The sequence below is a fragment of the Streptomyces sp. NPDC001852 genome (assembly GCF_042891825.1).
In the GTDB taxonomy this organism is placed as follows: Bacteria; Actinomycetota; Actinomycetes; order Streptomycetales; family Streptomycetaceae; genus Streptomyces.
In genome coordinates this window covers 1-41,998 of record NZ_JBIATN010000046.1, presented here as the reverse complement: position 1 = coordinate 41,998, position 41,998 = coordinate 1, and the positions used below count along the sequence as shown (strand labels likewise).

At 70.3% G+C, this 41,998-nt stretch carries 50 protein-coding genes and 2 pseudogenes; 34 read left to right on the top strand and 18 right to left on the bottom strand.

Going from position 1 to position 41,998, the window contains the following annotated elements:
• Positions 1-102: 102 nt before the first annotated feature.
• Positions 103-753, top strand: coding sequence for a TetR/AcrR family transcriptional regulator (locus tag ACFYZB_RS42970; RefSeq protein ID WP_388767317.1), 651 nt, complete (start codon positions 103-105; stop codon positions 751-753).
• Here the strand turns inward: ACFYZB_RS42970 and ACFYZB_RS42965 are convergent.
• A complete protein-coding gene (locus ACFYZB_RS42965) occupies positions 719-1,357 on the bottom strand; it encodes a TetR/AcrR family transcriptional regulator (RefSeq protein ID WP_351204513.1) in 639 nt (212 codons plus the stop codon). The genes ACFYZB_RS42970 and ACFYZB_RS42965 overlap by 35 nt on opposite strands.
• 138 nt (positions 1,358-1,495) lie before the next feature.
• Between ACFYZB_RS42965 and ACFYZB_RS42960 the strand changes: the two genes are divergently transcribed.
• The 5 genes from ACFYZB_RS42960 (at position 1,496) to ACFYZB_RS42940 (ending at position 7,943) form a co-directional block, all read left to right on the top strand.
• Positions 1,496-2,641 (top strand): VOC family protein, encoded by a 1,146-nt coding sequence (locus ACFYZB_RS42960; protein ID WP_388767316.1) that lies wholly within the window; start codon positions 1,496-1,498, stop codon positions 2,639-2,641.
• Positions 2,638-3,576, top strand: a complete 939-nt coding sequence (locus ACFYZB_RS42955) for a fumarylacetoacetate hydrolase family protein (protein WP_388767315.1) — start codon at positions 2,638-2,640, stop codon at positions 3,574-3,576. The genes ACFYZB_RS42960 and ACFYZB_RS42955 overlap by 4 nt, the downstream gene beginning before the upstream one ends.
• A complete protein-coding gene (locus ACFYZB_RS42950; RefSeq protein ID WP_388767314.1) occupies positions 3,573-5,174 on the top strand; it encodes a bifunctional 3-(3-hydroxy-phenyl)propionate/3-hydroxycinnamic acid hydroxylase in 1,602 nt (533 codons plus the stop codon). The genes ACFYZB_RS42955 and ACFYZB_RS42950 overlap by 4 nt, the downstream gene beginning before the upstream one ends.
• A 16-nt stretch (positions 5,175-5,190) precedes the next feature.
• Positions 5,191-7,209: an acetoacetate--CoA ligase gene (locus ACFYZB_RS42945; protein WP_388767313.1), complete on the top strand. Its 2,019-nt coding sequence runs from the start codon at positions 5,191-5,193 to the stop codon at positions 7,207-7,209.
• 110 nt (positions 7,210-7,319) lie between these two features.
• On the top strand, positions 7,320-7,943 hold the full coding sequence (locus tag ACFYZB_RS42940; protein ID WP_388767312.1) for a malonic semialdehyde reductase: 624 nt from the start codon (positions 7,320-7,322) through the stop codon (positions 7,941-7,943).
• Positions 7,944-8,159: 216 nt separating this feature from the next.
• On the opposite strand, the gene ACFYZB_RS42935 is transcribed toward ACFYZB_RS42940, so the two are convergent.
• From ACFYZB_RS42935 to ACFYZB_RS42910, 6 genes are all read right to left on the bottom strand, one after another.
• The gene (locus ACFYZB_RS42935; protein ID WP_388767311.1) at positions 8,160-8,564 is read right to left on the bottom strand and encodes a hypothetical protein; all 405 of its coding nucleotides are present in this window, start codon (positions 8,562-8,564) and stop codon (positions 8,160-8,162) included.
• Between the two features lie 187 nt (positions 8,565-8,751).
• Positions 8,752-10,548 (bottom strand): acyclic terpene utilization AtuA family protein, encoded by a 1,797-nt coding sequence (locus tag ACFYZB_RS42930; protein WP_388767310.1) that lies wholly within the window; start codon positions 10,546-10,548, stop codon positions 8,752-8,754.
• A complete protein-coding gene (locus tag ACFYZB_RS42925; RefSeq protein WP_351204499.1) occupies positions 10,545-10,985 on the bottom strand; it encodes a hypothetical protein in 441 nt (146 codons plus the stop codon). The genes ACFYZB_RS42930 and ACFYZB_RS42925 overlap by 4 nt, the downstream gene beginning before the upstream one ends.
• Positions 10,985-11,530 carry a MaoC family dehydratase N-terminal domain-containing protein gene (locus ACFYZB_RS42920; protein ID WP_388767309.1) on the bottom strand — a complete coding sequence of 182 codons (546 nt, stop codon included), beginning with the start codon at positions 11,528-11,530 and terminating at the stop codon, positions 10,985-10,987. The genes ACFYZB_RS42925 and ACFYZB_RS42920 overlap by 1 nt, the downstream gene beginning before the upstream one ends.
• A complete protein-coding gene (locus ACFYZB_RS42915; RefSeq protein ID WP_388767308.1) occupies positions 11,517-12,731 on the bottom strand; it encodes a CaiB/BaiF CoA transferase family protein in 1,215 nt (404 codons plus the stop codon). The genes ACFYZB_RS42920 and ACFYZB_RS42915 overlap by 14 nt, the downstream gene beginning before the upstream one ends.
• A gap of 17 nt (positions 12,732-12,748) precedes the next feature.
• The gene (locus ACFYZB_RS42910; protein WP_388767307.1) at positions 12,749-13,306 is read right to left on the bottom strand and encodes a 2,4'-dihydroxyacetophenone dioxygenase family protein; all 558 of its coding nucleotides are present in this window, start codon (positions 13,304-13,306) and stop codon (positions 12,749-12,751) included.
• A 191-nt stretch (positions 13,307-13,497) separates the two neighbouring features.
• On the opposite strand from ACFYZB_RS42910, the gene ACFYZB_RS42905 reads away from it, so the two are divergent.
• The gene (locus tag ACFYZB_RS42905; protein ID WP_388767306.1) at positions 13,498-14,238 is read left to right on the top strand and encodes an IclR family transcriptional regulator; all 741 of its coding nucleotides are present in this window, start codon (positions 13,498-13,500) and stop codon (positions 14,236-14,238) included.
• 76 nt (positions 14,239-14,314) lie between these two features.
• Here the strand turns inward: ACFYZB_RS42905 and ACFYZB_RS42900 are convergent.
• Positions 14,315-14,488 (bottom strand): annotated as a pseudogene (locus ACFYZB_RS42900) (hypothetical protein); the annotation flags it as partial.
• Between the two features lie 252 nt (positions 14,489-14,740).
• Between ACFYZB_RS42900 and ACFYZB_RS42895 the strand changes: the two are divergent.
• A complete protein-coding gene (locus tag ACFYZB_RS42895) occupies positions 14,741-15,445 on the top strand; it encodes a hypothetical protein (protein ID WP_388767305.1) in 705 nt (234 codons plus the stop codon).
• Between the two features lie 82 nt (positions 15,446-15,527).
• On the opposite strand, the pseudogene ACFYZB_RS42890 reads toward ACFYZB_RS42895, so the two are convergent.
• Positions 15,528-15,743, bottom strand: a pseudogene (locus ACFYZB_RS42890) (4-hydroxy-2-oxovalerate aldolase); the annotation flags it as partial.
• A 169-nt stretch (positions 15,744-15,912) separates the two neighbouring features.
• On the opposite strand from ACFYZB_RS42890, the gene ACFYZB_RS42885 reads away from it, so the two are divergent.
• Genes ACFYZB_RS42885 through ACFYZB_RS42860 form a run of 6 tightly spaced genes read left to right on the top strand, consistent with a single transcriptional unit; the run spans position 15,913 to position 19,435 of the window.
• Complete coding sequence (locus ACFYZB_RS42885) at positions 15,913-16,407, top strand: Fur family transcriptional regulator (protein ID WP_388767304.1); 495 nt, start codon at positions 15,913-15,915, stop codon at positions 16,405-16,407.
• A gap of 8 nt (positions 16,408-16,415) precedes the next feature.
• Positions 16,416-16,628: a hypothetical protein gene (locus tag ACFYZB_RS42880; protein WP_351204485.1), complete on the top strand. Its 213-nt coding sequence runs from the start codon at positions 16,416-16,418 to the stop codon at positions 16,626-16,628.
• A 9-nt stretch (positions 16,629-16,637) separates the two neighbouring features.
• A complete protein-coding gene (locus ACFYZB_RS42875; protein ID WP_388767303.1) occupies positions 16,638-17,660 on the top strand; it encodes a CobW family GTP-binding protein in 1,023 nt (340 codons plus the stop codon).
• Positions 17,657-18,682 (top strand): WD40 repeat domain-containing protein, encoded by a 1,026-nt coding sequence (locus tag ACFYZB_RS42870; protein ID WP_388767301.1) that lies wholly within the window; start codon positions 17,657-17,659, stop codon positions 18,680-18,682. Before ACFYZB_RS42875 ends, ACFYZB_RS42870 begins: the two co-directional genes overlap by 4 nt.
• Positions 18,679-19,080 (top strand): (2Fe-2S) ferredoxin domain-containing protein, encoded by a 402-nt coding sequence (locus ACFYZB_RS42865; RefSeq protein ID WP_388767300.1) that lies wholly within the window; start codon positions 18,679-18,681, stop codon positions 19,078-19,080. Before ACFYZB_RS42870 ends, ACFYZB_RS42865 begins: the two co-directional genes overlap by 4 nt.
• A complete protein-coding gene (locus ACFYZB_RS42860) occupies positions 19,067-19,435 on the top strand; it encodes a metalloregulator ArsR/SmtB family transcription factor (protein ID WP_351204477.1) in 369 nt (122 codons plus the stop codon). Before ACFYZB_RS42865 ends, ACFYZB_RS42860 begins: the two co-directional genes overlap by 14 nt.
• On the opposite strand, the gene ACFYZB_RS42855 is transcribed toward ACFYZB_RS42860, so the two are convergent.
• On the bottom strand, positions 19,428-19,808 hold the full coding sequence (locus ACFYZB_RS42855) for a hypothetical protein (RefSeq protein ID WP_388767299.1): 381 nt from the start codon (positions 19,806-19,808) through the stop codon (positions 19,428-19,430). The genes ACFYZB_RS42860 and ACFYZB_RS42855 overlap by 8 nt on opposite strands.
• 167 nt (positions 19,809-19,975) lie before the next feature.
• Between ACFYZB_RS42855 and ACFYZB_RS42850 the strand changes: the two genes are divergently transcribed.
• The 7 genes from ACFYZB_RS42850 to ACFYZB_RS42820 all read left to right on the top strand — a co-directional run bounded on the left by ACFYZB_RS42850 (position 19,976) and on the right by ACFYZB_RS42820 (position 25,855).
• On the top strand, positions 19,976-20,935 hold the full coding sequence (locus ACFYZB_RS42850; RefSeq protein ID WP_388767298.1) for an adenylyl-sulfate kinase: 960 nt from the start codon (positions 19,976-19,978) through the stop codon (positions 20,933-20,935).
• A 55-nt stretch (positions 20,936-20,990) separates the two neighbouring features.
• Positions 20,991-21,383, top strand: coding sequence for an SCO5389 family protein (locus ACFYZB_RS42845; RefSeq protein WP_388767297.1), 393 nt, complete (start codon positions 20,991-20,993; stop codon positions 21,381-21,383).
• Between the two features lie 310 nt (positions 21,384-21,693).
• On the top strand, positions 21,694-22,671 hold the full coding sequence (locus ACFYZB_RS42840; RefSeq protein WP_388767296.1) for a metal ABC transporter solute-binding protein, Zn/Mn family: 978 nt from the start codon (positions 21,694-21,696) through the stop codon (positions 22,669-22,671).
• A gap of 9 nt (positions 22,672-22,680) precedes the next feature.
• On the top strand, positions 22,681-23,619 hold the full coding sequence (locus ACFYZB_RS42835) for a metal ABC transporter ATP-binding protein (RefSeq protein ID WP_388767295.1): 939 nt from the start codon (positions 22,681-22,683) through the stop codon (positions 23,617-23,619).
• Positions 23,606-24,517: a metal ABC transporter permease gene (locus ACFYZB_RS42830; protein ID WP_388767294.1), complete on the top strand. Its 912-nt coding sequence runs from the start codon at positions 23,606-23,608 to the stop codon at positions 24,515-24,517. The genes ACFYZB_RS42835 and ACFYZB_RS42830 overlap by 14 nt, the downstream gene beginning before the upstream one ends.
• Complete coding sequence (locus ACFYZB_RS42825; RefSeq protein ID WP_388767293.1) at positions 24,514-25,383, top strand: metal ABC transporter permease; 870 nt, start codon at positions 24,514-24,516, stop codon at positions 25,381-25,383. The genes ACFYZB_RS42830 and ACFYZB_RS42825 overlap by 4 nt, the downstream gene beginning before the upstream one ends.
• Positions 25,384-25,396: 13 nt before the next feature.
• Entirely contained in the window at positions 25,397-25,855 is a 459-nt protein-coding gene (locus tag ACFYZB_RS42820) for a Fur family transcriptional regulator (protein ID WP_351204461.1), read from the top strand.
• 33 nt (positions 25,856-25,888) lie between these two features.
• Here ACFYZB_RS42820 and ACFYZB_RS42815 read toward each other — a convergent pair whose 3' ends face one another.
• Together ACFYZB_RS42815 and ACFYZB_RS42810 are read right to left on the bottom strand one after the other, a co-directional pair.
• Positions 25,889-26,611, bottom strand: coding sequence for a cation transporter (locus ACFYZB_RS42815; protein ID WP_351204459.1), 723 nt, complete (start codon positions 26,609-26,611; stop codon positions 25,889-25,891).
• Positions 26,612-26,613: 2 nt separating this feature from the next.
• A complete protein-coding gene (locus ACFYZB_RS42810; RefSeq protein ID WP_388767292.1) occupies positions 26,614-26,949 on the bottom strand; it encodes an ArsR/SmtB family transcription factor in 336 nt (111 codons plus the stop codon).
• A gap of 113 nt (positions 26,950-27,062) precedes the next feature.
• On the opposite strand from ACFYZB_RS42810, the gene rpmF reads away from it, so the two are divergent.
• The 4 genes from rpmF to infA all read left to right on the top strand — a co-directional run bounded on the left by rpmF (position 27,063) and on the right by infA (position 29,764).
• Complete coding sequence (gene rpmF / locus ACFYZB_RS42805) at positions 27,063-27,233, top strand: 50S ribosomal protein L32 (protein WP_351204455.1); 171 nt, start codon at positions 27,063-27,065, stop codon at positions 27,231-27,233.
• 6 nt (positions 27,234-27,239) lie between these two features.
• Positions 27,240-28,421: a GTP-binding protein gene (locus tag ACFYZB_RS42800; RefSeq protein WP_388767291.1), complete on the top strand. Its 1,182-nt coding sequence runs from the start codon at positions 27,240-27,242 to the stop codon at positions 28,419-28,421.
• Between the two features lie 250 nt (positions 28,422-28,671).
• Positions 28,672-29,469: a GNAT family N-acetyltransferase gene (locus tag ACFYZB_RS42795; protein WP_388767290.1), complete on the top strand. Its 798-nt coding sequence runs from the start codon at positions 28,672-28,674 to the stop codon at positions 29,467-29,469.
• Between the two features lie 73 nt (positions 29,470-29,542).
• Positions 29,543-29,764 carry a translation initiation factor IF-1 gene (infA, locus tag ACFYZB_RS42790; protein WP_351204449.1) on the top strand — a complete coding sequence of 74 codons (222 nt, stop codon included), beginning with the start codon at positions 29,543-29,545 and terminating at the stop codon, positions 29,762-29,764.
• 43 nt (positions 29,765-29,807) lie between these two features.
• Here infA and rpsR read toward each other — a convergent pair whose 3' ends face one another.
• Genes rpsR through rpmG form a run of 4 tightly spaced genes read right to left on the bottom strand, consistent with a single transcriptional unit; the run spans position 29,808 to position 31,664 of the window.
• Positions 29,808-30,050: a 30S ribosomal protein S18 gene (gene rpsR / locus ACFYZB_RS42785; protein WP_384994854.1), complete on the bottom strand. Its 243-nt coding sequence runs from the start codon at positions 30,048-30,050 to the stop codon at positions 29,808-29,810.
• A 20-nt stretch (positions 30,051-30,070) separates the two neighbouring features.
• Positions 30,071-31,240, bottom strand: a complete 1,170-nt coding sequence (locus ACFYZB_RS42780) for a CobW family GTP-binding protein (RefSeq protein WP_388767289.1) — start codon at positions 31,238-31,240, stop codon at positions 30,071-30,073.
• Positions 31,237-31,494, bottom strand: coding sequence for a type B 50S ribosomal protein L31 (locus ACFYZB_RS42775; protein WP_351204443.1), 258 nt, complete (start codon positions 31,492-31,494; stop codon positions 31,237-31,239). Before ACFYZB_RS42775 ends, ACFYZB_RS42780 begins: the two co-directional genes overlap by 4 nt.
• A gap of 5 nt (positions 31,495-31,499) precedes the next feature.
• Positions 31,500-31,664, bottom strand: coding sequence for a 50S ribosomal protein L33 (rpmG, locus tag ACFYZB_RS42770; protein WP_026252351.1), 165 nt, complete (start codon positions 31,662-31,664; stop codon positions 31,500-31,502).
• 81 nt (positions 31,665-31,745) lie between these two features.
• Here rpmG and rpmB point away from each other — a divergent pair, with 81 nt between their 5' ends.
• Complete coding sequence (gene rpmB / locus ACFYZB_RS42765; RefSeq protein WP_020937821.1) at positions 31,746-31,982, top strand: 50S ribosomal protein L28; 237 nt, start codon at positions 31,746-31,748, stop codon at positions 31,980-31,982.
• Positions 31,982-32,287 (top strand): 30S ribosomal protein S14, encoded by a 306-nt coding sequence (gene rpsN, locus ACFYZB_RS42760; protein ID WP_388767287.1) that lies wholly within the window; start codon positions 31,982-31,984, stop codon positions 32,285-32,287. Before rpmB ends, rpsN begins: the two co-directional genes overlap by 1 nt.
• Positions 32,288-32,486: 199 nt before the next feature.
• Here the strand turns inward: rpsN and ACFYZB_RS42755 are convergent, their stop codons facing one another.
• The gene (locus ACFYZB_RS42755) at positions 32,487-34,556 is read right to left on the bottom strand and encodes a putative Ig domain-containing protein (RefSeq protein ID WP_388767286.1); all 2,070 of its coding nucleotides are present in this window, start codon (positions 34,554-34,556) and stop codon (positions 32,487-32,489) included.
• Between the two features lie 460 nt (positions 34,557-35,016).
• Here ACFYZB_RS42755 and ACFYZB_RS42750 point away from each other — a divergent pair, with 460 nt between their 5' ends.
• Positions 35,017-36,597, top strand: a complete 1,581-nt coding sequence (locus ACFYZB_RS42750) for a YibE/F family protein (RefSeq protein WP_388767284.1) — start codon at positions 35,017-35,019, stop codon at positions 36,595-36,597.
• A 166-nt stretch (positions 36,598-36,763) separates the two neighbouring features.
• Here ACFYZB_RS42750 and ACFYZB_RS42745 read toward each other — a convergent pair whose 3' ends face one another.
• Positions 36,764-37,693 carry an NAD(P)H-binding protein gene (locus tag ACFYZB_RS42745; protein ID WP_351204433.1) on the bottom strand — a complete coding sequence of 310 codons (930 nt, stop codon included), beginning with the start codon at positions 37,691-37,693 and terminating at the stop codon, positions 36,764-36,766.
• 254 nt (positions 37,694-37,947) lie between these two features.
• Between ACFYZB_RS42745 and nthB the strand changes: the two genes are divergently transcribed.
• The 6 genes from nthB to ACFYZB_RS42715 form a co-directional block, all read left to right on the top strand.
• Entirely contained in the window at positions 37,948-38,613 is a 666-nt protein-coding gene (gene nthB, locus ACFYZB_RS42740; RefSeq protein WP_388767283.1) for a nitrile hydratase subunit beta, read from the top strand.
• Positions 38,610-39,209, top strand: coding sequence for a nitrile hydratase subunit alpha (gene nthA / locus ACFYZB_RS42735; RefSeq protein WP_351204429.1), 600 nt, complete (start codon positions 38,610-38,612; stop codon positions 39,207-39,209). The genes nthB and nthA overlap by 4 nt, the downstream gene beginning before the upstream one ends.
• The gene (locus ACFYZB_RS42730) at positions 39,206-39,553 is read left to right on the top strand and encodes a nitrile hydratase accessory protein (RefSeq protein WP_388767282.1); all 348 of its coding nucleotides are present in this window, start codon (positions 39,206-39,208) and stop codon (positions 39,551-39,553) included. Before nthA ends, ACFYZB_RS42730 begins: the two co-directional genes overlap by 4 nt.
• A 198-nt stretch (positions 39,554-39,751) precedes the next feature.
• Positions 39,752-40,282 carry a carbonic anhydrase gene (locus ACFYZB_RS42725; protein ID WP_388767281.1) on the top strand — a complete coding sequence of 177 codons (531 nt, stop codon included), beginning with the start codon at positions 39,752-39,754 and terminating at the stop codon, positions 40,280-40,282.
• 111 nt (positions 40,283-40,393) lie between these two features.
• Positions 40,394-40,960, top strand: coding sequence for an MBL fold metallo-hydrolase (locus ACFYZB_RS42720; RefSeq protein ID WP_388767280.1), 567 nt, complete (start codon positions 40,394-40,396; stop codon positions 40,958-40,960).
• Between the two features lie 292 nt (positions 40,961-41,252).
• Positions 41,253-41,998: SpoIIE family protein phosphatase (locus tag ACFYZB_RS42715; protein ID WP_388767279.1), on the top strand; the 746-nt coding region annotated here is incomplete at its 3' end.

Sequence of the window (41,998 nt, the reverse complement as noted above, 5' to 3'; positions counted from 1 at the left end):
TCAGCAGGACAACAAGCCACCCTGGGCAGGGGTGAGTGGGCGCCGGTGCGTGAGGGAGCACCGGCGCCCACGGCTTTCCGGCAACCGTGGAGAGAAAGAACCATGCAGACGACCGACACCCCGGGCCGTACTGTGCAGCGCAGGGATGCTCACTCCAACCGCCGACGCATCCTCGCGACCGCCCGGCAGAAACTGCGGAACGACCCGGACGCGAGCCTCGACAGCATCGCTCAGGCGGCCGGCGTCGCCCGGCGCACCCTCTATGGACACTTCCCCAGCCGGCAGGCGCTGATCGCCGACCTGACACAGGAAGCAGGCCATGAACTCCGGCAGGCGTTCGCCGGAGCCCGTACCGCGGATGCCGACCCGGTCGAGGCAATGACACGGATGGTGCTGGCGGCATGGACGGTGGGCGACCACTACCGCATGCTCATCACCTTGGGACGGCGCCACCTGGGAGAGGACGCGATCCGCAGCACCCTGGCACCGGCCCGCGCGGAGGCCGTCGCAACCCTACGGCGCGGTCAGCGCGAAGGCGTCTTCGCGGACCACCTTCCAGCACCCGTCCTCGCCCAAGCACTGGAGGCACTCATGCTGGCCCTCGCCGAGGAGAACGCCGCATGCCGGTGGCCGGACCCCACTGGTGAGGCCGCGGCAACCGCGTTCCTCGTCGCCGCCGGCGTAGCACCACAGAGGGCCGCGCTTCAGGTGCAGCAGGTCATCGGGCGAGATCGGGCAGCGGGCGACGGGTGACCTCGTGGGCGTCGTCCGCAGCGAGGCCGAGCATGCGCAGGACCATCTCCGCCAGGTCGGAGGCGGCCTCGTCGCCGTCGAGGTCGGGGCGGGCCAGCCGGAGCGTCACGAGGGACATGAGGGTGCCGCCCACGGCCGACAGCGCGGTGGTCGCGTTGGCGCAGTCGAAGCGACCCGAGGCGATGCCGATCTCGAGGTCGCGCAGCGCTCGCGGGGCGAGGCCGCGGTCGGAGTGGATGTAGGCCAGACCGCGGTCGCGCAGGATTCGCATGAGTTCCGGGTGGGAGTCGGCCATCCGGGCGGTGAGCCGGAAGCCCGCCGCGACCAGCTCGGCCGGGTCGTCGATGCCTTCCACGCGCTCGTCGACGACCTGCCCGAACTCCTCCAGGGCGTCCGTCACCGCCGCGTCGAACAGCTCCGTCTTGGACTCGAAGTGGTTGTAGAAGGAGCCGAAGCCGACATCGGCGCGCTCGGCGATGGCCTGGATGCTTGCGCTCGTGTCCCCGGTTTCCGCGAGGATCTGCCGGGCCGCGCGGACGAGCGCCTGGCGGGTCTCGGCACGGCGTCGCTCGAAGCGGTTCTTGGGCGGGGCTGACGTCGGCATGCGGCCCAGTGTAACCGCCGCAAGGATGACACTGCCATTACTGATGCGATCCTCAATACTTCGGCTTCAGCCTATTGACGATGAGGTTCGGCAAAGCTGATGATTTCCTCATTACGGCAGTGTTGCTTGGAGGACACCATGTCCCACATCCCCGTTAACAAGGGCGGTCCTCTGACGCCCCACCAAGACCTCCACAGTGAGCAGGGCGCCCTGCGCGGTGAACACCCCGGACGAGCCCGGAACCCCGTGATCAAAGTGGCGGACCTGGCCTGGCTGGAGTTCGAGAAGCCGGACCTGGACCGGGCCGAGGTCTTCGCCCGCGACTTCGGGTTCGCGATCGCCGCACGCACCGAGGAGGCACTCTGGCTGCGCGGCACCTTCGCGGGCCCACCCTGCATGGTCATCCGGCGTGGGCATGCGTCCCGCTTCGTCGGGCCGGCGTTCCGCGCGGCCGAGCGCAATGACCTCGACCGGCTGGCCGCAGCCACCGGCACTACCGTCCGGGACATCAACGTGCCCGGCGGAGGGAAGTCGGTCTCGCTGCTCGACCCCTCCGGCCTCCCGGTCCGCGTCGTGTACTGCGGCGAGCCGCTGCCCGCGCTGCCGGAGCAGGAGCCGCTGATCCTGAACTTCGGCACGGACCACCGTCGTACGAACGCCACCCAGCGCCCTCCCCGTGAGCCGTCCCGCATCCAGCGGCTCGGCCACGTGGTGCTGGAGACGAGGACGTTCACCCGCACCCTGGACTGGTACCTGGACGTCCTCGGCATGATCGTTTCCGACTTCCTGTTTCTCGACGGGCAGCGCGGGCGCGGGCCGACCATGGCGTTCATCCGCTGTGACCAGGGCAGCCTGCCGGTCGACCACCACACTCTCGCCCTGCACCTGGGGCCCGGCACCGGGTACGTCCACTCCGCCTACCAGGTCACCGACCTCGACTCGATCGCCGCCGGCGGCGAGTACCTCGCCGAGCGCGGATACCGGCGCAGTTGGGGCATCGGCCGGCACATCCAGGGCAGCCAGCTCTTCGACTACTGGCGCGACCCCGACCACTTCATGCTGGAGCACTTCGCCGACGGCGACCTGTTCTCCTGCGACCTCGAACCGGGGTGGGCGCCGATGTCCGCGAGCGGCCTGGCCCAGTGGGGCCCGCCCGTCACGCGTGACTTCCTGGGCGCGAGCCCGTCCCCGGCCAAGTTGCGCGAGGTCATGAGGGCCCTGCGCGACGACAACGAACTCGACCCCGCACGCCTGCTGGGCCTGATGAAAGCGATGAGCTCATGAGCACCAACGTCCTGCGCACCACCGACGGCTGGTGGGTCGTCCGCGACGAGCGGGCCGTCCGCATCGACACCAAGGCCGTCACCACCGCCGAGTTGCTCGCCGACCGGGACGCGGTCAGCGAAGCCGCCGCCTCCACCGACAGCGGTACGCCCGTCGTCGACCTGGTGGCGCTGCCTCCGGTCACCACCCCGTGCCGGGTGGTCGCCCAGATGGTCAACTACCGCAGCCACGCCAAGGACTCCGGCTTCACCGGCGACATCCCGCCCACCTTCTTCCGGAAGGCGTCCGGCTCGGTCAGCGGTCCTCACGACGCAATCGTCCGCCCGTCGCACGTGAAGTTCCTCGACTACGAGGTGGAACTCGGCCTCGTCATGGGCGCGCCCCTGCCGGTGGGCACCGTCGTGGAGGAGCAGGAACTGCCGCGCTACGTCGCCGGGCTGGTCCTCACCAACGACGTCAGCGCACGCGACGTGCAGCTGACCAAGACCCAGTTCTACGAGAGCAAGTCGTACCCGACCTTCACACCGACGGGCCCGTACCTGGCGCTGCTGGAGCCCGAGGACTTCGCCCATCTGCTGAACCTGCGGCTGCGGCTGAACGTCAACGGCGTACCGCGTCAGGATCGCACGCTCGCCGACATGATCGTACGGCCCGCGCAGGCCCTCACCCTGCTCGCCCGCTTCCAGACCCTCGACCCGGGCGACCTGCTGCTGACCGGCACCCCCGGCGGCACCGCATTGAAGGCCCCGCCCGCACCGGTCGCGAAGATCAGTGCGCTGCTGCCGCCCGCGGTGAAGTGGAAGGCGTTCTTCAAGGGCCAGGCCAAGAACCCGCGTTACCTGCGTGACGGTGACCTCATCACCGCCACGATCGCCACCCCCGACGGGCGGATCGACCTCGGTGAGCAGCGCACCGCCGTGGCGGACGCGAGGTGAGCGCCGAAGCCCGGCGACCGGTGGTGATCATCGGCGCGGGACCGGTCGGGGTCACGGCCGCCCTCCTGCTCGCCCGGCACGGGGTGCGCAGCCTGCTCCTCGAACGCCACCGGGACATCTACCCGCTGCCACGCGCCGTCGTCGCGGACGACGAGATCTGCCGGATCCTGCAGAGCGTCGGAATCCACGAGGAGTTCGCAGCCGTCTCGCGCCCGGCGCCGGGCCTGCGGCTCCTGGATCCCCGGCGCCGCCTGATCACCGAGTTCCCGCGATCGCTGCATGGCCACCACGGCTTCGCGCAGACCAACATGTTCGACCAGCCCGAGCTGGAGCGCCTGCTACGGCGCGCCTTGGCGCGCCGCCCCGAATGCGAGCTGTGGAGCGGCGTGGAGGCCGTGTCCGTCACGCAGCCCGCCGACGGGACGGCTCCGGTGCGGGTGACCTTCCGCCGCGACGGCAGCGACGAGGAGGAGCACCTGTGGGCCGACGCCGTCCTCGGCTGCGACGGAGCGGGCAGCCTCACCCGTGACGCCATCGGTGCCGCCTGGGAGGACCTGCACTTCGAGGAGAGCTGGCGGGTCATCGACGTGCGCACCAGCCGCCGGGTGAACAGCTGGGAGGGAGCCGAGCAGATCTGCTGCGCCACCCGTCCGGCCACCTACATGCGGGTCGGCGAGGACCGCTACCGCTGGGAGTTCCGGCTGGACGACGACGAGAGCCTGGACGGCGCGGAGGGCCGGGAGCGCCTGCGCGAGCTGGTCGCCCCTTGGGTGGATCTGCCGTCCGACGGGCCGGAGGGCGACGACTTCGAGGTGATCCGGCAGGCCCAGTACACCTTCCGGGCCCGCCTCGCCGACCGCTGGCGCCAGGGGCGCGTCTTCCTGCTCGGCGACGCCGCCCACCTCACCCCGCCCTTCATCGGGCAGGGCCTGTGCGCCGGCCTGCGCGACGCCTACAACCTCACCTGGAAACTCGCCCGCGTCCTCCAGCAAGGCACGGACGAACGGCTGCTGGACACCTACGAGCACGAACGCAAGCCGCACGCCCGCCACATGATCCGTCTCGCAGTCTCCGTCGGCTGGGCCATGACCGGCGGACAGGACCGCGGCGCGGCCATCCGCCGGGCCGTGGTGGGCGCGGCCTGCCGCATCCCCGGCGTGACCGCGGCGGTGAGCCGCGACCTCAGCCCCGCACTGACCGCCGGCCCACTCGTACGGCGTCACCCCCGGCTGACCGGCCGTGCACTGGCCGGCACCTTCTGCCCGCAACCCTGGGTGATCGTCGACGGCAGGCGAGAGCGCCTGGACGACATCCTCGGGGACTCCTTCGCCGTGCTGACCGCCGTACCGCCCACGGCACGGATGACGGGCTTGGCCACGGCCCTGGGCGCATCCGTGATCCATGTCGGCGACCTGGACGACGACGGCACGCTGGCCGCCTGGCTGTCACGCGGCCGGGCGGACGCCGTCCTCCTGCGCCCCGACCGCGTCGTGATGGACACCGTGCCCACCGGCACCGGCGACTTCACGGGCACCGCCGCCTGGGCTCCCCTGCTGCACACGGCCCGCCGCCCCGCCGAAGCCCGGCCTGCACCCTGACGAGGAACACCACACCATGACCACCCCGCACTCCACGCCCTGTCCGGAGCCCTTCCTGCCGCCCGACCCCCAAGCGGCCGCCGGCAGCCGCATCGCGGACTTCGCCCGCTGGGCCGCCCGACAGCAGGGCGCCGAAGGGATTCCGGACCCGACCGACTACCAGGCCCTGCACCACTGGTCCGTCACGGACCTGGAAGGCTTCTGGGCCGCGGTGTGGGAGTACTTCGACATCGACTCCACCACTCCGTACGAGCGGGTGCTGGCCGAAGAAGCCATGCCCGGCGCCCGCTGGTTCCCCGGCGCCACCCTCAACTACGCCCACCACGCACTGCGCAACCTGCACCCCGACGCCCCCGCGATCACCGCACTGGACGAGACCGGAGCCGCCTACGAGATCACGGGCCGGCAGCTCCGCGCCCAGGTCGCCTCCGTCGCGGCCACCCTGCGCGAACTGGGCGTCGGACAGGGCGACCGGGTGGTCGGCTACCTGCCCAACACCCCCCACGCCGTCATCGCCTTCCTCGCCACCGCCAGCCTGGGCGCGGTGTGGTCGGTATGCGGCCAGGACTACGCACCCAAAGCCGCCGCCGACCGCTTCGCCCAGCTCGAACCCACGGTGCTCATCACCGCGGACGGCTACCTCTTCAACGGCACCCGCCACGACCGCCGCGCCGCCTCCCGCGACCTCGCCGCCGCCCTTCCCACGCTCAAGGCCACGGTCCTCGTGGATCACCTGGGCCTTGCGTGGCCCGCGACCCGGGCCGCGAGGCTGACGGTTCCCTGGGAGGACGCGGCCGGCCGCACCGAGTACCTCACCATCACTCCGGTGCCGTTCGACCACCCGCTGTGGATCGTCTTCTCCTCCGGCACCACCGGACTGCCCAAAGGCATCGTCCACGGCCACGGAGGCGTCCTGCTGGAACACCTCAAGACCCTCGGCCTGCACAGCGACCTGGGCGTCGGGGACCGCCTGCTGTGGTACACCACCACCCACTGGATGATGTGGAACCTGGTCGTCTCCACCCTGCTGACCGGTGCCGCCACCTGCACCTACGACGGCAGCCCCGCGCCGGTGGCGCGCCCGGACATCCTGTGGGAGCAGGCGGCCCGCCACAAGGTCACCGTCTTCGGCACCAGCCCCCAGTACCTGCTGGCCATGGCCAAACTGGGCATCGAACCCTCCGCACACGACCTGTCGGCCATCCGCGTCATCGGCTGCACCGGCTCCGCCCTGCCCGCCTCCGCCTACCCCTGGGTCCGCGACCACGTCGGCGCAGGGGTCCAACTGGCCTCCACCAGCGGCGGCACGGACGTCGTCTCCGGCTTCGCCGGCAGCGCACCCACGGCCCCCATCTGGGCGGGAGAGCTGTCCGCCCCCAACCTGGGGGTGGCACTGGCCGCATACGACGAGGAAGGCTCTCCCGTAACCGATCGGGTGGGTGAACTCGTCGTCACCCGGCCCATGCCGTCCATGCCGCTGTACTTCTGGAACGACCCCGACGGCAGCCGCTACCGCGACGCCTATTTCTCCGCCTACCCGGGCGTGTGGCGGCACGGCGACTGGATCACCCACACCTCCCACGGCTCGGTCATCGTCCACGGCCGCTCCGACGCCACCCTCAACCGCAACGGCGTACGCCTGGGCAGCGCCGACATCCACGACATCGTCGAACACCTCCCCGAGATCACCGAGGCCCTCGTCATCGGCGCGGAGGAACCCGACGGCGGCTACTGGATGCCGCTCTTCGTGGTCCTCGCCGACGGGGTCGGTCTGGACGAGTCCCTGTGTGAGAAGATCCGCGACGCGATCCGCACCGGCGCCTCCCCCCGCCACGTCCCCGACGAGATCCTCGCCGTACCGGCCCTCCCGCACACGAAAACCGGCAAGAAGCTCGAGGTCCCCGTCAAGCGCCTCCTCCAGGGCGCACCCGCCGACCAGGTCCTCAACCCCGCGGCGGTCGACAACCCCGACCTGATCGCCTACTTCGCCCGGTTGGGCGCAGAGCGCACCAAGCAGTCAGCACACGACATGTGACTGACGACCAAAGACTCGGCTCCAACAGAGCCTGCCCCGACGCGTGCTGCCAGGGCGGAGATCCCGCCCAGGCACCGCACCATCCGCAACACCGATGTAAGAGAGAAACCGTGAGCATCACCGACCGCGCACCGCAGGCCCTCGACCTCCTCGACGACGCCGGGCGAAAGCTGCTGTTCACCGAAGCCCGCACCGCGAACGCCTTCACCGCGACGGCCGTCACCGACGACGAACTCGCCTCGATCTGGAAACTCGCCCGCTGGTCGCCGAGCGCCGCCAACGGCCAGCCCCTGCGTGCGCTCTTCGTGCGCACCAACGAGGGCAAGGAGCGACTGGTCCGGCATCTCGACGAAGGCAACAAGGCCAAGACGCTTCAGGCTCCGGCCGTGGCGGTCCTGGCGTACGACGTCGACTTCCACGAGCAGATGCCGACCGTCTTCCCGGCCCGCGGCGAGATGCTGCGAACGGCGTTCGCCGACCAGAAAGAGAAGCGCGAGACCATCGCGTCCTACAACTCGGCGCTGCAGACCGGGGTCTTCCTGCTCGCGGTGCGCGCGGCGGGGCTCGCGGCCGGCCCCATGGCGGGCTTCGACAGGGCCGGCGTGGACGAGGAGTTCTTCGCCGGTACCAGCTGGCGTTCGCATCTGGTGGTCAACATCGGTCACCCCGGTGCAGACCCGTGGTTCCCGCGACTGCCCCGCGTACCCGTCGAGGACGCCGTCGCCTGGGCCTGACGGCACTCTCGCCGTCTGGCCGCGCGGGATTCGAAGTCCGAGCACCCGAGGGTGGTCGGCTCAGAAGTAGAGGCGCCATGCCGGGGGCGCCGTTGCTCTCGTGAGTACCGGCGCTCAGGCGCGGCACGCCATCGACAGCTCGGCTGCACTTCGACCGGGGAGGCCGCGAGAAGAACCCCATCACTCCGCAGCGGGGAGAGCCCGAGGGCGCGGAGGTCACGCTCGGTTCCAGCGCTGGTCGGCGCTGCGTCGGCGAAGTCGGTCGATGTGTCGGGCGACATCATCGACACGCGCCGCGAGGTCAGGGTGGTCGGACGCAAGGTATGTGGCCTGTACCCGCTGCTCGCCCGTGCACCCGGGCTGTCCGGGGCGTATGCGCAGGTAGCGGCGTTCGGCGGCCTGACGAGTGGAGACGCCGAGGGGGTGGGCGAGGTCGGCCCAGCTGACGCCCGCGTCCCGGGCCGCTTCGATCAGGCCCGGTTCCCATTCGGCGAGTTGATCGCGTGCTTCGCGGAGCAGCAGGAGCGCTGCGAGCGTCTGCTCCGAGCTGGTCCGGCCGGGGTCGGGTTGCTCCTCGTCCCGCGTTGTCCGGGCGGTGTGCAGGGCCTCGTCAACGGGCATGTGGCCTCCGACACGGGTGTCGTCATCTCGACGACTGTCTGGGCATGTTCGGCTGTGCGACGGACGCCGCGATCGCCGGCGTGGAACACCATGTCGCACGAGTCCGCGACAGCAACTGGCAGAGAGGACCGGTTGCCACAGGCTCCGCTCGACGCACGGTTTCTCCGCCGCTTCGGTCATGGCTCGATCAGGATCGCACCAGAGATCGCGGCACCTTGATGTTCCGTGAGCGCAGCCATTCGCCGAGCGCTTTGGCCTGCGAGTCGAGCCGCAGTGTCGAGGTCGCGCCGGTCCCGAGCAGTCCTCGAATGAGGAAGTTGACCGCGCCCAGGTGGGGGAGTTCGTAGCGTGAGATCTCCAGTTCGCGCGTTTCGGGAAGAAGGCGCCGCACCTCGTCGATGGTGAGGGTGGACTTGAGCCAGTCCCATGCCTCACGGTCGCGTACCCAGACGCCGAGGTTCGCGTCGCCGCCCTTGTCGCCGGAGCGGGCGTGCACGATCTCACCGAGTGGGGCGACGATGAGTTCGTCCGTCCGCGGTGCAGGCACCGATTGCGGGAGCGCCGGCTCGGCCCGCGGCGTCACCTCGCCACCGGTGTCGTCCGGGTTGCCGGGGGCGATGGTCTCCGTCGTGCCGTCGTGGTGATGGACCGTGTGATGGAGCGTCCGCTGGTCGAGCAGTGCGGGCCAGTAGACACCGAACGCGGACCCCGGTTGCGGAGGGCCGAGGGCGTACAACCCGGGGTAGCTGGACAGGGCCAGTTCCACCACGCGCGAGGAGAAGGCGCGCCCGGCCGCTTGCTGCGTCCCCTGCACGGTGATCCTGAGCAGCTCGGTTCCCGCGTTCTGGGTGTCGGGGTCGTGCTGGGCCTGCCCGATGCGCTCGACGGCGACCGCGTCGAGGCCGTCGGCGGCCGCGGCGTAGCGGTGGACGAATCGCTCGACCAGGGCGGCCTTCGCGTCGAGGTCCGTGCCGGTGAGCGCGAGGATCGCGCTGTTCGTCCAGCCTCCCACCCCTGTGATCGCGACCTTGGTCGTCTCGGGTGGCGCCGAGCCCCGCACGCCGCTGATCCGGACGCGGTCCTCGCCGAGGCCGGTCAGCGTGGCGGTGTCCAGGTGGGCGGTCACGTCCGGGTTGAGATAGGCGGGCTCACCGATCTCGTAGAGCAGTTGGGCGGTGACCGTGTCCGGGGTGACCGTGCCGCCGGTGCCTGGGTTCTTGGTGATCACCGAGGAGCCGTCCGCGGCGATCTCGGCGATCGGGAACCCCGGCTCCATGAGGTCGGGGACAGTACGAAACCCGGAGAAGTTGCCGCCGGTCGCCTGTGGCCCGCATTCGATGACGTGTCCGGCGGCGACCGCGCCGGCCAGGGCGTCGTGGTCGTCAGGCGTCCATCCCCACCACCAGGCGGCCGGTCCGACGACCAACGAGGCGTCGGTGACGCGGCCGGTGACGACGATGTCGGCGCCGTTGCGGAGGGCGCGCGCGATGCCGAATCCGCCCAGGTAGGCGTTGGCCGTCAGCGGCTGGTGCGGCCAGTCCGACAGCGGCTGACCGGTCGTCAGGTGGGGCAGGGTATGGCCCGCTTGCCGCAGACCGTCGAGGCTGCCGAAGACGTCGTCGCCCTCGATGTGGGAGACCCGCAGGTCGTGACCGTGGCGTGCGACCAGTTCACGGGTCGCGGCGGCCAGCCCGGCGGGGTTGAGTCCTCCGGCGTTGACCACGAGCCTGATCCCGTTCGCGACGAGGTGCTCGAGCGCCGCGTCGAGGTGCTGCAGGAAGGTGGTCGCGTACCCCTTCGTGTTGTCCTTGGCGCGCGCCTTGCCGAGGATCAGCATCGTGACCTCGGCGAGGTAGTCACCGGTGAGGACGTCGATGCCGCCCGCTCGGGCCATGTCGGCCATGGCCGATGCCCGGTCGCCGTAGAAGCCGGAGCAGTTCCCGACGCGGAGGGGACGCTGCCCCGGTACTGATGCTGACGTCATGCCGACTCTTTCGGTGTAGAGGTGCCAGGACCGCCGGTGTTCCCGGTCCTGCTGACCCGTACCGTCCCTTCGAACCCCGCCTCGCCGGAGGGGTGCTCCTCGACCAGCTCAAGGGTCATGCGGTCACCCTCGACCTGCGTCACCCGGGCGGTGTAGACCAGGTCGGCCGGCGCATAGGCCGGCTTGCGCAGGCGGTAGACGACCTTCGTCACGCGCCACTCCGGTCCGAGACCCTCGGTGACGCAGCGCAGGGCGAGCGCCGCCCGCAGGTGGGAGTGCAGCACGACAGAGCCGTGGCCCTCCTCGCGTGCATAGCGGTCGTCGAAGTGGATGCGGTGCGGGTTCCAGGTGACCGCGCTGTAGCGGAACAGCTGAAAGGGCGTGGCCGTGTGCTTGAGCCGGGGGAGCATGTCCCCGGCCTGGAAGCTGATGGACACTACGACTCCTGCAAGGGGTTGCGCAGTACGACGGTGCGCCGGTTGCGATTGAGGACGGCACCCTCGGCGGACATGAACGTGTTGATGGTGGTGACGAACACGCAGGTGCCGGAGCGGGTCTGTTTGGGGGTGACCGCCTCCAGGGTGGCCTCGAGGACCACCTCCGTCCCCGCGGTCACGGGAGAGACCAGCTCCATCTCCTCGCCGGCGCCCATCACACGCAGCCCCAGGTCGCCGTCACCGAGGGGTATGTCACCGCCGACGGGAGTTCCGTCGGGCTGGAGCTGCGCCTCCGGGGTGCCGATGCCCCACTCCACGATCGCGGCGAGCATGTTCGGTGGCGCCACGACATCCGCGTACCCGGCCGAGCGAGCGGCCACCGCGTCGTAGTGGACCGGGTCCGTGGCGCCGATGGTCAGTGCGTAGCGGCCGATGGTCGCCGCGTCCAGCGTGCCGAGGCTCCGGCGGGTGAGGACGTCTCCGGTCCGCGGCTGGGTCTGGGCGTAGTACTCCGCCAGCGGAGTGCCGGGTTCAGGTGTGGACATGCCTCGGATCCTCACCGTTGATCTGGGTGCCGGCTTTGCCGGCCGCATTCGCGTGACCGGGAAGCTCCGCGAGAACCTCCCGGGTCGACCGGCCCAGCGGCGGCGCGGTCCGCAGCGGGCCCACCGGTGAGTCGCTGAGCCTCAGGGGGCATCCTGGGACCGGTACCCGGCCCCTGGCCGGGTGCTCGACGTACTGGATCATGCCGCGCTGGATCAGATGCTCGTCCGAGTCGACCTCGCGGATCGACTTCACCGGCGCGCAGGGCACACCGGCGGCCTGCAGGTCCCGCACCAGCTCGGCACGTGTCCGGGTCCTGGTGCGGGAAGAGACCTCTTCGTCGACCGCGTCGATGTGGGCGACCCGGTCCTTCTGCGTGCGGAACCTGGGGTCGTCGATCAGCTCGGGCCGGCCGAGCGCGGTCGCCACGCCGCGCCAGTGCCGCTCGGCGATGCAGATGATCGCCAGCCATCCGTCGCTGGTCCGGTAGATGTTGTACGGCGCGACCGCCATACCCGTATGCCGGTTCCCGGTGCGCTCGGGAAGCTGCCGCTCGGGGTGGTTGTGCAGGCCACCGAGGCTCGATGCCAGCATCGGGTAGATGGTGTCGTGCATCGAGACCTCGACGACCTGCCCCCGTCCCGTGCGCTCGCGCTGGAACAGGGCCGCGCTGATCGCCCCGAACAGGTGGATGCCGCCGGAGAAGTCCACGAACGCGGCGCCGGCCTTGGTCGGCGGCCCGTCGGGCACTCCGGTGGCCGAGGCGCTTCCGGACATCGCCTGCACGGTGATGTCCATGGCCGACATGTGGGCGTATGGCCCCGTGGACCCGTAGCCCTTGCCGCAGGCCACGATCAGCCGCGAGTTGTGTTCGAGGAGCCGCTCCGGGCTGAGCTGGAGGCGCTCCATCGTGCCCGGCGCGTAGTTCTCGATGAGCACGTCGGCGGTCCCGACCAGATCGAGGAGCGCCTGGCGACCGGCGTCGGTCTTCAGGTCGAGCACCACACTGCGCTTGTTGGAGTTGAGCATCACGAACTCGTGGGACTCGATGGGCTCGTGCGAGCGGAAGCGCAGTGGCTCACCGCCGGGTGGCTCGACCTTGATGACGTCGGCGCCCAGTTGTGCGAGCAGGAGCCCGCAGTAGGGGCCGTTGTAGATCTGGCCCAGTTCCAGGACCCGGATGCCGTCGAACGCCGGTCGCATGGCTGCTCCCCTGCCGATCAGGACTTGATCACGCCGGCGGCGCCGCCGTGGATGTAGCCGACCGGTCCGGTGCCCTGCGCCGCAGCCGCGGTCTCGGTCAGGTGCTGGAGGGTCACCGCGTCCATGACCGAGTGGAAGGTGCCGTCCTCGTTGAAGCTGACCTGCGCACCCTCGATCCAGGCCAGGGCAACGGTGTCCTCGGTGTTGTCCTCGGGGGTGTAGAAGGTGTGCACCGAGCCGCCGGGCTCGTACAGGTAGGAGCCCGCCGTCTGCGGCTGGTCGGGGTACTCGCGGTACAGCCAGCGGCCCTGGATCGTCCACACCTGAGCCGTACCGGTGTGGTAGTGGATCGGCAGCTCGACACCGGGTGCCAGGGTGGACAGGAAAACCCACTCGCCGCGCTCGGGGTCCAGGCGCAGCGTCTGGATGTGAATGCCGGGGGCGACAAGATCCTTGAACAGCGGGATCTGGTCGATGTTGACGGTCAGAAGCTCACCCTGCGGCAGAGAGACGAGCGGCAGCGGCGCGCGGCCGCCGTACGTGCTGATCACCGTGGGAGACGCTGGTGTGGTCATGTTCGGGCCTTTCGGTGTAAATGCCGATCTTCCGGACATGCAACGTGCGAGGGGTACGGGGATGCAGCGTACGTATTTACGTATGTCGCACCGGATTTCCGTACGCCACGTGACGCTACGATGCCCCACGCCTCCGTGACAAGACTCGTGCGCAGAGTTATGGCGGACGGGACGGTGCTAGCATCAGCCGCATGCCCGTCCGCCCGCATCGCACGGTTGACCGAGTGATCGGGATCCTTGAAGCCGTGGCCCAGAGCCCGCAGGGCGTGACACTGGCTGAGCTGGCAGCCACCCTGGAGGCGGCGAAGAGCTCCGTTCAGGAGCTGACCAACGGCCTTCTCGCCCGCGGCTATCTCATAGAGGACGACCGCCGGTTCCACCTCGGACCAGGGCCCTTCGTCCTCGCCGCGCGCGCGAACAAGCTGGCCGCCCTTTCACTCGATCACAACTTCCTGGCCGAGTTGAGCAGGATCCTCGGCTGCACCGTCCTCGCCGGGGTGCGCGTCGGGGACGCCCTCGTCTACACCGACCACGCCGGTCAGGAGTCACCAGGCCTGACCTTCGTCGCGCGCACCCACGCCCGCCGCCCCCTCTACACGACCGCTGCCGGTAAGACGCTGCTCGCCCATGTCCCCGACGAGGAGATGTACCGGCTCCTGGAGCTGGCCAGTGCCGAGCAGACAGGAGAGGTCCGGCAGTTCCTCGCGGAGCTGCCCGAGATCCGCTCCCGCGGACTCGCCTTCAACCGCGGAGTCACGTTCAAGGATGCTTTTGCCGTGGCCACGCCCCTGTTGGCATCCGACGGCAGTCCGATAGCGGCGATCAGCGCAGCGATCGACCCCGCAGAAGCGGATCGTCTCGACGACGTCGGTGAAGAGCTCAAAAAGGCAGTCGCCGTTCTCGGCCCCCAGTACGGGCCCAACCGCGCTTGATCCCCCTGTGCGGGTGCGCGGCCCGGCTGTCGCCCTCCGGCGCGGTCCAGCCGTCGCGGCAGCGCCGACGCGGGCCTCAGTAGATCTTCACCAGCAGGAGGGCCGAGTCGTCGGCGCGGTCTCCTGATGGCTGGGCGTGGGCGAGACGTGTGTCGGCGACGTCGTCCAGCGGGCCGGTGGCTTTGGAGAGCGCTGTCGCGAGGTCGGCGGGGGCGGTTTCGTGGTCGCTGCCGGGGATTTCGATGAGTCCGTCGGTGTAGAAGCCAGGAGGGTGCCGGGGGACAGAGGGACGTCGTGGTGGGGTACTCCGCGCCTTGGGGCTCCAGTGACCACGCGTGTACGCAAGGGCGACGGGCTGACCAAACCCCTCCCCGCGGTGACATGCGCGGCCCTGGTCGCCTGGTATCTCGCACTCCTCGCCGGCCTCTGACCCGTTCCTGGAAACTGTCGGCGGCCACGCGTCCTGTTAGCGAGCCCACGGCGGGGCTGGCAGACTGAATCTGTGGTTCCGCTGACGGTCGCGGCGGATCAGATCGCGTCCTCATCGCTTACCGGCGCCAGTGTGGTGTCAGCCTGTGCACTGCTCTTCACCGTCGCGTCTTTCTGGTGGCTCAACGCCCGACAGGGACGCCTGAAGGCGTGGGAACCTCACGCCTTCGCGGCGATCGTCCACGGTTCCACGGCACGCCTACGACTGCCGCTCATCCTGCACAACACCGGTCCCAAACCGATCGTCGTACAGGACATCATCTTGACCTTCCCAGATGAGCCCGCCTCTCATCTGCCGCTCCTGTGGGTGTTCTCCCCGTCCCAGCTCCAACCGGGGCCGGACGAGGAGACGAAGCTGCCGGCCGGCTTCGTCGTGCCCGGCAGAGAAGCGCAACAGCTCTTCATCGAGTTCGAGGCACCGTTCTCCGGATTCCTCCCGGAGGCCCGTGACTACAAGGCCCAGATACAGGTGCGGGTCGGCCACCGCAAGGGCTGGCGTCCCCTGCTGACGTTCATCCTGAGGGCCGCCAACATCATCGATCCAGATCACTACACCGTCTACAACAACGCACCGCTCGAGCTGACGAAGGAAGACCAGAAAAGAGCGGACGCTGCACTTCTCGAACTGCTGGAAGAGCACGGGGACGGCTCCCCTCCGGGCGGCAGGAGGCAGGGACACCCTCCGAATGACGAAGGTGACGCCGACACGAGCCGCTGACATCGCCGTCCGTCCTCTGACGTGGACAGCGGTGGCACCGGCCCCGGCGGTGCCACCACAGCCACCACAGCCACCACACCGATCACTCGCGCCAGCCGACGCAACCGGCCGCCGCGAGGTCGAGCGCGATGTCCGTGATCATGTCCGCCTGGCCGCCGACTGTCCTGCGCCGGCCGGCTTCGACAAGGATCGCCCGGGCGTCCAGGCCGTGACGGCGCGCCGCGGCAACGGCGTGCCGGAGGAAACCGGAGTACACGCCCGCGTACCCGAGGGCGAGCGTCTCGCGGTCCACCCGCACCTAGCGCACACCCGCAAGGACCTGCCGTCCGATTGCCCCGGCAGCACTGCTGAACCAGGCGTCGTCAACCACACCGCACATGACTGGCCGTTCATATGGACATGGATTTCATTTCCATCTACGGTGGAGCGTGCCGACCCGGCACGAGCCACACAGGGGGTGATGCGCCATGGGCGGCCGGACGACCCGACAACGCAAGGCGGTCACGCGGGCACTCGCGGGCTGCCAGGACTTCGTGTCGGCCCAGGACTTGTACGCCCTGCTGGTGGCCGGTGACCACGCGATCGGCCTGACCACCGTCTACCGCGCCCTGCGCGAGCTGGAGGCGGTCGGCGGCGTGGACGTCGTACGCGACGAGGCCGGCGGGCGGCTCTACCGGCTGCGCCCGGCCGACGGGCACCGCCACTACCTGATATGCCGCGGCTGCGGCCGCAGCCGGCCGGTGGACTCCGGGGTCGTGGAGGAGTGGGCGGGCCGGATCGCCGCCGCGACCGGCTTCACCGCGGTGGAGCACACCGTCGAACTCACCGGCGTCTGCGCCGACTGTCTGCCCCACACCGACGGAGGCCGGCCGTCCAGGGACGGAGATGAAGGAGAGGAACAGCCATGCCACTGGGATCGCGGCCCGGGCCTCCGGGGCCCAGTCCGCAGCTGCGCGAGCTGAAGGAGACCGTGCGTACCCTGCTCGATCTCGACGACGACACCGCCGTCCTGATCCGCCAGCTCGCCTGCACCGAACCGGGCTGCCCGCCGCTGGAAACGGTCGTCGTCGTGCTGCCGATGGAGGGCGACGCCAGCCGCTGGACGCTGCACCGCCCCGCCGACCACATCACCGAGGACGACCTGCGGGCCGCCCTCCTCGCCACACCCGAACAGCACGACTAGGAGACCGACTTGACCACCCCCGAACCCGGCGAGCCGCGCGCAGAACGGGTCCCCGTCACCGTCCTGACCGGCTTCCTCGGCTCCGGCAAGACCACCCTCCTCAACCGCATCCTCACCGAGAACCACGGCCTGAGGATCGCGGTCATCGAGAACGAGTTCGGCGAGGTCGGCATCGACGACGCCCTCGTCCTCGACGCCGAGGAAGAGATCTTCGAGATGAACAACGGCTGCATCTGCTGCACCGTGCGTGGAGATCTGATCCGCATCCTGGGTGCGCTGATGCGGCGCCGCGAGAAGTTCGACCACATCCTCATCGAGACCACAGGGCTGGCCGACCCCGCGCCCGTCGCGCAGACCTTCTTCATGGACGACGAGATCGCCGGCCAGCTGCGGCTGGACGCCATCGTCACCCTCGTCGACGCCGCCCACGTGCTCCAGCACCTGGACGAGGTCAAGCCGGAGGGCGTGGAGAACGAGGCCGTCGAGCAGATCGCCTTCGCCGACCGGGTCGTCCTCAACAAGACCGACCTGGCCGACGAGGAGGCCATCGGACAGGTCGTGCGCCGCATCCGGGCCATCAACGGCGGAGTACGGATCATCCCCGCACAGCACGCACGCATCAATCTCCACGAAGTGCTGGACGTGGGCGCGTTCGACCTGGAGCGGGTGCTCGCCGACGATCCCGCCTTCCTCACCGAGACCGAGCACCAGCACGACACCACCGTCACCTCGGTCGGCATCGAGCTGACGGGCGAACTCGACGAGGACCGGCTCAACTCCTGGCTCGGCCAGTTGCTCCGAACCAAGGGCGTCGACCTCTTCCGCTCCAAGGGCATCCTCGCCATCGCCGGAGCGCCCAGGCAGTACGTCTTCCAGGGCGTCCACATGCTGCTGGACGGCACCTTCGGACGCGACTGGCGCGAAGGCGAAGCCCGCACGAACAAGCTGGTGTTCATCGGCCGCAACCTCGACCGCGAGGCCCTCGAACGCGGTTTCGCCGACTGCCTGGCCACGGCGGGAGCGGCCGCGTGAGTACGACGGTTCAGTCCCCGCTCGCCTGGGAGGCCTGCGTCGACGACGCACCCGTCGCGCTGAGTGCGCGAGGTGATGTGGTCGCCGTCGCCGGGGCCGAGGGGACGGTGAAGGTCCTCGACGCGGCGATGGGCGCCGAGATCGGCGCGTTTGACCTTCCCGGAGGCGCACTCGCGGTCGCGCTCTCCCCGGATGCCGGGCACGTGGTGGCGACCGGCCCCCTGGGGTACGCCCTGTGGCGCCGCTCCGACGGGCGTACGACGGTGCGGGAGTCCGGCGCCTGGTCGGCCGCCGCCGCCTGGGCCGACGGCACACGGGTCGCGGTCGCCTCCGGCCGTCGCGCGCTCGTACTCGACACGGATGGCGACGAGTTGTGGCGCACGGAACCCGCCGCGTCCACCGTCACCGACCTCGCCTGGATGCGGCAGGGACGGCGCCTGGCCGTGGCGGCGTACGGCGCCGTGCGCTGCCACGAGCGGCACACCGAGAAGCCGGTCGCCACCTACCCCTACGTCGGCTCCCACCTCGCACTCGCCGTCGCGCCCACCGGGCGGTGGATCTGCAGCGGCAACCAGGACGCCTCCATCCATATTTGGCGTGCCCGCGACGGCGGCGAGCTGACCATGTCCGGCTACCCGGAGAAGGTCTCCCGCCTCGCCTTCGACGACACCGGCTTCTGGCTGGCCGCCGACGGCGCACCCGACGTGACCGTGTGGGACTTCTCCGGCAAGGGCCCGGAGGGCACGGCACCGCGCTCCCTGCGCTGCCATGAGACGGTCACCGCGCTCGCCTGGCGTCCGGGCGCGGCCGGGCATCTGGCCAGCGGCGGCGCCGACGGCACCGCAGCCCTGTGGCACGCCACGGCCGGGCGGCCGCAGGCACGCCTGCGGCCGGTGCGCGAGCTGGACGGCACCGGCGAGGCGGTCGCCGCACTGGCCTGGGCGGGCCCCCATCTGCTGGCCGTCGCCTGGCGGGACGGCCGGATCCGGACGTACGGCTTGCCGTCCCGGAACGCACTGTGAACCGGTCCGTGATCCGGGCGGCCTCTGCCCGGCCCTGCACGCTCGTCGTGTGCCGGGGCTGCTGCTGCGGCAACCCCCGCAAGCACCCCGGCACCGACCACGCCTGGCAACTGGAACGCCTGAGCGCCGGCGCGGCTCAGTACGGCTTCCAGGTCCGTACGACGGACTGCCTCGGCCCCTGCGACCAGGCCAACGTCATCGTCGTCCAGCCCTCCACCGCCGGGCGCCGGGCCGGAGGACGCGCCGTCTGGGTCGGCTTCGCCATGGACGACGACAGCACCGACGACCTGCTGAGCTGGGCAGCGCAGGGCGGACCCGGCATCGCCGAACCGCCCGCCGCCCTGGCCCTCCAGCTCATCCGCCCGCCGCGCGAGGCCCGCGCCCGTGCACGCCGATGAGCTCGACGCCGACGGCCGCGACGTCCTCGCGGCCGCCCGGCTCGACGAGGCCACCGCCGCCTCCGTCGCCACAACGCTCCAGGCCCTGGCCACACCGTCCCGCCTGCTGATCCTCACCACCCTGCGGCAGCGCCCGTACCCCGTCGGCGAACTCGCCGCCGTCATCGGCATGGAACAGTCCGCCGTCTCCCACCAACTGCGCCTGCTGCGCGCCCTCGGTCTGGTCACCGGCCGCCGCGACGGCCGGCGCATCGTCTACAGCCTCTACGACGACCACGTCGCCCGACTCCTCGACCAGGCCGTCCACCACATCGAGCACCTCCGCCTGGGCGTGCGCGACCAGCCCGTCAGTTGAGGTCGGCGACCTGCTGGGGCGCGGGGGCCGCGCGGAGCCGGTCGGGCAGCGTGCCGTCGTCGGGCATTCCGGCCCGCAGCCACGCCCCGATCGTCTCGGCGTCGGCTTCTGTCACCAGCGGACCGAGGCGTACGACGATCCCAGCGGGAGTGCGGTCGACCCCGCACGGCTGCACGGCGGCGTAGAGCCCGCGGCCCCTGCGGCAGTGCAGCACCTTCCCGAGGCAACCGGTGGAGACCATCACCCCGTGGGGGCACTGCTGGACCGTACGGCGCAGCTCGTCCATCGCCCGCCCTCTCGCGGCGGCACGGCATGAGCCGCAGACCACGAGGGTGAAAGGGCGACTCCGACGGCCGCCTGCGCTATCGCTCATCTCCGTGTCTCCTCCGTATGAGTGAAAGGGATCCCCTGTTCGCCGCCAGGGAAGCTCCAACACGCCGTATCCGACAGCAAGTTGAGGCTCGGGGGATTTGACAGCACCCGGCCGCACCACCAGCCTATGCTCATGACATCCATTTTCAATACGGGGGGTGGCTAGGCATGCGCGTTGCCTTCGTCGGCAAGGGCGGTAGCGGCAAGACGACCCTGTCGGCCCTCTTCTCCCGTCACCTGGCGCACTCGGGAGCGCCGGTCGTCGCGATCGACGGCGACATCAACCAGCACCTGGCCCACGCCCTGGGTCTCGACGAGGACGAGGTCTTCGCCGCCCCGCCGCTCAGTGCGCGGACCGGCGAGATCAAGGACTACCTGCGGGGCACCAATCCGCGGATCCCGTCCCGCGAGGCCATGGTCAAGACAACCCCGCCCGGACGCGGCTCCCGGCTGCTGCGGCTGCTCGGCGACGACGAGATCCACGGCCACCACGTCCAGGAGGTCGGCGGCGTACCGCTCATGGTGACCGGCGCCTTCGACGAGAGCGACCTCGGGGTGGCCTGCTACCACTCCAAGCTCGGCGCGGTCGAGCTGTACCTGAACCACCTCGTGGACGGCCCCGGCGAGTACGTCGTCGTCGACATGACCGCCGGCGCCGACGCCTTCGCCTCCGGGCTGTTCACCCGCTTCGACATGACGTTCCTGGTCGTCGAGCCGACCCGCAAGAGCGTCTCGGTGTACCGCCAGTACCGCGATCACGCGGCCGAGTTCGGCATTCCCATCGCCGCCGTCGGCAACAAGGTCACCGGCGAGGACGACCTGCTCTTCCTCAAGCAGCACGTCGGCGACGACCTGCTCGCCCACTGCGAGCAGTCCTCGTACGTCCGCGCCCACGAACAGGGCCGCGGCCACGGCGGGCTGGAGCCGCACAACACTCGCACCCTGGACCTGCTGCGCGCGACTGTGGACGCCCGCCCCAAGGACTGGGCCGCCTTTCAGAAGCACGCCGTGGACTTCCACCTGCGCAACGCCGCCGCCTGGGCCAACGAGGCCACCGGCCAGGACCTCGCCACCCAGGTCGACCCGGACTTCCGGCACGGCCCCGCATCACTGACCGCCTTCGCCTGACCCCACACCCCCCAAGACCAGAGCCTCAGAGAGCAAGAGAACAGGACAGCCCTTCATGTCACTCGACGTCTCCCCGCAGCTGCTCGCCGTAGCCGAGAACGGCGAGGTACGGGAGCAGGACTTCGTGGAAGCGGTGCGCACCTCCCTGCCGTACGCCTATGACCTCATCGCCCGCCTCGCGGAGGAACTGCGCTCCGGCACCACGGAGTTCGCCGACAACCAGACCCAGCCGCCCTCCGAGAAGGAGCGCGGCCAGCTCCTGCGCGCCCTGTCCAGCGACGCCATCCGGGGCAGCCTGGAACGCCACTTCGACATCGCCCTCGCCTTCCAGAACTGCCACCGCGTCGCCGCCTTCCACCCCGACGCGCGCGGCGGCGAGACCCACACCCGCTTCACCTCGCTGCGGGCGCAGATCCTCAACCAGTCGCCGGAGTACCGCGACTGCTGAACCACTGCCGCTCGCGACCGCCGGCTGCCGGAACCGGCGTTCGGTAATCAGGCCGGCCACGTCACCCCTTGGCGGCCGTCGCCCACCAGGACACGGTCCTCGTGAGCGACGGCCGCCAAGGCTTGTCGCGGCGGCATCCGCCGCACCCCCTGCCTGCGCAGTCCCCGGAGCAGTCGTACGTCCGGTCAAAAGATGGCAACGGTTTTCATCTGACATTGATCTGAAAATCATTTCCATCTAGCGTTGAAGTGTCGCCACGCAGCCGGCGCCTGTCCGTAGCGCGTCCGGTATCGCCCGAAGGAGCTCCCGCATGTCCACCGCCCCCGCCTCCCGTTCCGCCCGGCCGACCGCGAGGATCGCACTGGTCACCGCGACGGCCGCCCTGACGGCCGTGACGGCGACCGCCTGCTCGACCTCCTCCTCGCACACCACCGACACCGCCGCGACCGGCAGCGGCAGCGGCTCGGGCAAGACGATCCAGGTGGTGGCGGCCGAGAACTTCTGGGGCAGCATCGCCTCCCAGCTCGGCGGCAGCCACGTGAAGGTGAACAGCATCATCACCAACCCGGACACCGACCCCCACGACTACGAGCCGACCGCCGCAGACGCCCGCACCGTGGCCGGCGCCCAGTACACGATCGTCAACGGCATCGGATACGACGCCTGGGCCGACAAGCTGCTCGCCGCCAACCCCGGCAGAGGACGCACCCAGCTCAAGGTCGGCGACCTGGTCGGCATCAAGCCGGGCGGCAACCCGCACCGCTGGTACTCCCCGGACAACGTCCACCAGGTCATCGAGAAGATCACCGCCGACTACAAGAAGATCGACCCGGCCGACGCGGCCTACTTCGACCAGCAGAAGAAGACCTTCGAGACCAAGACGCTCGCCGGTTACAACAAGCTCATCGCCGATATCAAGGCGAAGTACGCGGGCACGCCGATCGGTGCCTCCGAGTCCATCGTCACGCCCCTCGCCGAGGGCCTGGGTCTGAAGATGCTCACCCCGGAGACGTTCCTGGACGCGATGAGCGAGGGCTCCGACCCCACGGCCAAGGACAAGGCCACCATCGACCAGCAGATCAAGAACAAGAAGATCAAGATCTACGTCTACAACTCCCAGAACTCCACGCCGGACGTGCAGGCGCAGGTCAAGGAGGCCAAGGCCCAGGGCATCCCGGTCGCCACGGTGACCGAGACCCTCGCCCCGGCCGGGGCCTCCTTCCAGCAGTGGCAGACCACCGAACTGCAGGGCATCGAGCAGGCCCTGGCCAAGGCCACCGGGAAGTGAACTGAAGCCATGAACCCGATAGCGAAGGCCCGCGAGGCCGTCACACACGCGGTGCCCACTGCGCCCACCCAGCGCAGCGGCGGTCACGAGGCGGTCGCGGGAGAGGGAAGCGGCCCGGTGGTCGCCCTGCGCGGGGCCGCCGTGCGGGTCGGCGGCCGGACCTTGTGGTCGGGGGTGGACCTTCGCATCGGGACCGGCGAGTTCACCGCCGTGCTCGGCCCCAACGGCGTCGGCAAGTCCACCATGATCAAGGTCCTGCTGGGCGCGCTGCCCGCGGCGGCCGGTGAGGTTCGGGTGCTCGGCGCCCGGCCCGGGCAGGCCAACGAGCGCATCGGCTATCTGCCGCAGCGCCGCAGCTTCGACGCCAATCTGCGGATCCGCGGCGTGGACGTGGTGCGCATGGGCCTGGACGGTGACCGGTGGGGGGTGCCGCTGCCCGTCCCGAGTGTGCGTCGGCGGGCCGCCCGCGCGCGGGTGGACGAGGTGATCGAACTGGTCGGAGCCTCGGCGTACGCGCACCGGCCCATCGGGCAGTGCTCCGGCGGTGAGCAGCAGCGGCTGCTGATCGCCCAGGCGCTGGTCCGACGCCCCGAACTGCTCCTGCTCGACGAGCCGTTGGACAGCCTCGACCTGCCCAACCAGAGCGCCGTCGCGGCGCTGATCGGGCGCATCTGCCACGCGGAAGGCGTCTCGGTGGTCATGGTCGCCCATGACGTGAACCCGATACTCCACCACCTGGACCGGGTGGTGTACCTGGCCGAGGGCGGCGCCGCCGCCGGCACACCGACCGAGGTCATCACCTCCGAGACGCTGACCCGGCTGTACGGCACTCCGGTCGAGGTACTGCGGACCTCGGACGGGCGGCTGGTCGTCGTGGGCCAGCCGGAGGCACCGGCCGTGCACACCGACCGGCACGACACCCCGGGGAGCGGTCATGCTGCTCGCTGAGACAGGGGCGCCGACCTGGTCGTGGAACCTCCTGGCCGACTTCCAGGACATGTGGTCCTACCCCTTCATGGTCAACGCGTTCCGCGCGGGCGCGGTCGTGGCCGTGGTCTCCGCGGTCGTGGGATGGTTCGTGGTGCTGCGGCGGCAGACGTTCGCCGCGCACACCGTCTCCGCCGTCGCCTTCCCCGGCGCCGCCGGGGCGCTCCTGCTCGGGTTCAGCGCGGTCTACGGCTACTTCACGCTCTGCGTGGCCGCCGCGCTGGTCATCGCCGCTCTGCGGGGTGGCGGTGAGCACGAGGAGTCGGCGCTGACCGGGACCGTGCAGGCGTTCCTGCTCGCGTCCGGGTTCCTGTTCACCGCCCTGTACAGGGGGCTGTTGGAGGGGCCGCAGACCATCCTCTTCGGCACCTTCCTGGGGATCACCTCCTCCCAGGTGACCGTGCTGACGGTGGTCGGTGCGGTGGTGCTCGCGGTGCTGGCGCTGATCGGACGGCCGCTGCTGTTCGCCTCCGTCGACCCGCAGGTCGCCGCCGGGCGCGGCGTCCCGGTCCGCACCCTGTCGGTGGTCCTCCTCGTCCTGCTCGGCGCGGCCACCGCCGAGGCGAGCCAGATCACCGGGACCCTCCTGGTCTTCGCCCTCATGGTGATCCCGGCCGCCACCGCGCAAGTCCTCACCGCCCGACCGGCGTTGAGCCTGGCCCTGGCCGTCCTGCTGGCCTTCGCCGCGACCTGGCTGGGGCTGACCGCCGCCTACTACTCGCCCTACCCCCTGGGCTTCTTCGTGACGACCATCGCCTTCGCCGGATACCTGCTCGCGCTGGGCCGGCGCTCGCTGCACGAGGTACTCAGCCGCACCCGGGCCGGGGCCACGCCCGCTGCCAAGGAGGTGGTCGCATGACCGTCCTGCTCGCCGCCTCCCCGCTGTCCCACCCGTTCTTCCTGCACGCCTTCCTCGCCGGTACCGCCATCGCCGCGGCCTGCGGACTGGTCGGCTACTTCCTGGTGCTGCGGGCCCAGGTCTTCACCGGGGACGCGCTCAGCCACGTCGCCTTCACCGGTGCCATGGCCGCCCTCGCCTTCGGCGCCGACCTTCGCCTCGGCCTGTTCGCCGCGACCGTCGCCATGGCGCTGCTCTTCGGCACCCTCGGCCGCAAGGCCCGGCCCGACGACGTGGTCATCGGGAGCGTCTTCTCCTGGATCCTGGGCCTGGGCGCCTTCTTCATCACCCTCTACACCACCTCGCGCAGCACCACGAACGGCACCGCCGGGGTGAGTGTGCTGTTCGGCTCCATCTTCGGCATCTCCGCCGGCAGCACGGCCGTCGCCGCTCTGGTGGCCGCGGGGGTCGGTCTGCTGGTGGTCCTCATCGCCCGGCCGCTGCTGTTCGCCACGCTCGACGAGGCCGTGGCCGCGGCTCGTGGGGTACCGGTCCGGCTGCTCGGATACGGCTTCCTCGCCCTGGCCGGGGTCAGCGCCGCCGAGGCCACCCAGGCGGTCGGTTCCCTGCTCCTGCTCGGCCTGCTCGCCGCTCCCGCGGGCGCCGCGATCCGGCTCACCGACCGCCCCTACCGTGCGCTCGCCCTCTCCGCCGGCCTGGCGGTACTGGAGATGTGGGCGGGGCTGTTCGCCTCGTACGCGGTGCCGAAGATGCCGCCGAGCTTCGCCATCATGGCCGCCGCCACGGCCGTATACGCCGCCACCTTCCTGATACGACGCCCGGTTCCCGGTCCCCGAACGCACACCGCCGTCCCCACCGGCACATGAGCGAAGGCACCCGATGGCACCCGACCGCCAGTGCACCCCGACCCCGTCGCACGACGTCACGCTGATCGGCCGCCTCACCCAGCAACGCACCGTCGTGGTCGAGGCACTGATCCGGGCCGACGGCTTCGTCGGCGCCCAGACCCTCCACAACCAACTCGCCGCCGACGGCTCACCGGTCGGCCTGTCCACGGTCTACCGCACACTGGCCGGCCTGGCCGGCGTCGGCCGGGCCGACATGGTCCGCGACACCAGCGGTGAACGCCTCTTCCGCTACCGTCCGGGACCCGAACACCGCCACTACCTCCTCTGCACCGAATGCGGCCTGAGCCGCCCCGTCGACTCCGGTCCGGTGGAGGAATGGGCCGACGCCATCGCGCAGACCTCCGGGTTCGCGAACGTCCGGCACACGGTGGAGTTGTCCGGGCTGTGCCCGGACTGCGGCCGACGGCAGGCGGCGGACCAGCCCCGGTGAACCCCGGCACCACTTCCTCCGGAGTGGTCTCCGTCAAGGGCAGCAGTCGCACCCCGGAGCACAGCCGCAGGCATCCGCCTCCCGCCGGCCCGCGCCCGGCGCGACGGCCGCCGGCGTCGCACAACACCCCTCCCCACGCCAGGCACCGCGCCCCTCCTTCACCGCGACCGCGGCGATGACCAGGGCCGCCAGCGGATCGGCCCACGACCAGCCGAGCACGGCATTGACGACCAGACCCACCAGCAGCACCGCCGACAAATAGGTGCACAGCAGGGTCTGCCTGGAGTCGGCCACGGCGGATGCGGAGCCGAGTTCCCGTCCGGCGCGGCGCTGGGCCGCCGACAGCACCGGCATGACCCCGAGCGAGAGGGCGGCCAGCACGATCCCGGGCAGGGAGCGCGTGGCCTCTCCTGTGCCGGTCAGGGCCCGTACGGCGTCGACGGTGACGTAGGCGGCGAGCGCGAAGAACGACAGCGCGATGATCCGCAACGCGGTCTTCTCCCTGGCCTCGCGCACCGCGTGCTCGCGGGCGGAGAACTGCCAGGCGACGGTGGCGGCCGAGGAGACCTCGATGACGGAGTCGAGGCCGAAGCCGATCAGCGCGGTGGACGAAGCCAGGGCCCCGGCCGTGAGGGCGACGGCCGCCTCGACGGCGTTGTAGGTGATGGTCGCGGCGACCAGCAGCCGTATCCGCCGGGCAAGTGCGCCGCGCCTGGCCGGGTCGGGGCCGAGGGACAGGGATGTCTCTGCGCTCACGGTCAGCAGCACCCCTTCTCCTCGGCATCGACGCACGTGCGGTCGCCCTCGACGGCGACCACCGCGGTGCGCAGGTCGTCGAGCGCGTGGCCGAGGCGGTCGTCGGCGAGTTCGTAGCGGGTGCGTCGGCCGGCGGGGACGGTGACGACCAGGCCGCAGTCACGCAGGCACGCCAGGTGGTTCGACAGCCTGGTGCGCGAGACGTCCAGCGCGTCGGCAAGGTCGGCGGGATAGGCGGGTGCCTCCCGCAGGGTGAGCAGGATGCGGCAGCGGATCGGATCGGCGAGCGCCCGGCCGAACCGAACCAGGACCTCGATGTCGGAGGCAACAGTCAGCACAGCGTCCACGGTACACAGATTCCTGAATTCATGGAAGCGTGAATCATAGCCACTTCGTAATGGTGTTCATTTTCATGTAGCCTCTACTTGCCACCCCAACCAGGAGGACTCCCATGGCTGTTCCCAAGCGGAAGATGTCCCGCAGCAACACCCGCCACCGCCGCGCCCAGTGGAAGGCGAGCACGCCGGCGCTCGTGCCGGTCACCGTCGACGGAGTGTCATACCTGGTGCCTCAGCGGCTGGTGAAGGCGTACGAGCGCGGGCTGCTGCGCCCCGAGGGCTGAGCGTTGATGCCGTCCGATTCCCTTGGCCGACTGCCCGTCACCGTCCTGTCCGGATTCCTCGGCGCGGGCAAGACCACCCTCCTCAACCACGTCCTCGGCAACCGCGAGGGACTGCGTGTCGCGGTGATCGTCAATGACATGAGCGAGGTCAACATCGACGCCGCCCTGGTGCGGGGCGGCGAGGCGGCCCTGTCGCGTACCGAGGAACGCCTGGTCGAGATGACCAACGGCTGCATCTGCTGCACCCTGCGCGACGACCTGCTTCAGGAGGTCGACCGGCTGGCCCGCGAGGGCCGCTTCGACTACCTGCTCATCGAGTCGTCCGGCATCTCCGAACCCATGCCGGTCGCCGCGACCTTCGCCTTCGCCCGCGACGACGGCGCCACCCTCGGCGACCTCGCCCGCCTCGACACCATGGTCACGGTCGTGGACGCCGCGAACTTCCTGCCCGAGCTGGCAAGCGGCGACGAACTCGCCGAGTGCGGCCTGGACCAGTACGCGGACGACGAACGCACCGTCAGCGACCTGTTGATGGACCAGATCGAGTTCGCCGACGTCATCGTCCTGAACAAGCTCGACCTCGTCGACGAGGAGTCCGCCGACCGGCTGCGAGCCACGCTCACCCGCCTCAACCCGGCCGCGCGTCTCGTCCCGGCCATCCACGGCCGCGTGAAGGTGAGCGACGTACTGGGCACCCGGCTGTTCGACCTGGAACGCGCCCAACAGGCCCCCGGCTGGGTACGGGAGCTCAACGGCGACCACGTCCCCGAGACGGAGGAGTACGGCATCTCCTCCACCGTCTTCCGCTCCGAACTGCCCTTCCATCCGAACCGGTTGTGGACCTTCGTGACCGAGGAACTCGACAGCGGCGCATACGGACAGATCCTGCGCTCGAAGGGCTTCTTCACCCTCGCCAGCCGCCCGCACGTGACGGGCCTGTGGTCTCAGGCCGGTTCCGTCGCGCGCTTCGAGCCCTCCGCTGCACGCACCACCGACGGCCCCGAGTGCCAGGAACTGGCCTTCATCGGCACGCACCTGCACGCGGACGCACTGCACGCGGCACTGACCGACTGCCTCATGGCCGACGGCGAGAGCCTGCCGCCAACGGACCCGTTCCCCGTCTGGGACACCTACGACATCGACGACACCTGCGACCACGAGCATCCCGAACTCGTGGCGGGCCCCTGAGGACCCCGGGCCGGGCGGCGAACACAGCCACGGCGCCGCCCGGCCCGGTAGGGACACCAAGAGCTCCGGATAAATGCGTTGGGCTGACCGGCCCCCGCTGATAACGTCGGGGCAGCCGTGAGAGAACGCGAGGAGGTGAGACCCATGAAGGCTGTATCCATGTGGGTGCTCCCCCATGTCGTCACGGTGGGCGATTGACGTAGGTGTCGCCGGGAGCGCCTCAACAAGGCACTCCTGAAAGGCAACACCTATGAACTTTGTGCATCCCACTCCGGGCACGGACAACCATCCGGTCGTGATCACGCGGGTCTCGGACACGCAGTGGCACGCCGTGGAGGACGACCTGACGGTCGGCCGCGGCGTCGCTTCGCGTCGGCCCGACGGCCGGCTCTTCGTCAGCATCGACGCGTGGCACGGCGCGGTCTTCGACCGCATCGCCGACGCGATGCTGGCCGAGCTGCCGACACCGCTGTACACCGTCGTCGACGAGGCCGACCACGACTCGAGGTCCGCCTGGGAGCGGGCCGGCTTCGCCACCGCACGCCGCGAGTGGGTCTATCTCGTGCCCACCGACCCGCAGATCTCCGGGCTCGGCTCGGTGAGGCCCCCGTCCGGCGTGACGATCGTGCCCGCCGGTGAGGCGGAGGAGGGCCCGCTGCGCGCCCTGGACCGCATCGTCCGCGACGAGGTCGAGGCCGCCGTCGGATGGCAGACGATGCCGGCCGAGGTGCTGCCACGCCCGGCGGGCACCACCTTGCTCGACCCGTCGAAGTACGCGGTGGCGCGGCACGTGGACCAGTACGTGGGACTCATCCGGGTGGCACCGCTGACCCGCCGGCCGCGGATCGGGCTGATCGCCGTCCGGGCCGACAGACACCGCCGCGGCATCGCCCGGACGCTGCTGGCCCACGCGCTGGGTTCGCTGCACCACTCCGGGACCGCTTCGGCATGGGCCGAGGTGGACGAGTCCAACGCGGCGGCCACCGCCCTGTTCGAGAGCATCGGTGCCCGGCGTACGGCCGTCGCCCTGGAGCTCGTCAACCGCTGACGCTCCGCCACACCGCATCGAGCGACTGTTTCCTACCGTATTCGCCGTCACAGAACGGGAGAAGTGAGAGACCATGACCAAAACAGCAGGGGGCGTAGAAGCCGAAGGCACCGTCGTCGAGTGCCTGCGCAACGCCACCTTCAAGGTGGAGCTCCAGAACGGGCACACGGTGCTCGCCCACATCAGCGGGAAGATCCGGAAGAACCGCATCAAGATCCTCCCGTACGACCGGGTGCTCGTGGAACTCAGCCCCTACGACCTCACCCGCGGCCGGATCCGCTACCGGTACCGGTAGCGGAAGAAGCCGGTTCTGCCACCTCCGCCACGTGGCCGTCGTCCTATCGGGAGCTGTAGGGCAGGAGCGCCATCTCGCGTGCGTTCTTGATGGCCTGCGCTATCTGCCGTTGCTGCTGACGGGTCACGTGGGTCACCCGGCGGCTGCGGATCTTGCCGCGGTCGGAGATGAACTTCCGTAGCAAGTCGGTGTCCTTGTAGTCGATGTAGGTGATTCCGGCGGCGTCCAGCGGGTTGGTGCGCTGACGCTTGGCGGTCTGACGCCGGATGCTTGTGCGTCGGGTCATGGTGGGGTCGGTCCTCTCTTTCAGGTCACGGGGTCGAGCAAGTCGTCAAAGGCGTGCGGGAGTTGTTTCCAGCGGCCCCTGCCCGCCGCGTACTCGTCGTCGGTGAGCAGGCACGAGTCGAGCAGGGCCTGTAGGCCGTCGCGGTCCAGGCCGGGCGAGGTGAAGGTGAGGTACTGGCAGCGGTCACCGTGTTCCGGGTGCCAGTCCACGGAGGCGGCGAGACGGCGCTCGGCGGGCACCATCTCCCAGGCGGCGTCGGGCAGAGCTGCCAGCCAGGGCCCGGCCGACTCCACACACAGCGCGCCGCCTGCGGCGTCCCACGACAGCAGGGTGTCGGGGCGGTCCGCCAGCCAGAACCGACCCCGGCTGCGCGCGGCGGCGCAGGTGAGGTCCTCAAGCGCCGCGTACAGGCGCTGCGGATGGAAGGGCCGTTCGCGCCGCCAGACGAAGGTGCCCACACCGTGCTCGTCGCACGACTGCGGCAGCAGTGCGCACGCAGGATGCACACGAGCGGCGGCCGCTGCCACGTCGAAGCCCGCCAACAGCGCTGTCCCCAAGGCACCGTCACTGTCCACCCGTACGCTTCGTGCGCCTGGTGTGAGCTGGGCGAGCAGCGCGTGGTCGGTGTCGTCGGGGACCTCGTCGCAGGAATCGTCACCGCCGAGGGCGATCACCGTGGGGTACTCCAGCTGTCGGGCGAAGGTGTCGGCGACCGTGCGCTGGTCGGTCGGCGCGGCGGCGAGGCCGACGTCGGCCAGGTCGTCGCCGTTGGCCAGGTACGGCAGGACGAGTGCGGGGTCGACCGCGGCGGCGACCCCGGTCAGGGCCAGCGGTGCGCCCACGGCGGCGATGACTGAGGCCATGGCCTGGGGCTCGACGGAGTCCCACAGTTCCACGACGGCCAGCCGGTACCTTCCCTCCTGGGCGAGCCGCAGCAGTTCGGGGACGAGATCCTCGCGCAGCGCGCAGCACGCGCAGTCGTTCACCAGGGGTGCGTCGCCCCTGCCCAGCAGGCCGTGGGCATCGCGCACCGTCCGGTGCACCGCGCTGTCGACGGCGGACGTCAGGTCGTGGTGCAGGGCGACCGAGCCGGGGACCGTACGCAGGATCTGCTCCACGGCGGCCCGGCGGGCGTCGGCGTGCAACCCGGCGACGATCGCGACCGGCAGCGGCGCCTGGTCCCCGTTCACTGCTCGCTCCGTCCGCGTCCGTACCGCCGCTCGAAGCGCTCGACCCGCCCCGCGGTGTCCAGGACCCGCTGGGTGCCGGTGTAGAAGGGGTGGCTCGCCGAGGAGATCTCGACGTCGATGACCGGGTAGGTGTTGCCGTCCTCCCATTCGATGGTCTTGTCGCTCGTGGCCGTGGACCGGGTGAGGAAAGCGAAGTCGGCGGCCCGGTCACGGAAGACGACCGGGCGGTACTCGGGGTGGATTCCGGGCTTCACGGCGCTCAGCGCTCCTCACGGAAGTCGACGTGGCGGCCGACGACGGGGTCGTACTTGCGCAGCGTCAGCCGGTCGGGGTCGTTACGGCGGTTCTTGCGGGTCACGTAGGTGTAGCCGGTACCGGCGGTGGACCTCAGCTTGATGATCGGGCGCAGTTCGTTACGGGCCATGGACAGCACCATACAAGAGATTGGTTTTCATTTTCATCTGCCACTAGTGTGCTGCTCCATCCACCCCAAGGAGGAACATCCATGTCCGCCCACTGCCAACTCACCGGCCGACAGCCCGGCTTCGGCCACCACATCTCCCACTCGCACCGGCGCAGCAAGCGCCGCTTCGACCCCAACATCCAGAGCAAGCGCTACTGGCTGCCGAGCGAAGGCCGCCACGTCCGGCTCACGCTCTCGGCCAAGGGCATCAAGACGGTCGACACGATCGGCATCGAGGCCGCGGTGGCTCGCATCCGCGCCCGGGGAGGGAAGGTCTGATGGCGAAGAAGAGCAAGATCGCCAGGAATGAACAGCGGCGCCTCATCGTGGCCCGATACGCCGCGCGCCGCGCCGCGTTGAAGGCGATCATCGCGTTCCCCGGAAGCTCCGACGAGGAGCGGGCCGCCGCCCAGCGGGAACTGCGCCGGCATCCCCGTGACGCCAGCGCCACCCGCCTGCGCAACCGCGACTCCGTGGACGGCCGCCCCCGCGGCCACCTGCGCACCTTCGGGCTGTCCCGCATCCGGGTACGCGAGATGGCCCACGCGGGTGAGCTCCCCGGTGTGACCAAGAGCAGTTGGTAACCCGGCACGCCAGGGGCTCACAACGGGCGCGCCGGCGACGCAGCCCGAACTGTGCCCGGTTCCGAACGCGCCTTCCGCCACCCTGAACGGCGGGCGGGCGGCGGCACCTGCTCGTGGCATTCCGCCACGAACAGGTGGGTACGGCACGGGTCCCGCACGCGGACGGCTTCCGCGTGCGGGACCCGGGCCGTACCGGAAGTCAGCCGGTCGTCAGGGCGGTGTCGTCCACGACGAAGCTGGTCTGCAGGGAGGAGTCCTCCACGCCGTTGAACTTCAGGGTGACCGTCTGGCCCGCCAGCGAGGACAGGTCGAAGGTCTTCTGGCTGTAGCCGGAGGCCGCGTTGAGGTTCGAGTAGGTCGCGAGGGTCTTCGAACCGGCGGTCACCGTCAGCTTGTCGTACGCGGTGCTGCTGGTGGTCTCCGAGGTGTCGATGTGCAGGTAGAAGGTCAGGGTCGCCTTGCAGCCCGCGGGGATCGTCACCGACTGCGAGAGCGTGTCGGTGTGACTGGAGCCGTAGCCGTCCAGCCAGGCGTAGTACGAGCCGCCGTGGGCCGCCTCACCGGTGTCGTTGGTGATGACCCCGCTGGTCGCGCTCCAGCCGGTACTGCCCGACTCGAAGCCCGGGTTGGCCAGCAGCTGGGACGAGGTACAGCCGCCCCCGCCGCCACCGACGGTCCAGGTGAAGGAGGTCGAGCCGGAGGCGCCGGTGGAGTCCTTCGCGGTGACCGTGACCTGGTAGGTGCCCGCGGTGGACGCCGTACCGGAGATCAGGCCGGTGGAGCTGTTGATGGACAGGCCCGTCGGCAGGCCCGTGGCGCTGTAGGTGAGAGCCGCGCCCGCGCTGTCGGTGGCCTTGATCTGCAGGCTGACCGAGCCGCCGGCGGCGGTCGACTGGCTGCCGGGGTTGGTGACGGTCACCGTGTTGCCGCCGGTGGAGCCGGAGGTGAAGGCGGCGGTGCCGTTCGGGGTGCCCCAGCCGGTCGGACCGTCGTAACCGGTGCCGGCGGTGCAGAAGTACGACGGGGAGCAGCTGCCGTTGTTGCCGCTGGTCACGTCGTACAGGTTGGACGTGTGCTGGTACGGGTACTTCGCCGGGTAGTCGCTCGCGCCCGGGGTGCCCGCGAGGGCGTAGACAGAGGCGATGATCGGCGAGCTGGCGCTGGTGCCGCCGTAGACCGCCCAGCCGGTGCCGCCGTAGGTGTCGTAGACCGCCACGCCGGTGGCCGGGTCGGCAACGGCGGAGACGTCGGCCTCCATGCGCTTGGAGCAGCCGGAGTCGGTCTGCCAGCTCGGCTTCGGGTCGTACGCCGAACAGCCGGAGCCGGTGCCCTCGGTGGAGTTGGTGTGCCACACCGACTCGCTCCAGCCGCGGGAGTTGGAGGCGGTGGTGAGCGCGGTGCCGCCGACGGCGGTCACGTACTGGGAGGTCGCCGGGTACTCGGCGCCGTAGGCGGAGTCACCGGAGGAGACGGTGATCGCGACGCCCGGGTGCTGGAAGTACGAGGTGTCGTTGCCGGTCTGGGAGGAGTCCTCGGAGCCGCCCCAGCTGTTGGAGACGAACTTGGCGCCGAGCGCGACGGCCTCGTTCTCGGCGGCGCCGAGGTCGGCCATGCTCGCGGAGTTGGCCTCGACCAGGACGATGCTGCAGTTCGGGCAGACCGCGCTGACCATGTCGATGTCGAGCATCTCTTCACCGGCCCAGCCGGTGTCGTTCGTCGGCAGCGAGGTGGTGGAGCCGGTCTGGCTGACCTGCTTGAAGCAGCCGTTGGCCTTGGTGCAGGACGACAGGCCGTAGGTGGAGCGGTAGGTGGCCAGGTCCGACTCGGCGTTCGGGTCGTTGTAGGCGTCGACGATGCCGACGGTCATGCCCGAACCGGCCGCGGTGGGCAGGTTGTAGGCGCTGTGCAGGTTGGCCGGGGAGAGGCCGGAGGGCGCGGCCGCCGCGAGCGCCGAGGCGAGCCGCTGCTTGATGTCGGTACGGCGCTGGGCGAAACAGGACGCATGACCTGGCTCGGCGGTGGCGCACAGGTGCTGGGTCGGCACCTTCTGGCCGGCCTTGCCGGTCGAGTGGTAGGTCTGCCGCTCGGGGGCGGTCAGTGCCTTGTTGTTCTGCGTGACCTTGGAGGTCTGAGGGTGGGTCGCGGCAGGCTGGGCGCCGGCCGTCGGTGCGGCGGTGAATCCGGCGACGGTGAGAGCGAGGGCGGGGAAGGCGACGGCGACGAGTCTTCGCAGACTCCGTCTCCGCCCGCTCGTGTGTGACTCACGCATGGGGTACTGCCTCCGGTTGACGTGGGGTATCGCACTGGATGGGCAGGCCCGTGATTGCGCGTAGCGGCGGTGGAACCGCGCAGTCAGGAGCATGACACTCACAGCACCCTGCCACGCCTGGTGAGCGTGACATGACAGGATGCGAGGGGACCGTAGACCGGAACGGGTCCTACCGGGCAGTACCGGGCCGAATTCTTTGCTTCTCCATAGCATGCGGTTGGCCCCCTCATGGGGGGCGACGCGTGCCGGCCGGGGGTTGGTCCCTCTGCTGATCAGCCCGAACTCCCCTGCAGGACCGCACAGCCGCCGCAAGCGGTGCTTTCACCGTTGCCCAGCGCCCTGCGACACCCTCGGCGCTGCTCGGACTGAGACCACGGCACAGCCGTTCCCGTACTCTTCCTCAGAGCCGCCGCGCAGGACCGGCTCCGGAGGGGGCACGGACAACCGCGAGGGAGACGGTATGGGAACCGCTGACCGGCAGAGTGCCGGAGACTGGAACCGGGTCGGCGACACGCCCCGCCCCAGAGATGGTCGTGCGAGCGAGTACGGCCACGACTACGGGTACGGGCATCCTCCTGAATCGATACCTCACCCCGGCTACGGTCCCGGTGCCGGCGCGGGCCACCTCCCCTCCAATGAGCTTGGCCACGGGCACACACCGGTGACCAGTGCCGGACACGGCTCCGGTCACGGCCCCGGAGCGAGCGCCGACCGTCACGGGCAGGCGCACACTCACGGACACAACCACAGCCACGGCCCCGCCGCTCCGGTCTCCAGGCACCTGCGCAAGGTCATCGCGGCGATCCTGATCCCCTTCACCGCCGCCGTCGTGGTCGGCCTCGTGGTGCTGTGGCCGGGCGGCGCACCGCCCCACAAACGCACCGGTGTCGGCTTCGACCAGCAGACCCAGCAGGCCACGGTCACCAAGGTCCTCGAGGTGAGCTGCAAGTCGGTGAACGCCTCCGGCGAGACCCCCACCGGCGACACCTCCACCGCCGAGGGCAACTCGGCGCAGCAGGAGGCGAACGGCACCTGCCACAAGGCCACGATCCGGATCGACACCGGCAAGGACAAGGGACGTACGTTCACCGAGATCGTGCAGCCCGACCAGGCGCGACAGCTCCACCAGGACGAGAAGGTCGTCACCGCCTACGAACCCTCCGCGCCCAAGGACCTGCAGTACTCGGTCACCGACGTCAACCGCCGCTTCCCCATGGGCCTGCTCGCCGGCATCTTCGCGCTCGCCGTCGTGGTGGTGGGCCGACTGCGGGGCGTGATGGCGCTGGTGGCGCTGGCCATCAGCTTCCTGGTGCTGAACTTCTTCGTCCTGCCGGCGGTCCTGCAGGGCTCGAACCCGTTGCTCGTGGCTGTGGTCGGCTCGAGCGCCATCATGCTGATCGCCCTGTACATGTGCCACGGCCTGTCGGCCCGCACCTCGGTGGCGGTGCTCGGCACCCTGCTCTCGCTGGCTCTGATCGGCATCCTGGGCTCGGCGTTCATCGGATGGGCCGCCCTCACCGGCAACACCGACGACAGCACCGGCCTGATCCACGGCCTCTATCCGAAGCTCGACATGAGCGGTCTCCTGCTCGCCGGCGTCATCATCGGCTCCCTCGGCGTGCTCGACGACGTCACCGTGACCCAGACATCCGCCGTCTGGGAACTGCACGAAGCCAAGCCGACCATGGGCTGGCGTGGCCTGTACCGGGCGGGCATCCGCATCGGCCGCGACCACATCGCCTCCGTGGTCAACACCCTCGTCCTCGCCTACGCCGGCGCCGCACTGCCCCTCCTGCTCCTCTTCTCCATCGCCCAGAGCGGCGTGGCCACGGTCGCCAACAGCGAACTGGTCGCCGAAGAGATCGTACGCACCCTGGTCGGCTCGATCGGCCTGGTCGCCTCCGTACCGGTCACCACGCTCCTCGCCGCCCTGGTCGTCTCGGCGGACCGGCCCGGTCCGCAGACGGACACGACCACAGCGGCCGGGCCGGCTACGGGCCGAGCACCTGCCGGCCGGGGCGGACGTCGGCGGAAGCGGTAGGTGCGAACGCCCCAAGGCGCGCCCATGTTCGTCTTCGAAGACCGACGGGACGAAGGCGGTGGGCAGGAACCCGTGGACGTGGCCCGGGTGTGAACCCGCCTCAGCGTGCCCGATGTGCGCCGGCAGCCCTGCCCGGCCGGCCTCGGCAGCCCGGACGGCGAGCGGATCAGCGAGTGAACAGCTCGGGGTTCTTGCGGACGAAATCGGCTACTCCTGCAGCGGACCGCCCGGTGACCTCCGCCATGCCGTCTGCCTGGCGGTCATAGCGGCCGGCCACGTGTAGGCGGGCCATGGTGGAGATGTGCTGGAAGACGTGGTCCGGCAGTCCCAGCGCCCCGAGATCGTTGTCGAGCCATTCCTGCAATGGGACGTCGGTGTAGCCGACCGTGCGGTGCAAAGCATCGGAAATCTCCGCGGCCAAAGCGGCGATGTCCTGTGATCGGGGACCGGTCAGCTCATAGATCCGGCCGATGTGCCGGGCCGGATCGGCCAGAATCTCCTCGACGACCGCGGCAACGTCACCGGCCGCGATCGGGGAGGTTTTCGCCTTGCCGAAGGGCCACCTGATGGTGCCGTCCTTGGCGATCGAGGAAAACACGGTCTGGAAGAGCGGGTTCTCCATGAAGACGGTGGGCCTGACCTGGACCACGGGCAGGCCCGACCAGTCGAGGACCTGCTCTACCAGCCACTGCTGACGATGCTGATGCGAATCGGAGCCGCTGGTGGCGTCCATCTCGGAGACGGTCAGTTGCGACATGTTCACGAACGCCTCCAGCCCTCCGTAGGCGCGCGCGACCGCGGCCGTGGTCACGGCGGCCAGCAGATACTGTGCCGACACGGCCATGCCGAAATACACCCGCCCGCAGCCGTCGAGGGCGTCGGCGACATCACCGGCACGCGTCAGATCTCCCACCACGACTTCGGCGCCCGTCGCGCGCAGCGCCTGGGCACGGTCGTCGTCCCGGCGCACCAGAGCACGGACCTGGAGGCCCCGGCGCCGAAGGCCTTGGACCACGGTCCTGCCGACGGCCCCGACGCTGCCCGCAGCACCGGTCACCAGAATGGGCCGCACGCCTGCTTCCGCGCTGTCGTCCACGGAAGCAGCCTGCGGCCCGCACGACCAGGGCGCAACCGGGTGACGTCCAGCGAAGAAATCGGCATGCGTCCAAGGCGTGGCCTGCCTGGCCCGCCGCCACTCCTGGGCACGCGGGGCAATGAGCCCGACGCATCCGCGGCAGACGCCGCAACCACGGGGCTTCGAGCCCACCTCACACCGTGACACCAGAGATATCACCCAAATACAATTCATATAGCTATGCCCGCTATTGCAGGCAACAGAGAGGTTCGACCATGGATGGTATTGCCGACATGGGAGGAACCCCAGGCTGGGGCCCCGTGCATCCGCCGAGACGGGATGAACCTGTCTTCGCAGAGCCCTGGGAGCGCCGGGCATTCGCGCTCGCGATCCTCTCGAACCGGGTGTCCGGGGGAAACCTGGACTCCTTCCGGCACGCGCTGGAGCGCCTGGACCGAGCGCACTACATCGACGACGGCTACTACGGACGCTGGCTCAACGCCGGAGAGCTGAGACTCCTCGACAGCGCCGTCCTGGCACGTGGTGCGGTCGACGCCCGCGCCCGCAACCTCCGCGGCGAGCACGTGGAGGAGCCCCCGATCCCGGAGCCGGCCAAGCCCGACTACACGCCGACCGCCGAGGGCACGCTACGCTCCGTCGACACCTCGCCCGCCTTCGCCGTCGGCGAGCGGGTGCGTGCCAAGGACGTGTCGCCGTCCGGACACACCAGACTGCCGCGCTATGTGCGAGGGCATGTCGGCGCCATCGACATCGTCCAGCCCGCCGGTGTGCTGCCGGACACCAACGCCCACTTCATGGGCGAAAACCCGCAGTACGTCTACTCGGTGCGGTTCGACTCACGCGAGCTGTGGGGCCCCAACGCCGAGCCCTTCACCGTCACCGTGGACCTGTACGAGAGCTATCTGGAGACCACCGCATGACCACCACCGGCGGCTCCGACGAGAGCCCTTCCGTGGCGCTGCGCACCGAGGCACTCGAACAACTGCTCACCGAGCGCGGCCTGATCGACCCGAAGGCCATGGACGCGATCATCACCCGCTACGAGACGAGCGTGGGCCCACTCAACGGCGCCAAGGTCGTCGCCAGGGCGTGGACGGACCCCGACTACCGGCGGCGCCTGCTCGAAGACGGCACCGCCGCCATCAAGGAACTCGGCTTCTGGGGACAGCAGGGCGAGCACATCGTCGTGGTCGAGAACACCCCGACCACCCACAACGTCGTGGTGTGCACGCTGTGCTCGTGCTACCCCTGGCCGGTCCTCGGCCTGCCGCCGAGCTGGTACAAGGACCCCGCCTACCGCGCGCGCGTGGTCAGAGAACCGCGCACGGTGCTGGCCGAGATGGGGCTCACGCTCGACGACGACGTGCAGATCATCGTCCGGGACTCCACCAGCGAGGTGCGCTGGCTCGTACTGCCCGAGCGTCCGCCCGGCACCGAGCACCTCACGGAAGAAGAACTCGTGCCGCTGATCACCAGGGACGCGATGGTCGGCGTGGCCAAGGTGGCGGCACCGTGAGCACGCCGCAGGACACCGAGGGCCCGGCAGCACCTCCCCGCTCCAACGGTGAGCTGGTGTTCGCCGAGCCGTGGGAAAGCCGTGCCTTCGGCATGGCGGTCGCCCTGTACGAGGCGGGCGTCTTCAGCTGGCCGGAATTCCAGACCGCCCTGATCGCCCGGATCACCGCCTGGACAGCCTCACGGGAGCACGGCGAGCCATACCCCTACTACCGACTGTGGCTGGACGCCCTGGAGGACGTACTCACCGGCCTCAGCGCTGTGTCCACGGACGAGGTCATCACACGCGCCCAAGCCCTGGCACAACGCTCCCCAGGTCACGACCACCGCGACCACGCGCGTTGACTCCGACACCTTCCGGACCGACTTCCCTGCCGACGGATTGATCCTCCGGGGGGTCGGGGCAAGCCACGCAAAGGCTCCGCTCGGAGCCACCGAAGTCGAATGGCAGCGGAGGCGGCGGGCCGGGATGGGCAGCAATGGGAGGTCGTCGTCGGCGTCACCAGGGGGCCGGGCTCGGAGCCAGATGGGATTACCGGCACAGTGATCGACACGGACGAGCCGGCCAGGCGGAACGCCGGATTCGCCGACGGCGGATCATTCGCCAATCTCAAGCTCCTGCCCAGTGGCAGTCTGACGGTCATCGGATGCGTCGATCCGCGAGTCGGCCCGTCGGACGTGCTCGGGCTCAAGCTCGGCGAGGCAGCGGTGGTCCGCAATGTCGGAGGGCGGGTCACGCCCGCGACACTCCGGACGCTGGAGATGCTCTCGAAGGTCGTCCAGGCCCGCACGGGCGGTCTTCGCCCGGGCGACATCCACTATGCGGTCCTGCATCACACCGACTGCGGGATCACGGACCTGGCCGCGTTCCCCGAGCTGCTGGCCGACTACTTCGAAGTTCCGGCCGGAGACCTGGACGCCAAGGCGGTCACCGACCCGGTCGCCGCCGTCCGCATCGACGTCGACATCCTCAAGCAGAAGCTTCGGGCCGGAGTCTTCGTCTCAGGGCTCGTGTACGACGTGGCCACCGGGCTCATCGACGTCGTCGTGCCGCCCGCGCGAGTGGACGCATGACACCGCGCGGCGCCTGCGGCCGGTCCGGCCGGCGCGATCCCCGTGCGCCTGCGGCTCGTACCGGGATCTGCACCCCCGGCCGGTCGCCTTGGCGGGGAGGCGCGCTCTGGCATGTGTGACGATCACGGGCCCTCGGCGGCCGAGGCGGCGTGGTCGGCGCCGCGCGTCGGGGAGCGACCGCCTGTCGACCCGGTGACGCTGCCCGAGGTCGACGAGGTCAGGGTCACGACGATGGTCGACAACACCGTCGATGCCCTGCTGGCATCTGCCGAAGGCGTCACCCGGGCGTCGATGGACGCCGGGCGGACCGCCGCGCGGCAGTTCGCCGGTGGCGAGGCCGTCGCGGGGCTGCGCGCCGAGCACGGCTTCTCCGCCCTGGTCACCGTCCACAGCGGGAACGCGAGCAGCCCACTGTTGTTCGACACCGGCGCGTCGCCGGACGGGCCGGCGGTGAACGCCGAGCGTCTCGGCATCGACGTCGGCGGCCTGCAGGGCGTCGTGCTCAGCCACGGGCACTTCGACCACTCCGGCGGCTTCGACGGCCTGGCCCGGCTGCGCGGGCGCTCCGGCCTGCCGCTGACCGTCCACCCCGCGGTCTGGACCCGCCGCCGCCTGGAATTGTTTGTTGGCCAGGGGCTGGAGATGCCCACGCTGTCACGGGGTGCCCTGGAGCGCTAGGGGTTCGAGGTGATCGAGCGGCGGCAGCCTTCGCTGCTGGCCGGCGGCATCCTGATCACCGGCGAGGTGGACCGCGTCACCGAAAAATGGCGTTCGCGGGGCCGCTGGCCCGCCGTCTCTCCCCCGCAAAGGGCACCTTGCCATCCAAGCCGCATCCAGGAGCCCTGGCGGCAGCCGCGGTAGTGCCGGCCGGTGCCGTCGAACGGGTCCAGGGCGATCCGGAGAAGGCGTAGGCGCCAGACGAAGATCTCGCTGTGGGATATACAGCGCAGCAGGGTGTATACCGATACGTATGGATGCGGGGCGTGTGCCGGTGGACCGCCTCCCGGAGCAGCAGCTGGGCCGCAGGTTGGTGGCGATCCCCCTTGCGCTGATCGTCGTGATCACGGTGGTGGACATCCATTCCCCGCCGGACGTCCACCTGGGCCCCTTGCTGGTGATCGCGCCGGCCCTGACCGCGTCCCTGGCCGGGCCGCGGCTGACCGCCCTCGTCGGAGCACTGGCTGTGGCGGCCCAGGTGCTCATCGCCGTGTTCCACGGCGGACTGACCACGACCAACCACCTCTCGCAGATCACTGGGTTGGCCCTGCTGTCGGCCTTGGTCGTCTTCGTCTGCCATGTGCGCGAGCGGCGCAGCCGGGAGCTGAACCGGGCACGGTCGGTGGCCGAGACGGCGCAGCTCGTACTGCTGCGGCCACCACGCCGCCGGATCGGCCCGCTGCGGGTGGCCTGGCTGTACCTGGCAGCCGAGGACGAGACCCGCATAGGGGGCGACCTGTTCGCGATCGCCCGCTCCGACCGCGGCACGCGCGTGATCATCGGCGATGTCCGCGGCAAGGGGCTGGCCGCCATCGGTGAGGCATCCATGGTGCTGGGCGCGTTCCGCGAGGGCGCGCACCGTTTCGACACCCTGCCCGAACTTGCCGTGGGCCTGGAGGTGAGTGTCTGCAGAAGCCTGGAGGACGTCGCGGACACCGAGCACGATGCGGGTGAGCACTTCATCACCGCCCTGCTGCTCGAGATCGCCGACCACGGCAC

Excerpts from the sequence above, each read along its gene's own strand:
- ACFYZB_RS42825 (WP_388767293.1), top strand. The coding sequence starts at position 24,514 with ATGACCGTCCTGCTCGCCGCCTCCCCGCTGTCCCACCCGTTCTTCCTG.
- rpsN (WP_388767287.1), top strand. The coding sequence starts at position 31,982 with ATGGCGAAGAAGAGCAAGATCGCCAGGAATGAACAGCGGCGCCTCATC.
- nthB (WP_388767283.1), top strand. The coding sequence starts at position 37,948 with ATGGATGGTATTGCCGACATGGGAGGAACCCCAGGCTGGGGCCCCGTG.
- ACFYZB_RS42795 (WP_388767290.1), top strand. The coding sequence starts at position 28,672 with ATGAACTTTGTGCATCCCACTCCGGGCACGGACAACCATCCGGTCGTG.
- ACFYZB_RS42840 (WP_388767296.1), top strand. The coding sequence starts at position 21,694 with ATGTCCACCGCCCCCGCCTCCCGTTCCGCCCGGCCGACCGCGAGGATC.
- ACFYZB_RS42855 (WP_388767299.1), bottom strand. The coding sequence starts at position 19,808 with ATGAGCGATAGCGCAGGCGGCCGTCGGAGTCGCCCTTTCACCCTCGTG.
- ACFYZB_RS42910 (WP_388767307.1), bottom strand. The coding sequence starts at position 13,306 with ATGACCACACCAGCGTCTCCCACGGTGATCAGCACGTACGGCGGCCGC.
- ACFYZB_RS42970 (WP_388767317.1), top strand. The coding sequence starts at position 103 with ATGCAGACGACCGACACCCCGGGCCGTACTGTGCAGCGCAGGGATGCT.
- ACFYZB_RS42750 (WP_388767284.1), top strand. The coding sequence starts at position 35,017 with ATGGGAACCGCTGACCGGCAGAGTGCCGGAGACTGGAACCGGGTCGGC.
- ACFYZB_RS42965 (WP_351204513.1), bottom strand. The coding sequence starts at position 1,357 with ATGCCGACGTCAGCCCCGCCCAAGAACCGCTTCGAGCGACGCCGTGCC.
- ACFYZB_RS42850 (WP_388767298.1), top strand. The coding sequence starts at position 19,976 with ATGCGCGTTGCCTTCGTCGGCAAGGGCGGTAGCGGCAAGACGACCCTG.
- ACFYZB_RS42845 (WP_388767297.1), top strand. The coding sequence starts at position 20,991 with ATGTCACTCGACGTCTCCCCGCAGCTGCTCGCCGTAGCCGAGAACGGC.
- infA (WP_351204449.1), top strand. The coding sequence starts at position 29,543 with ATGACCAAAACAGCAGGGGGCGTAGAAGCCGAAGGCACCGTCGTCGAG.
- ACFYZB_RS42915 (WP_388767308.1), bottom strand. The coding sequence starts at position 12,731 with ATGCGACCGGCGTTCGACGGCATCCGGGTCCTGGAACTGGGCCAGATC.
- ACFYZB_RS42820 (WP_351204461.1), top strand. The coding sequence starts at position 25,397 with ATGGCACCCGACCGCCAGTGCACCCCGACCCCGTCGCACGACGTCACG.
- rpmF (WP_351204455.1), top strand. The coding sequence starts at position 27,063 with ATGGCTGTTCCCAAGCGGAAGATGTCCCGCAGCAACACCCGCCACCGC.
- ACFYZB_RS42930 (WP_388767310.1), bottom strand. The coding sequence starts at position 10,548 with ATGACGTCAGCATCAGTACCGGGGCAGCGTCCCCTCCGCGTCGGGAAC.
- ACFYZB_RS42830 (WP_388767294.1), top strand. The coding sequence starts at position 23,606 with ATGCTGCTCGCTGAGACAGGGGCGCCGACCTGGTCGTGGAACCTCCTG.
- rpmB (WP_020937821.1), top strand. The coding sequence starts at position 31,746 with ATGTCCGCCCACTGCCAACTCACCGGCCGACAGCCCGGCTTCGGCCAC.
- ACFYZB_RS42800 (WP_388767291.1), top strand. The coding sequence starts at position 27,240 with ATGCCGTCCGATTCCCTTGGCCGACTGCCCGTCACCGTCCTGTCCGGA.
- ACFYZB_RS42960 (WP_388767316.1), top strand. The coding sequence starts at position 1,496 with ATGTCCCACATCCCCGTTAACAAGGGCGGTCCTCTGACGCCCCACCAA.
- rpsR (WP_384994854.1), bottom strand. The coding sequence starts at position 30,050 with ATGACCCGACGCACAAGCATCCGGCGTCAGACCGCCAAGCGTCAGCGC.
- ACFYZB_RS42755 (WP_388767286.1), bottom strand. The coding sequence starts at position 34,556 with ATGCGTGAGTCACACACGAGCGGGCGGAGACGGAGTCTGCGAAGACTC.
- ACFYZB_RS42920 (WP_388767309.1), bottom strand. The coding sequence starts at position 11,530 with ATGTCCACACCTGAACCCGGCACTCCGCTGGCGGAGTACTACGCCCAG.
- nthA (WP_351204429.1), top strand. The coding sequence starts at position 38,610 with ATGACCACCACCGGCGGCTCCGACGAGAGCCCTTCCGTGGCGCTGCGC.
- ACFYZB_RS42885 (WP_388767304.1), top strand. The coding sequence starts at position 15,913 with ATGGGCGGCCGGACGACCCGACAACGCAAGGCGGTCACGCGGGCACTC.
- ACFYZB_RS42905 (WP_388767306.1), top strand. The coding sequence starts at position 13,498 with ATGCCCGTCCGCCCGCATCGCACGGTTGACCGAGTGATCGGGATCCTT.
- ACFYZB_RS42835 (WP_388767295.1), top strand. The coding sequence starts at position 22,681 with ATGAACCCGATAGCGAAGGCCCGCGAGGCCGTCACACACGCGGTGCCC.
- ACFYZB_RS42955 (WP_388767315.1), top strand. The coding sequence starts at position 2,638 with ATGAGCACCAACGTCCTGCGCACCACCGACGGCTGGTGGGTCGTCCGC.
- rpmG (WP_026252351.1), bottom strand. The coding sequence starts at position 31,664 with ATGGCCCGTAACGAACTGCGCCCGATCATCAAGCTGAGGTCCACCGCC.
- ACFYZB_RS42935 (WP_388767311.1), bottom strand. The coding sequence starts at position 8,564 with ATGCCCGTTGACGAGGCCCTGCACACCGCCCGGACAACGCGGGACGAG.
- ACFYZB_RS42945 (WP_388767313.1), top strand. The coding sequence starts at position 5,191 with ATGACCACCCCGCACTCCACGCCCTGTCCGGAGCCCTTCCTGCCGCCC.
- ACFYZB_RS42720 (WP_388767280.1), top strand. The coding sequence starts at position 40,394 with ATGTGTGACGATCACGGGCCCTCGGCGGCCGAGGCGGCGTGGTCGGCG.